46 protein-coding genes and 1 riboswitch (2 of these 47 cut by a window edge) are annotated in these 57671 nt (G+C 62.2%); of the genes, 27 read left to right on the forward strand and 19 right to left on the reverse strand.

Going from position 1 to position 57671, the window contains the following annotated elements:
* The 3 genes in view from ACFSDX_RS16725 to ACFSDX_RS16735 are tightly spaced (at most 7 nt apart) and all read left to right on the forward strand, a layout consistent with a single transcriptional unit that may run on beyond the window.
* A protein-coding gene (locus ACFSDX_RS16725; RefSeq protein WP_382315573.1) for a pectinesterase family protein crosses the window boundary here: on the forward strand, positions 1-150 show its end. It extends 840 nt beyond the left edge of the window; the window shows 150 of its 990 coding nt (coding positions 841-990); the start codon falls outside the window, past its left edge; the stop codon is at positions 148-150.
* Between the two features lie 7 nt (positions 151-157).
* On the forward strand, positions 158-286 hold the full coding sequence (locus ACFSDX_RS16730) for a hypothetical protein (RefSeq protein WP_382315575.1): 129 nt from the start codon (positions 158-160) through the stop codon (positions 284-286).
* Entirely contained in the window at positions 277-1182 is a 906-nt protein-coding gene (locus ACFSDX_RS16735; RefSeq protein WP_382315577.1) for a pectinesterase family protein, read from the forward strand. The genes ACFSDX_RS16730 and ACFSDX_RS16735 overlap by 10 nt, the downstream gene beginning before the upstream one ends.
* A gap of 81 nt (positions 1183-1263) precedes the next feature.
* Here the strand turns inward: ACFSDX_RS16735 and ACFSDX_RS16740 are convergent, their stop codons facing one another.
* Positions 1264-1752: a DUF6843 domain-containing protein gene (locus ACFSDX_RS16740; protein ID WP_382315578.1), complete on the reverse strand. Its 489-nt coding sequence runs from the start codon at positions 1750-1752 to the stop codon at positions 1264-1266.
* Between the two features lie 175 nt (positions 1753-1927).
* Here ACFSDX_RS16740 and ACFSDX_RS16745 point away from each other — a divergent pair, with 175 nt between their 5' ends.
* Positions 1928-2428 (forward strand): hypothetical protein, encoded by a 501-nt coding sequence (locus ACFSDX_RS16745; protein ID WP_382315580.1) that lies wholly within the window; start codon positions 1928-1930, stop codon positions 2426-2428.
* 105 nt (positions 2429-2533) lie between these two features.
* Here the strand turns inward: ACFSDX_RS16745 and ACFSDX_RS16750 are convergent, their stop codons facing one another.
* Complete coding sequence (locus ACFSDX_RS16750; protein ID WP_382315582.1) at positions 2534-3562, reverse strand: LacI family DNA-binding transcriptional regulator; 1029 nt, start codon at positions 3560-3562, stop codon at positions 2534-2536.
* A 394-nt stretch (positions 3563-3956) separates the two neighbouring features.
* On the opposite strand from ACFSDX_RS16750, the gene ACFSDX_RS16755 reads away from it, so the two are divergent.
* The 13 genes from ACFSDX_RS16755 (at position 3957) to ACFSDX_RS16815 (ending at position 24413) form a co-directional block, all read left to right on the forward strand.
* A complete protein-coding gene (locus tag ACFSDX_RS16755) occupies positions 3957-7265 on the forward strand; it encodes a SusC/RagA family TonB-linked outer membrane protein (protein WP_382315583.1) in 3309 nt (1102 codons plus the stop codon).
* Positions 7266-7302: 37 nt separating this feature from the next.
* Positions 7303-9192 carry a RagB/SusD family nutrient uptake outer membrane protein gene (locus ACFSDX_RS16760; RefSeq protein ID WP_382315585.1) on the forward strand — a complete coding sequence of 630 codons (1890 nt, stop codon included), beginning with the start codon at positions 7303-7305 and terminating at the stop codon, positions 9190-9192.
* Between the two features lie 69 nt (positions 9193-9261).
* Complete coding sequence (gene pelA, locus ACFSDX_RS16765) at positions 9262-10335, forward strand: pectate lyase (protein ID WP_382315587.1); 1074 nt, start codon at positions 9262-9264, stop codon at positions 10333-10335.
* Between the two features lie 133 nt (positions 10336-10468).
* Positions 10469-12004: a tagaturonate reductase gene (locus tag ACFSDX_RS16770; RefSeq protein WP_382315589.1), complete on the forward strand. Its 1536-nt coding sequence runs from the start codon at positions 10469-10471 to the stop codon at positions 12002-12004.
* Between the two features lie 114 nt (positions 12005-12118).
* Positions 12119-13768 carry a UxaA family hydrolase gene (locus tag ACFSDX_RS16775; protein ID WP_382315591.1) on the forward strand — a complete coding sequence of 550 codons (1650 nt, stop codon included), beginning with the start codon at positions 12119-12121 and terminating at the stop codon, positions 13766-13768.
* 157 nt (positions 13769-13925) lie between these two features.
* On the forward strand, positions 13926-15371 hold the full coding sequence (gene uxaC / locus ACFSDX_RS16780; protein WP_382315593.1) for a glucuronate isomerase: 1446 nt from the start codon (positions 13926-13928) through the stop codon (positions 15369-15371).
* 241 nt (positions 15372-15612) lie between these two features.
* A complete protein-coding gene (locus ACFSDX_RS16785) occupies positions 15613-16626 on the forward strand; it encodes a PfkB family carbohydrate kinase (protein WP_382315595.1) in 1014 nt (337 codons plus the stop codon).
* Between the two features lie 125 nt (positions 16627-16751).
* On the forward strand, positions 16752-17405 hold the full coding sequence (locus ACFSDX_RS16790) for a beta/alpha barrel domain-containing protein (protein ID WP_382315597.1): 654 nt from the start codon (positions 16752-16754) through the stop codon (positions 17403-17405).
* 147 nt (positions 17406-17552) lie between these two features.
* A complete protein-coding gene (locus ACFSDX_RS16795; protein ID WP_382315599.1) occupies positions 17553-18929 on the forward strand; it encodes an MFS transporter in 1377 nt (458 codons plus the stop codon).
* An 11-nt stretch (positions 18930-18940) separates the two neighbouring features.
* Complete coding sequence (locus tag ACFSDX_RS16800; protein WP_382315601.1) at positions 18941-19459, forward strand: nuclear transport factor 2 family protein; 519 nt, start codon at positions 18941-18943, stop codon at positions 19457-19459.
* Positions 19460-19570: 111 nt separating this feature from the next.
* Positions 19571-20569, forward strand: coding sequence for a class 1 fructose-bisphosphatase (fbp, locus tag ACFSDX_RS16805; RefSeq protein WP_382315603.1), 999 nt, complete (start codon positions 19571-19573; stop codon positions 20567-20569).
* A gap of 162 nt (positions 20570-20731) precedes the next feature.
* A complete protein-coding gene (locus tag ACFSDX_RS16810) occupies positions 20732-22276 on the forward strand; it encodes an aldehyde dehydrogenase family protein (RefSeq protein WP_382315605.1) in 1545 nt (514 codons plus the stop codon).
* Positions 22277-22352: 76 nt separating this feature from the next.
* Positions 22353-24413 (forward strand): alpha/beta hydrolase family protein, encoded by a 2061-nt coding sequence (locus tag ACFSDX_RS16815; RefSeq protein ID WP_382315607.1) that lies wholly within the window; start codon positions 22353-22355, stop codon positions 24411-24413.
* A gap of 70 nt (positions 24414-24483) precedes the next feature.
* Here the strand turns inward: ACFSDX_RS16815 and ACFSDX_RS16820 are convergent, their stop codons facing one another.
* The 4 genes from ACFSDX_RS16820 to ACFSDX_RS16835 all read right to left on the reverse strand — a co-directional run bounded on the left by ACFSDX_RS16820 (position 24484) and on the right by ACFSDX_RS16835 (position 30063).
* On the reverse strand, positions 24484-26223 hold the full coding sequence (locus ACFSDX_RS16820; RefSeq protein WP_382315609.1) for a Na+/H+ antiporter: 1740 nt from the start codon (positions 26221-26223) through the stop codon (positions 24484-24486).
* Positions 26224-26363: 140 nt separating this feature from the next.
* Positions 26364-27395 carry a Gfo/Idh/MocA family oxidoreductase gene (locus tag ACFSDX_RS16825; RefSeq protein WP_382315611.1) on the reverse strand — a complete coding sequence of 344 codons (1032 nt, stop codon included), beginning with the start codon at positions 27393-27395 and terminating at the stop codon, positions 26364-26366.
* 91 nt (positions 27396-27486) lie between these two features.
* Complete coding sequence (locus ACFSDX_RS16830) at positions 27487-28728, reverse strand: homoserine dehydrogenase (RefSeq protein WP_382315613.1); 1242 nt, start codon at positions 28726-28728, stop codon at positions 27487-27489.
* A 138-nt stretch (positions 28729-28866) separates the two neighbouring features.
* Positions 28867-30063 (reverse strand): trans-sulfuration enzyme family protein, encoded by a 1197-nt coding sequence (locus ACFSDX_RS16835; RefSeq protein WP_382315615.1) that lies wholly within the window; start codon positions 30061-30063, stop codon positions 28867-28869.
* A 146-nt stretch (positions 30064-30209) separates the two neighbouring features.
* Positions 30210-30331: riboswitch (SAM riboswitch) on the reverse strand.
* Positions 30332-30723: 392 nt separating this feature from the next.
* On the opposite strand from ACFSDX_RS16835, the gene ACFSDX_RS16840 reads away from it, so the two are divergent.
* The 3 genes from ACFSDX_RS16840 to ACFSDX_RS16850 are packed head-to-tail and all read left to right on the forward strand — an operon-like array spanning position 30724 to position 34635.
* Positions 30724-31311 carry a (2Fe-2S)-binding protein gene (locus ACFSDX_RS16840; protein ID WP_382315617.1) on the forward strand — a complete coding sequence of 196 codons (588 nt, stop codon included), beginning with the start codon at positions 30724-30726 and terminating at the stop codon, positions 31309-31311.
* A gap of 6 nt (positions 31312-31317) precedes the next feature.
* Positions 31318-32355 (forward strand): FAD binding domain-containing protein, encoded by a 1038-nt coding sequence (locus tag ACFSDX_RS16845; RefSeq protein ID WP_382315619.1) that lies wholly within the window; start codon positions 31318-31320, stop codon positions 32353-32355.
* Between the two features lie 6 nt (positions 32356-32361).
* Positions 32362-34635, forward strand: coding sequence for a xanthine dehydrogenase family protein molybdopterin-binding subunit (locus ACFSDX_RS16850; protein WP_382315621.1), 2274 nt, complete (start codon positions 32362-32364; stop codon positions 34633-34635).
* Between the two features lie 80 nt (positions 34636-34715).
* Here the strand turns inward: ACFSDX_RS16850 and ACFSDX_RS16855 are convergent, their stop codons facing one another.
* The 4 genes from ACFSDX_RS16855 to ACFSDX_RS16870 form a co-directional block, all read right to left on the reverse strand.
* On the reverse strand, positions 34716-35147 hold the full coding sequence (locus ACFSDX_RS16855) for a hypothetical protein (RefSeq protein ID WP_382315622.1): 432 nt from the start codon (positions 35145-35147) through the stop codon (positions 34716-34718).
* A 67-nt stretch (positions 35148-35214) separates the two neighbouring features.
* Positions 35215-35784 (reverse strand): hypothetical protein, encoded by a 570-nt coding sequence (locus tag ACFSDX_RS16860; protein WP_382315624.1) that lies wholly within the window; start codon positions 35782-35784, stop codon positions 35215-35217.
* Between the two features lie 254 nt (positions 35785-36038).
* Complete coding sequence (locus tag ACFSDX_RS16865; protein WP_382315626.1) at positions 36039-36920, reverse strand: NAD(P)H-binding protein; 882 nt, start codon at positions 36918-36920, stop codon at positions 36039-36041.
* Positions 36921-37144: 224 nt separating this feature from the next.
* Complete coding sequence (locus ACFSDX_RS16870; RefSeq protein WP_382315628.1) at positions 37145-38014, reverse strand: helix-turn-helix domain-containing protein; 870 nt, start codon at positions 38012-38014, stop codon at positions 37145-37147.
* A gap of 212 nt (positions 38015-38226) precedes the next feature.
* On the opposite strand from ACFSDX_RS16870, the gene ACFSDX_RS16875 reads away from it, so the two are divergent.
* The 4 genes from ACFSDX_RS16875 (at position 38227) to ACFSDX_RS16890 (ending at position 41883) form a co-directional block, all read left to right on the forward strand.
* Positions 38227-39111 (forward strand): helix-turn-helix transcriptional regulator, encoded by an 885-nt coding sequence (locus ACFSDX_RS16875; RefSeq protein WP_382315630.1) that lies wholly within the window; start codon positions 38227-38229, stop codon positions 39109-39111.
* A 60-nt stretch (positions 39112-39171) separates the two neighbouring features.
* Complete coding sequence (locus ACFSDX_RS16880; protein ID WP_382315632.1) at positions 39172-40212, forward strand: alpha/beta hydrolase; 1041 nt, start codon at positions 39172-39174, stop codon at positions 40210-40212.
* A gap of 196 nt (positions 40213-40408) precedes the next feature.
* A complete protein-coding gene (locus tag ACFSDX_RS16885; protein ID WP_382315634.1) occupies positions 40409-41533 on the forward strand; it encodes an XdhC family protein in 1125 nt (374 codons plus the stop codon).
* A complete protein-coding gene (locus tag ACFSDX_RS16890; protein WP_382315636.1) occupies positions 41530-41883 on the forward strand; it encodes an ASCH domain-containing protein in 354 nt (117 codons plus the stop codon). The genes ACFSDX_RS16885 and ACFSDX_RS16890 overlap by 4 nt, the downstream gene beginning before the upstream one ends.
* 140 nt (positions 41884-42023) lie before the next feature.
* On the opposite strand, the gene ACFSDX_RS16895 is transcribed toward ACFSDX_RS16890, so the two are convergent.
* Complete coding sequence (locus ACFSDX_RS16895) at positions 42024-42752, reverse strand: energy transducer TonB (RefSeq protein WP_382315638.1); 729 nt, start codon at positions 42750-42752, stop codon at positions 42024-42026.
* A gap of 83 nt (positions 42753-42835) precedes the next feature.
* A complete protein-coding gene (locus ACFSDX_RS16900; RefSeq protein ID WP_382315640.1) occupies positions 42836-45316 on the reverse strand; it encodes a TonB-dependent receptor in 2481 nt (826 codons plus the stop codon).
* A gap of 163 nt (positions 45317-45479) precedes the next feature.
* Between ACFSDX_RS16900 and ACFSDX_RS16905 the strand changes: the two genes are divergently transcribed.
* Together ACFSDX_RS16905 and ACFSDX_RS16910 are read left to right on the forward strand one after the other, a co-directional pair.
* Entirely contained in the window at positions 45480-47606 is a 2127-nt protein-coding gene (locus tag ACFSDX_RS16905; RefSeq protein WP_382315642.1) for a TonB-dependent receptor, read from the forward strand.
* A 113-nt stretch (positions 47607-47719) separates the two neighbouring features.
* Positions 47720-48097 carry a hypothetical protein gene (locus ACFSDX_RS16910; RefSeq protein ID WP_382315644.1) on the forward strand — a complete coding sequence of 126 codons (378 nt, stop codon included), beginning with the start codon at positions 47720-47722 and terminating at the stop codon, positions 48095-48097.
* Between the two features lie 130 nt (positions 48098-48227).
* Here ACFSDX_RS16910 and ACFSDX_RS16915 read toward each other — a convergent pair whose 3' ends face one another.
* The 7 genes from ACFSDX_RS16915 to ACFSDX_RS16945 form a co-directional block, all read right to left on the reverse strand.
* Entirely contained in the window at positions 48228-48947 is a 720-nt protein-coding gene (locus ACFSDX_RS16915; protein WP_382315646.1) for a hypothetical protein, read from the reverse strand.
* Positions 48948-49018: 71 nt separating this feature from the next.
* A complete protein-coding gene (locus tag ACFSDX_RS16920) occupies positions 49019-51175 on the reverse strand; it encodes a hypothetical protein (protein WP_382315648.1) in 2157 nt (718 codons plus the stop codon).
* Positions 51176-51256: 81 nt separating this feature from the next.
* Positions 51257-52021, reverse strand: a complete 765-nt coding sequence (locus tag ACFSDX_RS16925; protein WP_382315650.1) for a hypothetical protein — start codon at positions 52019-52021, stop codon at positions 51257-51259.
* A gap of 245 nt (positions 52022-52266) precedes the next feature.
* Positions 52267-52776, reverse strand: coding sequence for a gluconokinase (locus ACFSDX_RS16930; RefSeq protein ID WP_382315651.1), 510 nt, complete (start codon positions 52774-52776; stop codon positions 52267-52269).
* A 117-nt stretch (positions 52777-52893) separates the two neighbouring features.
* Entirely contained in the window at positions 52894-53520 is a 627-nt protein-coding gene (locus tag ACFSDX_RS16935; protein WP_382315653.1) for a cyclase family protein, read from the reverse strand.
* 96 nt (positions 53521-53616) lie between these two features.
* Positions 53617-56238, reverse strand: a complete 2622-nt coding sequence (locus tag ACFSDX_RS16940; RefSeq protein ID WP_382315655.1) for an MGH1-like glycoside hydrolase domain-containing protein — start codon at positions 56236-56238, stop codon at positions 53617-53619.
* A gap of 77 nt (positions 56239-56315) precedes the next feature.
* The gene (locus ACFSDX_RS16945; RefSeq protein WP_382315657.1) at positions 56316-57131 is read right to left on the reverse strand and encodes an SDR family oxidoreductase; all 816 of its coding nucleotides are present in this window, start codon (positions 57129-57131) and stop codon (positions 56316-56318) included.
* A gap of 265 nt (positions 57132-57396) precedes the next feature.
* On the opposite strand from ACFSDX_RS16945, the gene ACFSDX_RS16950 reads away from it, so the two are divergent.
* A protein-coding gene (locus ACFSDX_RS16950) for a Spy/CpxP family protein refolding chaperone (RefSeq protein WP_382315659.1) crosses the window boundary here: on the forward strand, positions 57397-57671 show its 5' portion. The gene runs 112 nt beyond the window's last position; only the first 275 of its 387 coding nucleotides appear in the window; the start codon lies at positions 57397-57399; its stop codon lies off the right edge, out of view.

The following is a 57671-nucleotide window of genomic DNA, read 5'->3' on the forward strand; positions in this document are numbered from 1 at the left end:
GCCTACTACGCCGAGTACCAGTCTACTGGCCCCGGCGCCGCGCCCAAGAGCCGGGTAGCGTGGTCGCACCAACTCACGGCCGCCGAGGCCGAGCACTACACCCGCGCCAAGGTGCTGCGCGACTGGAATCCTGACCAACCCCAACCCTAGGTCCCGCATGAACTACTTACTCGGGGCGGCTACTCTGCTGCTGCCTTTTGCCACCCTAGGCCAAGCTACCCCTACCCCACCCAAACCCGCCGATGGCATGCCGCCCGCCCGGCCCCGCCGCCCCAGGTGCGGCTGATACGCGTGGCGCCGGACGGCTCGGGCGACTACCGCACCATTCAGGAGGCGGTGAACGCCTCGCGTGACTTGTCGCAAGTCACGGTCACCATTCAGATTAAAAACGGCACCTACCGCGAGAAAATCGTGGTGCCGTCGCACAAAACCCACGTGCGGCTGGTGGGCGAGAGCGCGGCGGGCACCATTATTACGGGTGGCGACCACACCGGCGATGCGGCCGGGCACGTCACCTACACCTCGCACACGGTGCTGGTGCAGGCCAACGACTTCACGGCCGAGAACATCACCTTCGAAAACTCGGCCGGGCCGGTGGGCCAGGCCGTGGCGCTGCACGTGGAGGGCGACCGCGCCACCTTCCGCCACTGCCGCATGCTGGGCAACCAGGACACGCTGTATCCGGCCGTCGAAAACAGCCGGCAGTACTACCAGGACTGCTACATAGAGGGCACCACGGATTTCATTTTCGGTACCGCCACGGCCGTATTTGAGAATTGTGAAATCCGCAGCAAGCGCAATTCCTACATTGCGCTTGCTGCGGCCACCACCGAGCGGCAGGCCTACGGCTTCGTGTTTCTCAACTGCCGCCTCACCGCCGACTCGGCGGCGCACAAAGTGTACCTAGGGCGGCCCTGGCGCCCCCATTCCAAAACCGTATACCTGCACTGCGACCTAGGCTCGCACATTTTGCCCCTGGGCTGGGACAACTGGCGCGACGCGGCCAACGAAAAAACGACCTACTACGCCGAGTACCAGTCCACTGGCCCCGGCGCTAACCCAGCGGCCCGCGCCCGGTGGTCGCACCAGCTCACGGCCAAGGAGGCCAAGCGCTATACCCTAGGGCGCATATTCGGGGGCGCGGCTCCGTGGGTGCCGCGCCCCCTGCTATCAACAGACTGAACCGGCGGTCAGCAAAAAGCTAAACAGAATATTTTACGTGTTGTAAACGGTCGTTTCCAACATGTAAAAACCTTTTATGCTTCATTTCTTACCCTTTAGCTCATCAGATACTTTGGAAATAGCAGCAATCTGTAGTTCATAAATAGAATCTACTGTTCGCAGGGGGCTGACTACAAGCGTTAGGTAGTGCGTTCGAGGCGTATTGCTATCGGTGACAGGTGCTACGCCACAACAAATAGTGTCGCTTGACAGCTTATCAGCGTCTGAAATCCTGTCTATAAACCGTAGTGTTTTTAGCGGATTATGGTGGACATCGATGTACCAGTATTCATCCGGAACATGCAAGCCAGGGTTAGGTGTAAACTGTGATTTGAGAATACCATTTGGCGGAACGCGATAGACTCGCCTCCCTTCGCTGTATTCTATAGGTGTTCCATCTGGTTGATTGAAAACGACAATAGCGTTACCAGTGAAGTGATTAGGTAGATAATAGAGGGCCTGCTCACCAGAATGATGGCAGCTGGTAAGCACTACAACGGACAGTAAGAAGAGCCGCGTCGAACGATTCATAAGTAGGATGTAGAGAGTATGTAACTTGCTAAAATGCTACTGCCTTCATACTGGTTGAGTAAGCTAAAACCGCACTTATTCCAAGTCGTGTCTGGTAAGACTTGTTATGTTAAGTGGCTTTTCCTGGAAAATCATACATTCGCTCTGACACACTCAACTATGAAAAGTCTTATCAATGCGCGGTACCGCTTCCTCTATCCCTAAAATTGAGCTAGTAGCCACGTTTTTACTCGTGGTTTTAGCCGGTTGCCAACAACTGCTGACGCCGGCTGTTGCGAGGCGCCCCTTACCGTCTGCATTACCTTATCAGGGAATGAGCCCCGTTCCTTTTTGCCAACTCCTGGCCCTTCGGAACCAGTTGGTCTATGTTCGGGGTAGCTACAGCGGGTTGGATGAATACTGGTCTTTCAATGCCATGGGTAAGCACTGTGAGAACTTCTTGCCAGTGGAACTGACCCTGTCAGAACAGGTAATAGCGCCCTTTCAAGCCCAGTTTAATACGGTGCGTAACAATTACATGAATCAGTATTTAGTCGTGGATGCTATTGGTCGTTACGAGGACGAAAAAGTTACTGGCTACGGGCACTTGGGGCACAATAAAGGGCAGTTTGTGGTGCAGCAGCTCGTACAGGTGCAGGTAGTAGCCGCCAAGGGTGAAAGAAGAGGCGTCAAGTAGAGGGTAGGAGTAGCAAATTCTCATCGGTTATCTGCTAGTGTCACAGCTTGCCGCGCTTGTCACGTTTCTTGAACCAACGCTTAGAAAACGTTATAAACTCCCATCCTAGGCCACTACTGGCAGCTGCGTCGACTCGCGTAGCTGCATCGTAGTCGGGATGGTAGTCGTCGTGATGGGCAGCGCTGGGCGCTGCTTGCGCTCGATGAGGTCGAGCAAGCGCTCGGCGGCGGCCTGGCCGATTTCCAGGGCCGGCTGTACCACGGTGCTCATCGAAGGCGACAGCAAATCGGCCACGTTGAGGTTGGTGAAGCCGATGAGCGACACCTCGTCGGGGATGTGGATGCGGCGCTGGCGCAACGCGGCTAGGCACCCTAGGGCCAGCCGGTCGCTGGCCGTGAAGAAGGCATCGGGCCGGGGCTGCAGGGCCAGCAGCTCATCCACCAGCGGCCCTACCTCGTCGGGGCCGAAAGTGCCGAAGCGCACCAGGCTTTCGTCGTAGGGCAGGCCGTTTTGCTCTAGCGCGGCGCGGTAGCCGGCCAGGCGCTCCTGCGTGATGCTGAGCCAGGGCTGAATGGTGAGGTGCGCAATGCGCCGCCGCCCGGTTTTGATGAGGTGCTCGGTGGCGGCGAAGGCGCCCCCAAAATTGTCGGCCACCACGCGGGGCGTGTTTACTTCGGCCGACACCCGGTCGAACTGCACGATGGGCGTGCCCTGCTGCTGCAATTCCTGCAAGTGCGTCACGTCGGAGGTTTCGCTGCTGAGCGAGATGAGCACGCCATCGACGCGGCGGGCCAGGGCCTGGCGCAGGTTGGCGATTTCGCGGGCGTAGGTTTCGTGGGTTTGGAAGATGAGCACGTCGTAGCCCCGGCGCTGAGCCACGTCCTCAATGCCATTGATAGCCTGCGAAAAGTAATAATTGGCAATCTGGGGCACGATGACCGCGATGGCCTTGCTGCTGCTGCCCTTCAGGCTGAGCGCAATAGGGTTGGGGCGGTAGTGCAAGCGGGCAGCGCACTCCATCACCACCCGCTTGGTTTCGGCATTTATCTCATAGCTGTCGCGCAGGGCCCGCGACACGGTCGAGACCGAGATATTCAGTTCGCGGGCAATGTCTTTGAGAGTGGCGGCTTCCAAGCTAAAATATGATTAAAATACAACTTCTGAGTTAAAAACCCCGCCTAGGGCCAGCGACTAAAGGTATCACTTAAATCGATGGCGCTAGCCGTGCGGGCTTTGCCCGGCCCGTTCTGGGGGGTTTGGGAACGTTACCGACAACGTTTGCGCAAATAAAAACGGTCCGGGTCTTCATTGGGCGGCCATCATTCGCTAAACTTCGAGACTATACAGGGCTTTGCTTGGCTTATACCGGGCATTTTATCCTGCTAAAGTTTAAAAAATCCTTGCCTGACCGGCGGCTAGCAGCCCGCCCACCCCTGGCCCCTAGGCTTGCCGGCCGTTGCCGCCGGCTCGCAGCCCCTCGCGCGCTCCACTTAATTCAACTCCCACCCATTTTCCTTCTGCTGCTCTTATGAAAAGACATTTTCTACTGCTCTGGCTCGTGCTCTGCGCCAGCGTTGGCGCGGCCCTGGCCCAAACCCGCGCGGTGAGTGGCATCGTGAAAGGGTCGGATGGCGAGACGCTGCCGGGCGTGACGGTCTTGCTGAAAGGCACTACCAACGGCGCCTCCACCAGCGTAGACGGCGGCTACACCATCAATGTGCCGGCTGATAATAAAGCGGCCACGCTGCGCTTCAGCTTCGTGGGTTTTGTGAGCCAGGAGGTCGCCGTGGGCGACAAAACGGCCATCAACGTTACGCTGGTATCAGATGTGCAGTCGCTCGACGACGTAGTAGTTATTGGTTACCAAGAAGTTCGGCGCGGCGACGTGACCAGCGCCATCTCGTCAGTTAATGCCCAGCAGATTAAGGATATCCCCGTCAACTCGGCCGCTGAGGCCCTGACGGGCCGCCTGGCGGGCGTGCAACTGACCTCTTCGGAAGGCACGCCCGGCAACAATAACGTGCAAGTGAAAGTCCGCGGCGGCGGCTCGATTACCCAGGACAACTCGCCGCTCTACATCGTGGACGGCATTCAGATTGAGAACGCGCTGTCGGTTATCGCGCCGCAGGACATTGCTTCGGTCGACGTACTGAAGGACGCTTCCTCGACCGCCATCTACGGCGCGCGCGGCGCTAATGGCGTGGTTATCATCACCACTAAGGGCGGCCGTGAGGGCCGCACCTCGGTATCGTACAACGGCTTTGGCGGCTTCCGCAAGATTACCAAAAAGCTCGGCGTAATGGGCCCGGCCGACTACCTGAACTGGGAGTACGAGCGGGCGCAGCTCACGGGCACGGGCGCCGGCCTGTCGGGCGGCACCAGCACGTTTAAACAGGTGTTTGGCTCGCTCAACTTCAACGGCGATACCCTCAACAACCTGCGCAACCTACCCAACCAGGACTGGCAGGACCAGGTGTTTGGCCGCAGCGCGTTTCAGCAGACGCACAACGTATCAGTGAGCGGCGGCACCAAGGCCACGACCTTCAACCTGAGTTTGACCCGCAACAATGAGGACGGTATTCAGATAGGCTCGGGCTACGTGCGCAACCTGGTCAACTTCCGCATCGATACCAAGGCCAGCGACAAGTTTCGCCTGGGCTTCAATGCCCGTTTCAACGACCAGCAGAACCTCGGCGCCGGCACCGGCGCGGCCCTAGGTACCTCCAGCAACGGCCAGACGGTGAACACCGGCTCCAGTGTGACTTCGCGCCTGCGCAACACGGTGCAGTACATTCCTTTCAACCTGCCGACCGGCGCGGCGGGCGCCGACCCGACAGCCAACTTCGACCCCGATTTTTTCGCCAACTCCTCGCTGGTGAACCCGGTGCTGGCCATCAACAACGAGTACCGCTCGGACAAGCGCCGCACGTTTAACATGGGCGCCACGGCGTCGTTCAACATCCTGCCGTCGCTGGTTTTCCGCTCCACGGGCGGCTTCGACCTCACGTATTCTGACCTGAGCACCTTCAACGGACTGTACTCGCCGACCATTCGGCAGGCGGCGGGCGGCTACCAGAACCTGCCCTTCGTGACCCTCACCACCGGCACCACGACGACCCTCAACAACTCGAACGTGCTGGACTACTCGCTCAAGAAGGGCAAGCACTCCTTCACGGCTCTGCTGGGCGAGGAAACCTACCGCCAGCGCACTACCCAGACCTTCATCCAAACGAACTTCCTGCCGTCGGACATCACCGCCGAGCGCGCCCTGGCCAACATCAACCAGGCAGTGCTGCCGGTGGGCACGGTGGCCCAGCCAGTGCTGCCGAGCACCGGCATCCCGGTTGATTATGGCCTGGTTTCGGGCTTCACCCGCCTGAGCTACGACTACGATGGCAAGTACTTGCTGTCGGCCTCGGCCCGCCTCGACTACTCGTCGAAGTTTGAGCCCGGCGCTACCCGGCGCGGCGTATTCCCCGGCGTGTCGGCCGCGTGGCGCATCTCGCAGGAGGACTTCTTCAAGGAGTACCTCACCAAGGTATCGGACCTGAAACTGCGCCTGAGCTACGGCCAGGCCGGCAACAACCGCATCCCCGACTTCCTGACCAAGCAGCTCTACCAGGCCGGCAACGTCAACTACGCCCTCAACCACGTAACGACGCCCGCCACGGCCCTCACCACGCTGGCCAACCCCACCCTGAAGTGGGAAGTGACGACGACCCGCAACGTGGGCGTGGACATGGGCTTGTTCAACAACCGCGTGCAGTTCACGGCCGACGTGTACTACAACACCACCAACGACCTGCTGATTGCGCAGCCGCTGCCGGGCTTCTCGGGCTACACCTCGCAGTTCCGCAACATCGGCTCGACCTCGAACAAGGGCCTGGAGCTGCAACTGAGCGGCACGGTATTACAGACCGAAAACTTCACCTGGTCGGCCTCAGCCAACGCCTCGTTCAACCGCAACAAAATCACGGACCTAGGCGGGCTTTCGGAGATTCCGAGCATTCAGTCGGGCTGGGCGGGCACGGCGCTGTCGGGCCCCGACTACGTGGCCCGCGTGGGCCAGCCGGTGGGCATGATGTACGGCTACGTCACGGACGGCTTCTACACGACCAACGATTTCAAGTCGTATAACTACACCACCCGCACCGGCGTGCTCGCCGATGGTGTGGCCAGCAACGCCGCCGTTACGGGCACCGCCGTGGCCCTGGGCACCCTCAAGCTGCGCGACGTGAACGGCGACGGCCAGATTACGGAAGCCGACAAAACGGTCATCGGCAACTCGAACCCCAAAGTGGTGGGCGGCCTGAATCAGCAGTTTACTTACAAAGGCTTCGACGCCAGCGTATTCCTGAACTTCGTATTGGGCAACGACATCTACAACGCCAACAAGATTGAGTTTACGACCAGCACGGCCAACACCTCCTACGCCAACCTGCTGAGCGAGATGAACAACCGCGTGCGCTACACCGACAACAACGGCGTGCTCATCACCGATGCCAACACCTTCAACCAGGTAAACGCCAACGCTACCATCTGGAGCCCGGTGCGCGGCAACTACCTGCTGCACTCCTACGCCATCGAAGACGGCTCGTTCCTGCGCATCAACAACATCACGGTGGGCTACTCGCTGCCCAAGGGCCTGCTGAGCCGCGCCAAGGTGCAGACCCTGCGCTTCTACGTGACCCTCAACAACCTGTACACCTTCACCAAGTACTCGGGCTACGACCCGGAGGTGAATACCCGCCGCAGCACCCCGCTCACGCCGGGCGTCGACTACGCCGCCTACCCCCGCAGCAAGGCCTTCCTGTTTGGCATCAACCTAGGGCTGTAATCTCTTCCCACCCGCACTTTAGCTAGTTCCTAGCCTTATGAAAGTTTTTAATTTCACTTCGCGGAAGGCCACGGCGGCCGTGCTGCTGGCCGGGGCGGCCGGGCTGGCCACTTCCTGCAAAAGCTACCTCGACATCGAGCCCACGGCCCTGACCACGACCGAGGCCACCTTCAGCACGGTGAGCGGGGCCACCAGCGCGGTGCTGGGCGCCTACGACCCGCTGTCGGGCGACAACACCTACGGTACCCGCATCAGCATGTACTACCCCTACGATACCGATGAGCTCATCAGCTCGTCGGGCACCTTCGACACGGGGCGCCGGGGCATCTCGCGCTACAAGGCGTTTGCCAGCAACACCGAGATTATCAACCCCTGGAACAACCTCTACCAGGGTGTGGAGCGCGCCAACGTCTGCATCAAGTACATCCCACAGATGGCGCTCTACACCACCGGCGCCGACACCGCTGCCCTGCACCGTCTCTACGGCGAGGCCCTGACCCTGCGGGCCCAGTATTACTACGAGCTGATTCGCAACTGGGGCGACGTGCCCGCGCAGTTCGCCCCGTCGAGCTACGACCAGAACTTCAACCTGCCCAACAGCAACCGCAACCAGACGCTGACCACCCTCGTGGCCGACCTGGCCACGGCCGAGAAGCTGGTGCCCTACCGCACCGGCGCGGGCATTGCCAACGAGCGCATCACCAAGGGTGCCGTGAAGGCCCTGCGGGCGCGCATCGCGCTGCAGCGCGGCGGCTACTCGCTGCAAGGCAACGTGATGACGCGCGAAACCGACTACCTCGACTACTACCGCATTGCCCGCCAGGAGTGCCAGGAGCTGATGAACCAGCCCACCCAGCACGCGCTGAACCCGAGCTTTTCGGACCTCTGGCGCGGGGTGAACGAGCAGCGCCGCGATGCTGCTAACGAAATCATTTTTGAAGTGGGCATGGCCGGCTCCACGGCCACCGGCGACTCGAAGCTGGGCTACTACAACGGTCCGCGCCTGCAAACCTCGCCCATCTACGGCTCGACCCAGGGCGGCGTAACGGTGGTGCCGACCTACTTCTACGCCTTCGACTCGACCGACGTGCGCCGCGATATTACGGTGGCGCCCTACCAGTTTGCCACTAACAGCAACAACCAGTCGGGCGTGGCGCTGAGCACAATTTACGATGGTAAGTTTCGGCGCGACTGGCACAACCCGGCCCTGCCCGGCACCAACAACTACCTAGGCTACAACTGGCCGCTCATCCGCTTTGCCGACGTGCTGCTGATGTTTGCCGAAGCCGACAACGAGCTAAACGGCCCTACCACGGCCGCCCGCAACGCCCTGCTCCTAGTGCGCACCCGCGGCTACGGAGGCAACGCCACCCTTGCTGCTACCAACCTGAACACCAGCAGCAAAACCGACATGTTCGATGCCATCGTGAGAGAGCGCCTGCTGGAGTTTGGTTCGGAAGGCATCCGTAAGTACGACCTACTGCGCTGGAACCTGCTGGCCTCCAAGCTCAGCGAAACCAAGGCGAACCTGAATCTGCTGCGCCAGGGCCTCAGCCCGTACCAGAACGTGCCCCTCTACCAGTTCTACCGGGTAGTGAGCGGCCGGGTGCAGTGGACGCGCTCCTTCTACAAGCCCACGCCGACCTCGCTCCTGCCTACCACCCCCGCTACGCCATTACCGGCCGGCACCACCCGCGTCAACTGGCGCCAGTCCGTCGACGGTACCTACGTGGCTAACCTCCAGCCCAATGGCACGGTAGTGCCCATCAGCACGACCACGGGCACCACTACCACGACTACCAACGTCAACAGCACTGGTACGGGGCTGGCGGCCGAGTACCTAGCTGGCCTAGGTAAGGAATTACTGCCTATTCCGCAGACGACCCTCGACACCGACCCCGCCCTCAAGCAAAACTTCGGCTACTAACTACTACGTGCATGAGCGGCTCGCCCCAGGCAGCCGCTCACTTACCAACTGGCCCTTTTCCTTTTACCCATGAAGTATTCGTTGCTCGTCGCTGCTACGCTGGGCCTGGCTACCACCAGCCTAGGTGCTTGCCGTAGCTCCTCGCTAGCGCTGGCCCCTAGGCTGGCGGTAGCCGCGGCGCAGGACAGCACCGCCGAGAAGATGCTCGCCTTTCAGCGCAGCGTGGGCGGCTGGCCCAAGGCCGTGAACGAGGTAAAAGTGGACTACAAGCGCCCCATGAGCCCGGCCGACCTGCAAGCCGCCCGCCACGACGCCGGCCGCGCCGATGCCACCATCGACAACAACGCCACCACCCGCGAAATCACCTACCTGGTCGGTGCCTTCAAAACTACCCAGAACCCCGCCTACCGCCTAGGGGCCGAAAACGGCATCCGCTACCTGCTCAAGATGCAGCAGCCCAGCGGCGGCTTTCCGCAGTACTACCCCGCCGCCAACCTCTACCGCGCCCAGATTACCTACAACGACAACGCCATGGTGCACGCCTTGCAGGTGCTGAAGGCGGTGGCCGACAAGAAAGACGACTTCGCCTTGGTAGACCCCGCCCTGGTGGCGCCGGCCCAGCGCGCGGTGGCCCTAGGCGTGCAGTGCATCCTGAAAACGCAGTACGTGCAGCACGGCAAACCCACCGTATGGTGCGCCCAGCACGACCGCGTGACGCTACTGCCCTGCAATGCCCGCGCCTTCGAGCTGGCCTCGCTGAGCGGCGACGAGTCGGTGGGCATCACCGAGTTTTTGATGAGCCTCGACCAGCCCAGCCCCGAGGTGCGGCGCGCCATCGCGGCCGCCGTGGCCTGGTTTGAGGCTTCCAAAATCCCGAATATGGCCGTGGCCGACATCACCGACCCCAAGCAGCCCACCGGCCACGACCGGGTGCTGGTGGCCTCACCCGGCAGCACGCTCTGGGCTCGCTTCTACGACCTCGGTACCAATCAGCCCATCTACGTGGGCCGCGATGGCGTGAAGCACGCCCGCCTGGCCGACATCGAAAACGAGCGCCGCGTCGGCTACGTGTACGCCGCCACCTGGCCCGAAAAACTCCTGACCCGTGAGTACCCCAAGTGGCAGCAGAAGTGGAACCAGTAACGCAAGCAGGTGAGCCCATGACGGGCCCGAGGAGCTTATTCTATTCATTTGAGCGGAAGCTGACCTAGGCGCCGCGCCTGCGCGCAGGCCTCCACACGCTTTCCAGTAGTTGCTCTAAAATCTTTGCAAAAACATGCCTGTTCTTTCCCAACTCCTTACCCAGGCCGGCGTGGCCAAATCCACGGTGGCGCTGCCCACCCCGGCGCTGTTCGGCCTGCCCGAAAAAGTGTTGCAATTCGGCACGGGCGTGCTGCTGCGCGGCCTACCCGATTTTTTGATTGACCAGGCCAACCGCCAGGGCATTTTCAACGGCCGCGTGGTGGTGGTCAAGAGCACCGATGGCGGCGACGCCGCGGCCTTCGAGCGCCAGGACAACCTCTACACCGTGTGCGTGCGGGGCGTGGAAGACGGCCAAACCATCAGCGAGGACGTGGTGTGCGCCAGCATCAGCCGCGTGCTGTCGGCCAAGAGCCAGTGGGCTGAGGTGCTGCAAGTAGCCACTAGCCCAGACCTAGAGGTGGTGCTCTCGAACACCACCGAGGTCGGCATTGTGCTCGACGAAAACGAGGACCTAGGGGCCACCCCGCCGCGCTCGTTTCCGGGCAAGCTGCTGGCCGTGCTGCACACCCGCTACCAGGCCTTCGGCGGCGACGCCAGCAAGGGCCTCGTAATCGTACCCACCGAGCTGATACCCGACAACGGCACCAAGCTGCGCGGCATTCTGGAAACGCTGGCCGAGCGTGCCGCCTTAGGTCCCGAGTTTATGAGTTGGCTCGCCACGGCCAATACCATCTGCAACTCGCTGGTAGACCGCATTGTGCCGGGCAAGCCCGCGGCGGCAGCCTACGCTACCCTTACCCAGGAATTGGGCTACGAAGACGAGCTGCTCACCATGTCGGAGGTGTACCTACTGTGGGCCATTGAGGGCGACGAGCGGGTGCAGCACGTGCTGAGCTTTCAGCAGGTGCACCCCGGCGTAATTGTGCAACCCGACATCAACCTCTTCCGCGAGCTGAAGATGCGCCTGCTCAACGGCACGCACTCGCTGGCCTGCGGGCTGGCCGTGCTCGGCGGCGTGGCCACCGTGCGCGAGGGTATGGAAGACGACCACCTATCTACCTACGTCCGCCAGCTGATGCTGGCCGATTTGCTACCCGGCATCCCCTACCCCGTAGATGAAAAAGTGGGCCAGCGCTTCGGCATGCAGGTGCTCGACCGCTTCCGCAACCCCGCCGTGGAACACCGCTGGCTGGCCATCACCCTCAACTACTCGGCCAAGCTGCGCATGCGCGTGGTGCCCGATTTACTGCACTACTACGAGCGCTTCCAGGCCGTGCCGCAGTACGTGGCGCTGGGCTTCGCGGCCTATTTGCTCTTCGAGCGCAGCACCCGCACCGAGGGCGGCAAGTGGTACGGCGAGGCCCACGGTCAGGAGTATCTCATTCAGGATGAGCAAGCGGGCTACTTCGCCGACCTCTGGCAGCGGCCAGCCAGCGAGGTAGTGCAAGCCGCGCTGAGCAACCAAGCCCTCTGGGGCACCGACCTCACGGCGTTGCCTGGCTTTGCCGACAGCGTAGCGCGCTACGTGGCCCAGCTGCAGCAGGAAGGCGCCGATGCCACGCTGGCGGGGGTGCTTAACAAAAGCCCCAAGCCGGCCGTCGCTGGCTAGTGCCGCTGCCGGGCATCAAAGGCAAAAGGACCGAGCAATTGCCATCTTTTAGGCCGTTCAGTTGTTATTTTGCTGTGCAATTGCTCTTTGTTCATTGCTAATTATTAATTGTTTATGAAGCACCTGGTTGCTAAAATCCACCCCGCCGACAACGTTCTGGTCGCCCTCACCGACCTGCCCATCGGCACGCCCGTGACCTGGGACGGGGTGACCGTGACAACGACCGATAAAATTGCCGCCAAGCACAAGCTCACCCTGCAGGCCCTAGCCGTGGGCGATGAGGTGACCATGTACGGCGTGCTGGTGGGCCGCATGGCCTCCCCCGTGGCTCAAGGCGGCCTGCTCACCACGTCCAACCTCAAGCACGCCACTAACTCGTACCAGGAAGGCCAGCACCCGCAGGGCTGGGCCCAGCCCAACGTGAGCCAGTTCGCGGGCCGCACCTTCATGGGCTACCACCGCCCCGATGGGCGCGTGGGCACGGCCAACTACTGGCTGGTTATCCCGCTAGTTTTCTGCGAGAACCGCAACATTCAGGTGCTCGAAGAAGCCTTGGTGAACGACCTAGGCTACGCCCGCCGCAAGAGCTACCAGCCCCAGACCCAGGCCCTCATCGAGCTGATGCAGGCCGGCAAATCGGTAGAAGAAATCCTGGCTACCGACTTGCACTCGGCCGAAGTAGACTACCAGAAGCCCAAGCTGTTCCCGAACGTGGACGGCATCCGCTTCCTCAACCACGAGGGCGGCTGCGGCGGCACCCGCCAAGATGCCCAGGCGCTGTGCGGCCTGCTGGCCGGCTACATCACGCACCCCAACGTGGCCGGCGCCACCGTGCTCAGCCTGGGTTGCCAGAACGCGCAGTCCACCATGCTGCAAGACGAAATCAAGCTACGCGACCCCAACTTCAGCAAGCCGCTTTTCATCCTGGACCAGCAGACCATGGGCACCGAGGAAACCCTCGTGAGCACCGCCCTGCGCCAAACCTTCGCCGGCCTCATGCAGGCCAACCAGCAGCAGCGCCAGCCGGCGCCGCTCAGCAAGCTCTGCATCGGGCTGGAGTGCGGCGGCTCGGACGGCTTTTCGGGAATCTCGGCCAACCCCGCGGTGGGCCACACCTCCGATATTCTGGTGGCCCTAGGCGGCTCGGTCATCCTGGCCGAGTTTCCGGAGCTGTGCGGCGTGGAGCAGGAAATCGTGAACCGCTCGGTGGACCACGCCACGGCCCAGCGCTTCACCTCGCTCATGAAGTCATACGGCGACAGCGCCATTGCGGTAGGCTCGGGCTTCGACATGAACCCCTCGCCTGGCAACATCCGCGACGGCCTCATTACCGACGCCATAAAGTCGGCCGGCGCGGCCCGCAAGGGCGGCTCGTCGCCGGTGGTGGCTGTGCTCGACTACCCCGAGCTCGTGACTAAGCCCGGCCTGAACCTGCTCTGCACCCCCGGTAACGACGTGGAAAGCACGACCGCCGAAGTGGGCTCGGGTGCCAACGTGGTGCTCTTCACCACCGGCCTCGGCACGCCCACCGGCAACCCCATCGCGCCGGTCATCAAAATCAGCACGAACACCAAGCTGGCCCAGCGCATGCCCGACATCATCGACCTGAACACCGGCACCATCATCGACGGCGAAGAAACCATCGAGCAAGCCGGCGAGCGCATCCTAGACTACGTCATCCAAGTAGCCAGCGGCCTGGAAGTGAGCGCCGTGCGCCACGGCCAAACGGACTTTATTCCGTGGAAGCGCGGGGTGTCGTTGTAGGCACCTGTCGTTGCGAGCGCAGCGAAGCAATCTTTCCTTTACGCTTGCCAGGCGTTCGCTTACGCAAAAGGAAAGATTGCTTCGCTGCGCTCGCAATGACAAACGCTTAGCACGACAAGCAAACCTGATAATTGCTCATTGCTAACTGATAATTGAAATGACTCCTTTCCTCTCCGACGACTTCCTGCTGCAAACGCCCACCGCGCGCCACCTCTACCATGAGCACGCCGCGGGGCAGCCCATCATCGACTACCACTGCCACCTGCCGCCCGACCAGATTGCCCAGAACCGGCAGTTTGAGAACATCACCCAAATCTGGCTCTATGGCGACCATTACAAGTGGCGGGCTATGCGGGCCAACGGCGTGAATGAGCGGTTCATCACGGGCGACGCGTCGGACTGGGAGAAATTTGAGAAGTGGGCCGAAACGGTGCCCTACACCGTACGCAACCCCCTCTACCACTGGACGCACCTGGAGCTGCGCCGCTACTTCGGCGTCACGGAGTTGCTGAATAAGGAGAGCGCCCGCCGCATCTACGAGCAGTGCAACGCCCTGCTGCAAACGCCTGAATACGCAGTGCAAGGGCTGCTGGCCAAGATGAATGTGAAGGTGGTGTGCACCACCGACGACCCCGCCGACGCGCTGGAACATCACCAGGCCATTGCCGCGCAGGGCTTCGCCACGCGCATTCTACCCACCTTCCGCCCCGATAAGGCCATGACGCCCGAGGCGGCTGACTACCCGGCGTACTTACAGAAGCTGGGCGCGGCGGCCGGCGTGGAAATCCGCTCCTACGCCGACCTGCTGGCCGCCCTGCGCCAGCGCCACGACTTCTTCGCCTCCCTAGGTAGCCGGCTGTCCGACCACGGCCTAGAGCAGATTTACGCCGCTGACTATACTGAAGTAGAGGTGGCCGCCATTTTCGATAAGGCGCGGCTCGACCAGGAGCTGACTACGGCCGAAATCGAGCAGTTCAAATCGGCCATGTTAGTGGAGCTGGCCATTATGGACTGGGAGAAGGGCTGGACCCAGCAGTTTCACCTAGGGGCGCTGCGCAACAACAACGCCCGCGCCCTGCGCCAGCTCGGCCCCGACACGGGCTGGGATTCGATTGGCGATTTCTCGCAAGCGCAGGCGCTTTCGCGCTTCCTCGACCGGCTCGACAACCAGGACAAGCTGACCAAAACCATCCTCTACAACCTCAATCCGGCCGACAACGACGTTTTTGCCACCATGATTGGTGACTTCCAGGATGGCTCCATCGCCGGCAAGATGCAGTTTGGCTCGGGTTGGTGGTTCTTGGACCAGAAGGACGGCATGGAAAAGCAGCTCAACGCGCTTAGCAACATGGGCTTGCTGAGCCGCTTCGTGGGCATGCTCACCGACTCGCGCAGCTTCCTCTCGTTTCCGCGCCACGAGTACTTTCGCCGCATCCTGTGCAACCTGCTGGGCCGCGACGTGGAGAACGGCGAGCTACCCGCCGAGGAACTACCGTGGCTGGGCCAGCTGGTCGAAAACATCAGCTACGGTAATGCCAGCCAGTATTTTGGCTTCGAGGCGGCGCCCGCACCGGTGAGTTCAGGAGAGTTGGTGGCGAGCTAGCCGTTTGCTTTACTAGCGTGTACCGTGGACCCAGCAGGCCCGCGCGTGGATAGCCCACCTAAACAGCTACCCACGCGCAAACCCACCGGGTCCACGGCACACCAAAAGCCGTCTATCGATAACGTTTGCGTGAATAAAGGTGCGAAAAACTGGCCTAGGCACCCTGCCCGCGGCCTACCTTTCCCATCCCATTCCCCCTAGCCCGCCCGTTGGCCGAGCGCTAGTGCCAACCCATTCTCTAATGAAGCAAGTCGTAACCTTCGGCGAAGTGATGATGCGGCTCTCGCCGCCGCTGAACTACCGGCTCCCCCAAACCGCCACCCTCGAAGTCACCTACGGCGGTGGCGACGCCAACGTGGCCGCCGCGCTTGCCCAAATGGGCGTGCCCGCCGCCCACATCGGCGTGTTCCCGGCCAATGAGTTGGGCCACGCGGCCGCCAACCACCTGCGCCGCTACGGCGTGGACATGAGCCGCTGCCTCTTCACCGAAGGCCACCGCCTAGGGCTGTATTTTCTGGAAGTGGGCGCCTCGCTACGGCCCAGCCGCATCGTGTACGACCGTGCCGATTCAGCCTTCGCCCACCTCGACCCGGCCGCTTTCAACTGGGATGAGCTACTAAAAGATGCCGGCTGGCTGCACTGGACGGGCATCACGCCCGCCATTTCGGCCGCCGCCGCCCAGGCCACGGCCGATGCCATTGCCGCCGCGCGTCGCCTAGGCATCACCGTTTCGGCCGATGTGAACTACCGCCGTAACCTGTGGCAGTACGGCCAAAAAGCCCAGGACGTGATGCCCGACCTAGTAGCCGGCTGCGATATCGTAGTCTGCACTGAAGGCGACGCCGACGACCTGTTCGGCATCAAAGCCGCTGAGGGCACCGACAATGGCTTTATCTCGATGAGCCAGCAGCTCACCGAGCGTTTCCCCCAAATCAAGCGCGTAATCGCCACCCGCCGCCAGACCCAAAGCGCGTCACATGAGCGCATTTGCGGCCTGTTGTGGAACCAGGGCGAGTTTTTCGAGACGCCGTTCTACGACATCAGCCCCGTGGTAGACCGCATCGGCGGGGGCGATTCTTTCATCTCCGGCTTCATTTATGGGGATGCCCACTATGAGAGCCGCGAACAGGCGCTGTCCTTCGCCACCATAGCCTCGGCCCTCAAACACACCATTCACGGCGACATCAACCTGGTGACGCCCGCCGAAGTCGAGCACCTCATGCAGGGCAACCTGACGGGGCGATTATTACGGTAGCTTCTATACGTCCGTCATTGCGAGCACAGCGAAGCAATCTTTCCTTCACGCCTAGCTAGCGTCAGCGAACGATAAGGAAAGATTGCTTCGCTACGCTCGCAATGACAGACGAACAATATTAACTTATGATTTCTTCCAAAGAAGTTCTCGCCCAAGTACTCGCCGCGCCGCTGGTACCGGTTTTTTTCCACGCCGATGCAGCTTATGCGCAATCCATTGTGCGGGCCTGCTACGCGGGTGGCATTCGCGTGTTTGAGTTTACCAATCGCGGGGCCAATGCCTTTGAGGTGTTTCAGGAACTAGCCAAGCTAGTGAACGACGACTGCCCGGAGCTCGTGCTAGGTATCGGCACCATATACAATGCTGCCGACGCCGAGCGCTTCATCGCCGCCGGGGCCACCTTCGTGGTGCAGCCCGTGACCACGGCCGACGTGGCCGAAGCCTGCCAGCGCCACGATGTGGCCTGGGTACCCGGCGCCATGACCCTCAACGAGATATACGCGGCCACCCAGCTCGGCGCGCAGCTGGTGAAGGTGTTCCCCGGCAATGCCGTGGGCCCCGACTACATCAAATCCCTGCGCGGCCCCATGCCCAGCGTGAAGCTGATGGTAACCGGCGGTGTCGAAGCCACTGAAGCCAGCCTGGCCGAGTGGTTTGGGGCGGGCATCAACGCGGTGGGCATTGGCTCCCAGCTCTTTAAAGGTGCCAGCGACCCCGCTGCTATTACGGCCCGCGTGGTGCCGCTGATGCAGTTTATTAAGACATTGAATAGCAATTAAGAGCGTCTGTTACTGCGAGGAGGAATGATGAAGCAATCGCATTAAAACGAGCCGTTCAAGTTCTTCCTAGGTGCGATTGCTTCATCGTTCCTCCTCGCAAGGACAAACGTTTTTTACCCCGCTTTTCTACTATAGCTACCCTCTCCTATGAATCCCACCCTAAGCACTTCGCCGCCCGGCACCGACTCGTCGGTGATAGGCAAGTACCGCTGGACTATCTGTTCGCTGGTATTTTTTGCCACCACCATCAACTACCTCGACCGGGCCGTTATCTCGCTGCTGAAGCCGTATCTCGAAACGGAGTTTAAGTGGAACGCGGGCGACTACGCCAATATCGAGATAGCCTTCAAGCTGGCCTATGCGGTGGGCATGGTGGGCGTGGGGCGCATCATCGACAAGCTGGGCACCAAGTTTGGCTACGCCATTTCGACGGCTTTGTGGAGCCTGGCTGCGATGGGCCACGCCCTGGTAAGCAGCACGTTGGGCTTCGGCATTGCGCGCGGTTTCCTAGGTATCACGGAGGCCGGCAACTTCCCGGCGGCCATCAAGACCACGGCCGAGTGGTTTCCGCAGCGCGAGCGGGCGCTGGCCACGGGCATTTTCAACTCGGGCTCCAACGTGGGGGCCATTGTGGCACCGCTTACAGTGCCGCTCATTGCCGAAACCATTGGCTGGCAGTGGGCCTTCATCATCACGGGCGCGCTGGGTTTTGTGTGGCTGGTGCTGTGGTACACCATTTACGAAACGCCAGCCAACAGCAAGCGCCTCAGCAAGGCCGAGTTTGACTACATCAACGCCGATATTCCGGTGGGCCTGCCCGCTGAAAGCGTGGTAGTAGAGGAAAAACCCAAAACTTCGTGGGCTACGCTGCTGGGCTTCCGCCAAACCTGGGCGTTCGTGGCGGGCAAGTTCCTGACCGACCCTATCTGGTGGTTCTACCTGTTCTGGTTGCCCGATTTTCTGGGTAAGCAATACCACCTCACGGGCACGGCCATTGCGCTGCCGGTAGCAGGGGTTTACATCTTGTCGAGCATCGGCAGCGTGGGCGGCGGCTATCTGCCCATGGGCTTCATCAAGCGCGGCATGCCGGCTTTCCAGGCCCGCAAAACGTCCATGCTGCTCATCGCCTTCTGCGTGTTCCCGATTGTGTTTGCGCAGTACCTAGGTCAGCTCAACATGTGGCTGGCGGTGCTGGTTATCGGCATTGCGGCGGCGGCTCATCAGGCCTGGAGCGCCAATATTTTCACCACCGTGTCGGACATGTTTCCGAAGCGGGCGGTGGGCTCGGTCACGGGCATCGGCGGCTTTGCGGGCGGCATGGGCGGCATCGCGCTGTCGGCGCTGGTGCAAAAGCGCATGTTTGTGTACTACGAGTCTATCGGCCAGCTCGATAAGGCCTACTTCATCATGTTCTTGATTTGCGGCGGCATGTACCTGCTGGCCTGGGTTATCATGTTTACGCTAGTGCCGCGCATGGAGCCCATTAAGCTCGACGCCGACGATATTCTTCCCACCGCCTCCTAGGTTGCTTTTCTATGAAACGCTCGTTTATCGCCCTCGCCCTGCTGGCCCTGCCGCTGCTTTCGGTGGCCCAGGCCACGCCCAAGCGCGCTCCCTCAAAGCTGGCTTTCTCACCACCAGTAGCCAGCGTTGCCCAGCGCAACGCTGAGGCCGCCAAGGAAGTGGAAGCCCTGGAGCGCCAGCGCTTCGACGCTCAGGTAAAAAAGGACTACACTTTTCTGGAGAAAGCCTTCGCCGACGACCTCGTGTATACGCACTCGGGCGGCAAGCAAAACAACAAGGCCGAGTACATCGAGAGCATCCGCGACGGTCACAGCGTCTACGATAAGATTGACGTAGAGAACATTAACGTGCGGGCCTACAACGGCGGCACCACGGCCGTAGTGAACGGCCAAATCACGATTTACCAGCCCAACAAGCCCGACGGCACGCCTAACGTGGCCCACATCAAGTACGTGACCATGCAGATTAAAGACCCTAAGAAGGGCTGGCAAGTCGTGCTGTGGCAGTCGCAAAAGCAGCCGGAGAAATAGTCAGTTATCAGTCATCAATTACCAGTTATCACTCTTGTACTGCACCTAGTTAAGGAGTTAGCAACTGGCAATTGAGGAATGATAACTGTTCATTGATAACTGATAACCGAAATGTCTCACGACGAACTAGCTACCCCCGTTGGCACCACGCTCGAGCGCTACATCATGCGCAAGCAGGCCGAATTTCCCTTCGCCACCGGCGAGCTCTCGCAGTTGCTGCGCGATATTGCGCTGGCCAGCAAGATTATGGTGCGCGAAGTGAGCCGGGCGGGCCTCAGCCCCATTGCCGAGGCCGTGGGCCCCGAGGGTGAGCAAACCGCCCCGCGCCACCGCCTGGGTGAGGAAGCGCACATCCGCTTCGTGCGGGCCCTCACCAACGGCCGCGAGTGCTGCGCGGTGCTGAGTGAGGCCCGGCCCGACTTCATCGACACCGGCAACCACGACGGCAAGTACGTGGTAGCCCTTAACGCCCTCAACGGGTCGGTAAGCCTGGATTTTAATGTGAGCACGGGCACCATCTTCAGCATCTACCGGCGCGTGAGCCGCTACGGCGGGCCGGCGCGGGCCGAAGATTTTACGCAGGGCGGGCGGGCACAGGTGGCGGCCGGCTACATCCTCTACGGTTCCAGCGTGATGCTGGTGTACACCACCGGCCACGGCGTGGCGGGCTTCACCTACGAGCCCAGCCTGGGTGAATTCTTCCTTTCGCACCCCAAGCTAACGATTCCGGTTAGTGGTAAGGTATTCTCGTGCAACGAGGGCAACTGGTTTGACTTCCCGGAGTTTACCCGCACCTTTCTTACTACCTGCAAGGAGCGCCGCTACACGGCCCGCTACGTGGGCTCGTTGGCCGCCGACTACCACCGCAACCTTTTTACGGGCGGCATCTACCTCTACCCGCCCACTGGCGAGTGGCCCAGCGGCAAGCTGCGCCTGCTCTACGAGTGCTACCCCATCGCCTTCGTGACCGAGCAGGCCGGCGGCGTGGCCGTGACCGGCGCTGCCGACGTGCTCGACGTGCCGCCCACCCAGGACCTGCACCAGCGGATGCCGCTTTTCGTAGGGTCGGCCGAACTGGTGCGCGAGCTGCAAGCCGTGGCGGCCGAGTAGGGTGCGGGGCTTGCCCCTGCCCGGCGTTGTTAGGTTCGTTTGTGGCGGCAGAACAACGCCGAGCAGGGGCAAGCCCCGCACCCTACGAACTACCGGCGGTTTAATCCGTTTCACAGCTTGATTCTTTCACCGACTCGCCAAGCAGCGCTTGGTGCTACTTCCATGCCTAAAATCGTTTCGCCCGAAGTGGAGTTCAGCAAGCTGCTGAACGACGTGCAGCAGGCCACACCCGAAATATTTGCCCCCGGCGGCGGCTACTTCAACCTGCTGGAAGGCCGCTGGCAGGAAGCCGGCACGCCCCGCCCCTTCCACTCGCCTATCGACGGCTCGGAGATTGGCGCGCTGCCCATGCTCAAGCACGACGAGGCCCTGCGCGCCGTGCGCTTCGCCAAGGGTGAGTCGGCCGCCTGGGCGGCCACCGACCTCGACGAGCGCCGCGCCAAAGTGCAGGCCTGCCTCGACCAGTTACGCCCGCACATCGACCTGGTGAGCAAGCTGTTGATGTGGGAAATTGGCAAGACTTACAAGCTGGGCTTCAACGACATCGACCGCTGCATTGAGGGCGTTCAATGGTACGTAGACAATATCGAAAGCCTGATTGGCGACCGCCGGCCGCTGGGCTTGGTGAGCAACATTGCGAGCTGGAACTACCCCATGTCGGTGCTCATGCACGCGGTGCTGGTGCAGTTGCTGGCCGGCAACGCCGTGATTGCCAAGACGCCCACCGACGGCGGCTTCATCTCCCTGAGCCTCACCTTCGCCATTGCCCGCCGCTGCGGCCTGCCCGTGACGCTGGTGAGCGGCCCCGGCGGCGAGCTGAGCGACGTGCTAGTGAAGGACCCCGCCGTGGACTGCCTCTCCTTCGTGGGTGGGCGCTACAACGGCCGCAACATCGCCGACGCCCTCAGCCAGGAGCACAAGCGCTACATGCTGGAAATGGAAGGCGTGAACACCTACGGCATCTGGGATTACTCGCAGTGGGATTCGCTGGCCGACCAGCTGGTGAAGGGCTACGACTACGGCAAGCAGCGCTGCACGGCCTACGTGCGCTTCGTGGTGCAGCGCTCGCTGTTTCCCGAGTTTCTGGAAACCTACACCAAGGCCATCGGCAGCCTGAAAGTGGGCAACCCAACCCTGGTAGACAACCCCGGCGACAAGCTGCCCGACCTGGCGTTTGGCCCCGTCATCAACGCCACGCAGGCCCAGAGCCTCGATGAGCTGTTCAACAACGCCACCAAAACCGGCGCCATCCCCTTCTACCAGGGCAAGCTCGACGACTCGTTGTTTTTGCCCGGCCAAGACCGCTCGGCCTACCGCGCGCCGCGCGGCCTGGTGGGCCTGCCGCGCCAGGCTGAATTGTATTTCAAAGAGCCCTTCGGCCCCATCGACAGCATCGTGCTTGTAGACCGCGTAGAGGAATTGGTGGGCGAGATGAATATCTCGAACGGCGCTCTCGTCACGGCCCTAGGGTCGGATGATGAGAAGTGGGCCACCCGCACCTCCAAAGAGCTGCGCGCCTTTAAAGTTGGCATCAACAAGCTGCGCAGCCGCGGCGACCGCGAGGAAGTATTCGGCGGCCTGGGCGAGTCGTGGAAAGGGGCTTTCGTGGGCGGCAAGCTGCTGGTCGAAGCCGTGACGCAGGGCGCGCCCTCGCAGCCCGTGCTCGGCAACTACCCCGAAGCCACGCTGCTGCCGGAGAAGGCCTAGGGCTTTCTGAATCACCTAGTTCGGGGCCGTTTTCCAGCAGGAAAGCGGCCCCGACTTATTTCCTACCCGCCGCTTTATGTCCAAGCTTTTTGCCGCGCTGCTGGCGCTGCTCGCGTTGCGCGCTACCGCGCAAACCGGGCCCGGCAAGCTCCCCGGCCCCGTTATCGACTGGCGGGCGCCCACTACCCTATCCACCTACCTCTTACAGCAGGTGCACGCGCAGTACGAGCCGCGCCGCGCCGAGTTGGAGAAAGCCTTAGGGTCGGCGGGCACGCAAGCGTACCGCGACTCGGCGCGGGCGCGCTTTCGGCGGGTGCTCAGGCCGCTGCCGGCGCGCACGCCGCTGCGGGCGCGGGTGGCGGGCACGGTGCCGCAGGCGGGGTTTCGGATTGAAAAAATCATCTACGAAAGCACGCCGCACCACCACGTCACGGCCAATTTGTACGTGCCCGAAGGCGCGGGCAAGCGACCGGCGGTACTGCTTTTTTGTGGGCACGAAAATACTAGTAAGGCCACGCCCTCGTACCAGCAAACGGCTCGGCTATTCGCCCGCAACGGCTTCGTGGTATTCGTTATTGACCCGGTTTCGCAGGGCGAGCGCATGCAGCTGACCGACGCTAGTGGCAAGTCGCTCACCCGCGGCGGCACCACCGAGCACACGCTGCTCAATGCTCAGGCGGCGCTCCTAGGTCGCACGCTGCCCGCCGCCCAGCTCTGGGATAACGTGCGCGGCCTCGACTACCTGCTGACGCGGCCCGAGGTAGACGCGGCGCGCGTGGGCTGCCTCGGCAACTCGGGCGGCGCCACCCAAACAGCCTATTTTATGGGCTACGACGACCGCGTGCAGGTAGCCGCGCTGTGCAGCTACGTGGCCAGCGGCGAGCGCAACCTCACCGGTCCCGCCGATGGCTGCGTGCAGCTACCCGGCGCGGGCGCGGCCGGCCTCGACATCGCCGACTGGCCCCTGATGTTTGCGCCCAAGCCACTGCTCTGGCTCACTGGCCGCTACGACTTTGTAGACCAGACCGATATGGAGGCCGCCTACGCCGACACGCACCGGGCTTACGCGGCCCTAGGTCAGCCCGAGCGCACCACTATGTTCACTTATGATGACGGCCACGGCATTTCGGCGCCCAAGCGGGTGGCGGCCGTGGCGTGGTTTCGGCAGTGGCTGGGGGTGAGTGGCGCGCCGGTGCCCGAGGAATTGCCTTTGGTAGCTCTGCCCGAAGCCACGCTGCGCTGCACCGCCACCGGGCAGGTCAACACCAGTTTCAAAGAGGAGGAAACGTTATCGGCTACCCACTTGGTTGCGGCGCGAGCGCTCGCTAAGCGGCGCCCGGTTTACTCGCCCGAGGCGCTGGCGGTGGTGGTACGACGGCAGCTGAGTCAAGCCTTACCGGTGCCCACGGCGCCCGTTACCGAGGGCATTGACCTACGCGACACTTTGCGCCTGCCCAATGGCCAAGCTTGGCAAAACATGCTGTTGCGCAGCGCCGGCCAGCCGCCGCTGCCGGCCCGGCTGCTTTTGCCCACCGGCGCAGCGGCCCCCACTCGCCTGGTACTGTGGCTGCCCGACCAGGGCATGGCCACCGTGCTGTGCGACAGCGCCGCCCGCCTAGCTGCCTACCAGCGCCAGGGCACGGCCGTGCTGCTGGCCGACCTGCGCGGCCTCGGCGAAACCACTGACCCGGCCGCCTTCAATGACCCTAAGTATTACAACCAGGAGTTTCGCCCTACGCAGCTGGCCCTGCACCTAGGGCGCCCGCTGCTGGCTCAGCGCGTGGCCGATGTGCAAGCGCTGCTAGGCTTTCTGCGCAACGACAGCCGCTTGCAGCAGCTACCCATTCTGCTACGCGCTGATGGCCGGGCGGCGCTGGTGGCGCTGCACGCGGCGTTGCTTAATCCACTGGTAGGCAAGCATTCCGTAACAGATGCAACTGACCGGGCGGGCTCAACGCCCCGCACCTACGCTCCGCAAATCGAGCAGGTGCAGGTGAGCGGCGGGCCGCCCAGCTTTCTGTATTTTTTGGAAAACCCGGCGGCCAAGGACGCTTATTCTTCGGTGCTACCCGGCGTGCTGCAGTACTACGACGTGCCCGACCTACGGCGCGCCCTAGGTACCCGGCTGGTGCCTTAGATGCTATCTAGGACATTATATGTGGGGCGGGGCCCTGCGCCAGAGTGGCACACCAATTTAAGAACCCGCCTTAGCTGGGCTCATCCGCATTACTGGGCCGGCCTTTGGGGCCGGGAAACCGGCTGGCGGTCTGGTCGGGCTCCAGGGCGGCGGTAGTTTCCTCGGTCGCCTCGGCTTCTTCGGGCTGTTGCACGGTGGCCAGCTGCGTATCAAGCGCAATCTCGAAGCGGTCGAGCTCCAACTCAACCTGCCGGATGGCCTCCTCGCTGAACTTGTCTTCTTGGTGCAGCTTCACCAGCAGCTGGCGCTGGTGCTCGGTCATGGTGAGGCGGGCGCGCAATAGTTTTTCAAATTCTAGGGCGGCGGCCGACTCTTCTTCGCGCGGGGCGTCGAGGTCGGTGGCTTCGTTGGCGGCCAGCGCGCCGTGCAGGCGCCGGGCCTGGCGGCGCTGTATCTCGCGCAGCGTCAGTAGGCTAGGGTCTGGTTCAGCCGTAATAAGACCGTCGAGGTAGCCTAAGGAATCCTTGGTGAGCGTCAGGCGCAGTTCCTGCTCTTCGGCCGCGCGCTGGGCCGGCGACTCCTGCACGCCCAGCCGGCGCACCAGCCAGGGCAAACTCAGGCCCTGCACCACTAGCGTGACCAAAATGACCACGAACGTGATGAACAGCATGGTATTACGCTGCGGAAATGGCTGCCCGCCATTCACCACAAACGGCAGACCTAGGGCCGTGGCTAGTGATACCACGCCCCGCATCCCGGCCCACGACGTGATGAAGAGGTTGCGCCGGGGCGAGTGATGCTCCTCGCGGCCCAGCCAGCGCCCCAGCCACTCGCCCAAGTACGACACCGGGAACACCCAGCCCAGCCGAATGGCGATGGCGACCACGCTCACCAGCAGCCCGTAGCCCAGCACCGGCCAGAATGCGCCCGTTCCAAGCCCTTCCAGAATGGTGCGCAACTGCAAGCCTATCATAATAAAAACCAGCCCATTGAGCAGAAAGCCAAACACGTTCCAGAAGCTGTGCTTGAGCAGGCGGGTCTGGTTGTTGTAGATGTCGTGCGAGCGGCGGCTCATCATCAGGCCCATCGCCACCACGGCCAGCACCCCCGACACGCCTAGGTGCTCAGCCCCTAGGTACACCCCGAAAGGCAGCAGCAGGGTAAGGGCCGTAATTTGGGTGGCATCGGTGAGGATATTTTGCAGCCGTATCATGGCAAAGCCCACGGCTGCGCCCACCGCCACGCCCCCGCCGGCCACCAGCGCAAAGTGCCAGCTGGCATCCCAGAGCCCAAACGTGCCGCTCACCACCGCCGCCACGGCGTAGCGGTAGGCAATGAGCGCCGAGGCATCGTTTACCAAGCTCTCGCCCTCTAGCACGCTCGTGATGCGGCGCGGCAGCCCCAGCCCCTTCGTGACGCTGGTGGCGGCCACGGCATCGGGCGGGCTCACGATGGCTCCGAGCACGAAGCCCATGCCCCAGGTAAAACCCGGAATAAAAAAGTGCGCCAGCGCCGCAATTACGGTGGTGGTGAGCAGCACCAGCCCCACGGCGAGCAGCAAAATCGGCCGCCGGTTGGCCACAAACTCGTGCCACGAAGTGTTGTAGCTGGCCTCGTAGAGCAACGGCGGCAGAAAGATAAAGAACACTAAATCAGGCTCCAGCTTGAGGGGCGGCAAACCCGGAATAAGCGCCAGCAGCCCGCCCGCCAACACCAAGAGCACCGGGTAAGGCAGCTTGAGCTTGGGGGCTACGGCCGACAGCCCGACCAGCAGGGCCATAAGAAGAATAACGATAGAAAGATGCTCCATAAACCAGTATGCAAGTAGCCGCCAGCCCGTGCATCGGCCAGCCAGGAGGGCGCCCACCCGCGGCAAGCAAACTACTGCATACGGTGAACAGGACCCGGCCGCCCATTCTGGCGGCCGGACAACCGCTTCTACCGGGGCGGCTACTGCTCAATTATCCGCAGCTGCGTCTCTAGCTCAGCACTCGCAACCGGGTAGGGCTGGCCGCGCCGAATAGCCTGGTACACCGCCTCAAACAAGCCGGCGTAGCTACCCGGCTCGGCGGCCACGGGCGTGGTGACGAGCCCGCCAGCGGGCCCGGCCACCGTAAGACGGCCCTCCTGGCCGGGCTGCTCGCGGCCATAAGCGGGGTCGGTGGGGCGCAGGCCGGCCAGCAACTGGGCCTCCTGCGGGTCGGTGCGGCCCTTTTTGTAGCTGCCTAGGGTGCCGTGCAGCACAAAGGCCGGGCCGGGGTCGGCCACCAGCAGGCCCGAGGTCAGGTACACGTTCAGGCCGGCGGGGTAGTGCAGGTGCAGGCTGAAGTAATCATCCACCAGCGACTGCGGCCGGTAGGCGCCCTGGGTTTTCTCCACCCGCAGCGGCGCGCCAAACAGGCTGATGGCCTGGTCGAGCAAGTGTGGCCCTAGGTCGAAAAGCAGGCCCGAGCCCGGCACGCCCGCTTCCTCCTTGAATTTCTTGGGGTTGAGCGCCGACTTAAAGCGGTCGTAGCGAAAATGCACCTCGATGAGCTGGCCAAGCTGGCCGCTTTTTACCACGTCGCGCACGCTCGTAAAGTCGGTGTCCCAGCGGCGATTTTGGTAAGCCAGCAGTTGGCGGCCCTGCTGCTGGGCCAGCGCCAGCAGCTCGCGCAGGTCGGCCACGGTGGTGGCCACGGGCTTTTCGAGCAGCACATGCTTGCCCGCCAGCAGCGCTTGGCGCGCCAGGTCGGCGTGCGTGTAGCTGGGCGTGTTCACCACCACTAGCTCCAGGGCCGGGTCGGCGAGTAGCTCGGCCACGCTGCCGTAGCTCCGAATATGTGGGTAATCGGCCTGCATGCGCTGCTCGTGGCGCTGCACCACGGCTTGCAGCTCGAAGCCGGGGTGCTGGGTCAGAAACGGCGCGTGGAAGATTTTGCCCGACATACCGTAGGCCAGCAGGCCGGTTTTGATGGGCGAGGAATCGGCGGAAAGGGTCATAAGCGCAAGGTTACGCGAAGTAAAAAGAGGTTTCGCAAGGTAGACAACAGCCACCTGGCGAAACCTCTTTTTACCTCGCGTAACCTTGCGCTCAGACGGTCGCTTCGGCCAACGCCTCCACCGCTACGGCCGCCCGCAGCGGGCTAGCCAGCCGCACCACGCACACGCCCGGCTGACGCAGCCACGCCGCCCGCGCCAATTGCCCTAGCCCGATGGTGCCGGTAAAGTAATTGCCCCGCTGCGCCGAGCGAAACTGCTCGTGCACCACCGTAAAGTCTGCCTCGTCGGGCGCATTGGCATCACTAAACGTCACGAGCACATCGACTTCGGCCGCGTCGGGCGCTAGGCTCAGGTGGGCGTTCTGCTGAATTTTCTTGTATTCGTAGCGGTAGCCGTAGGTAAGGGCCGACAAGTCAGAGAGCACGGCCGAGGCCGTAGGAAACGCCCCCGCCCCGCGCCCCAGGAAAAACTGCCGGTCGGCAAAGCCGCTCTGCGTTACGAGGCCGTTGAACTCGTCGTGCACGTTGCTTAGCTCGTGACCAGGCGCCACCAGCGTGGGCAGCACCGCCGCCGCAATGCCGCCGTCGGGCAGCCGCCGCGCCTCCGCCACCAGCTTGATGGCCAGCCCTTGCTCGCGGGCATACGCCGCGGCCAAGGAGCTAATGCGGTCGATGCCCACGGCCAGCATTTCCTCGGGCCCGGCCACCAGCCCGAAAGCGTGGGCCAGCAGCAGCACCAGCTTATTGCGGGCGTCGAGGCCCTCCACGTCGAGCGCGGGGTTGCTTTCTGCGAAGCCCAGCTTCTGCGCCTTGGCCAAGGCCTCGGCGTAGGGCTGCCCGTCGCGGTTCATGGCCGTGAGAATGTAGTTGGTCGAGCCGTTAATAATACCCTCCACCGAGTCGAGCAAGTCGGTATCGTAGTACTCCTCTAGGTTGCGAATAACCGGCAAGCTGGCGCACGCGGCCGCTTCGTAGAGCAACGGCACGCCCGTGGTTTTTTGCAGCTCGATGAGTTCAGGCAGGTGCTCGGCCAGCATTTTCTTGTTGGCCGTCACTACGGCCTTGCCGTTCAGCAAAGCTTGCTTTACAATGACATACGCCTCATCGGCATTGTCAATCAGCTCCACGATTACGTCGAGGCTAGGGTCGTCGAGCAGGTCTTGCTTGTCGAAGGTGAACAGCTCGGCGGGCAGCGTGCGGGCTTTGTTGCGGTCCTTCACCGCGATGCGGCCGATGCGGGCGCGCAGGCCGGGCGTGCGCTCCAGCACCGCGTGCAGGCCCTGGCCCACCACCCCAAAGCCGAAGAGACCAATGGTAATATTCGTACGAGTCATGATTCTGTGCTATACAGCGTGGACTCTGCAAATCCGCAAGTGAGCGCAGCGAGCATTTGTGGGGCTAGGTAAACCCGCCCGCAAGCCATTCGCTGTGCTCACTCGCGGACTCACAGAGTCCACGCTACTTTTCGAAATTTAAGCTAATGCCATCTCTTCTTCCTTGGCTACCTGCACTGCCTTGGCGGCGGCTAGCTGGTCGAGCGCCTGGGCCAAGTCTGCAATCAGGTCTTCGGCATCTTCGAGGCCTACGCTCAAGCGCACTAGGCCGTCGCACACGCCGGCGGCGCGGCGCTGGTCCACGGGCGTCGATTTGTGGGTCATGGTGGCGGGGTGGCACAGCAGGCTCTTGGCACCGCCCAGGCTTTCGGCCAGCTTGAAGTACTTGGTCGAAGTCACCAGCTTAGTAGCCGCTTCGATAGTGTCTTCAGTAAGAGCCAGGGCGATGATGCCACCAGCGCCGTCGGGCTGCTGGCGCTGGGCCACGGCGTAGTTGGGGTGGCTTTCGAGGCCGGGGTAGTACACGCGGGCCACTTCAGGGCGCGTTTCCAGGAACTTAGCTACTTCGAGGGCCGACTTACTGGTGCGCTCGATGCGCAGCGGCAGCGTCTCGATACCGCGGATGGTCAGAAAGCAATCGAACGGCCCTAGGATGCCACCCGAAGCATTCTGAATGAATTTCAGCTCTTTCGCAATCTCGGGCGTCTTAGCCACCGCGATACCAGCGATGAGGTCCGAATGACCACCTAGGTACTTGGTACCGCTGTGCACCACGATGTCGGCCCCCAGCTCGAGGGGGCGCTGCAAAATGGGTGAAGCAAACGTGTTATCGACGCAGAGTAAACAGCCATTCGCTTTGGCAATCTGTGAGATGGCCGCGATATCCGACACCTTCAGCGTGGGGTTGGAAGGCGATTCCAGCCAGATGAGCTTAGTTTTATCGGTAATCGCTTTGGCGACGTTGTCGGCATTAGTAGTATCGCAGTACACGATGTCAATACCCAGGCGGCGGTACACGTGCTCAAACAAGCGGAAGGCACCACCGTAGATATCGTCGATGGCAACTATCTGGTCACCAGCCGACAGCAGCTTTACCACGGCATCAATGGCGGCCAGGCCGCTGGCGAAAGCGTAGCCCGAATGGCCGCCTTCGAGGGTGGCTACCAGGTTTTCCAGCGCGAGGCGGGTGGGGTTACCAGTGCGGGCGTAGTCGAAGCCTTTGTTGACCCCGGGCGCTTCCTGCACGTAGGTGGAAGTCTGGTAGATAGGCACGGCGATGGCGCCGGTTTGCTCGTCAACGGGAATGGAGTGGAGGAGGCGGGTTGCGATAGACATGGCAAGAGAAGTTTATTGTTTGATTGGAACAGTAAACCCCTATTTCCCAAGCACCTAGTCAAGAATCTCTTACCGGAAGGGCGTAAAAAAAGCCCCTCCGACAAGTCAGAAGAGCATACACCGTGGCCGCGGTAAGGCATCTCGTAGACTTATCTTCTCCTGAAACCGGGCCGAAGCCCCGCATCTCAGAACAGGAATTAGCACCTTCGCATTGCTGCTGGTTGCTAAGGCATCAAAGGGCCTGTCCCTCCGCCTTTCTTGATAAGTGCTCCGGTAAAGGAGCATGTTGCAAAGGTAGAGTTGGAAAATCCGGGAATGCAAGCGTTTGGAAGAAAATATTTTTGCTTGTCTTCGATTTACCTCTCCTCCTTCACTACACTTGGTACTGCGAAACCCATCGTTGTATTCATTAGCATACAACGCATTACTGTTGCTAACGTTTTTGGCTAGTTTATTATAAAATTCGGCCCTTTGCCCTAGTAGCAGCGTTACAAGACATGCACTAACCATCAAGCTTATATAAGCCGTGAGCGCTGGGTTAACTTCCTTATTTAGACGCAGTAAAAACATCAAAAGCTTAAGCTAAGCCGTATCCCGTAGCAATTGCACAGTTGGCTACCCTAGGGGGCAGCTACTCCTATTTCCTCGACCCCTCTACTTATGAGTCTCCACTTCATTCAAGAGCCTTTAGACAAAACGGCGCCGCACGTGGTGCCGGCCCAGGCCGTGACGCTCAACGTCAATGGCGAAGACCACACCATCCAGATTGCGCCCTGGACCAGCCTGCTTGACGCCCTGCGCGAGTACATGGACCTGACCGGCACCAAGAAAGGCTGCGACCACGGCCAGTGCGGTGCCTGCACCGTCCTCGTTGATGGCAAGCGTATTAACTCGTGCCTGGCGCTGGCTACGGTGTACCAGGGTAAGAAAATCCAGACCATTGAAGGCCTGGGTAGTGAGCAAAACCTCTCGCCGCTCCAGCAAGCGTTTGTGGACCACGACGCTTTCCAGTGCGGCTACTGCACGCCGGGCCAGATTTGCTCGGCGCAGGGCCTCATCAATGAGGGGCGCGCTAAGACGGAGGACGAGGTACGCGAGCACATGAGCGGCAACCTCTGCCGCTGCGGTGCTTACACCAACATTCTGTCGGCCGTAATGGAAGTGCTGCACGACGGCCAGGTAGTGGTTGATAACGGCACGCTAGTGACCATTCCGGCCCAGCCCACCACGTCTAGCTCCGTTAATTAATTCGCTATGAACAGTTTCACCCTCACGCAAGCGACGGCCGCCGACGAAGCCGTGCGCGACCTGACCAGCCACGACGGCGCTGCCTACCTAGGTGGCGGCACAAACCTCGTGGACTTGATGAAGTACAACCTCACGCGGCCGACCCACCTTACCAGCCTGGGTTTGCTGCCGCTGAATGACATCAGCAGCCTGCCCGATGGCGGCCTGCGCCTGGGCGCGCTGGCTACCAACGCCGACACGGCCTGGCACCCCGAGGTAGAGAAGCGCTACCCCCTGCTGAGCCAGACTATTTTGGCCGGGGCCACGCCGCAGCTGCGCAACGCGGCTACCAACGGCGGCAATCTCAACCAGCGCACGCGCTGCTACTATTTCTACGACCTCGCCGCGCCCTGCAACAAGCGTGAGCCCGGCACCGGCTGCTCGGCCCTCACCGGCCCCAACCGCGTGTGCGGCGTGCTGGGCACCAGCGAAAGCTGCATTGCCACCCAGCCTAGCGATATGTGCGTAGCCCTGGCCGCCCTCGAAGCCGTGGTGCGCGTGCAAGGCCCCGATGGCGAGCGCACCATCAAGTTTGACGACTACCACCGCCTACCCGGCGACCACCCCGAGAAGGACAACACGCTGAATCCAGGCGAGTTGGTCGTGTCCATCGACCTACCCGAGGAAGGCTACGCCGACCACTTTACCTACCTTAAGCTGCGCGACCGCAGCAGCTACGCCTTTGCACTGGTGAGCGTGGCAGTGGGCTTGAAGATGAACGGCAACGTCATCGAGAAGGCCCGTTTTGCTCTGGGCGGCGTGGCGCACAAGCCCTGGCGCGACCCGGCGGCCGAGCAGATGCTGGAAGGCCAAACGGCCTCGCCCGACTTGTTTCGGCAGGTGGCGGCCAAGGTGTTTGCCGAGGCCAAGGGCTACGGCGAAGGCTCGCTGCACAACTCGTTTAAGATTGAGCTAGGCAAGCGCGCCATCGTGCGGGCGCTCAAGCAGGCTACTGAGATGAGCCAGGTCGTCAATCCCAACGCATTCTTAAATTCTAATCCGTAAGCTAGTATGAGTCAGACTATTGCCACCCCGCCCACCGTCCGCCTCGACAGCGACGTGATTGGCAAACCCGTTAATCGCCCCGAAGGCCCGGCCAAAGTAAGCGGCGCGGCCAAGTACGCCGCCGAGTTTGGCGTAACCGGCTCGCTCTGGTACGGTTACGTCGTGAGCAGCCCGATTACGAAGGGCAAAATCACCAAAATTCACGCCGACGAGGTGCTAGCCATTCCCGGCGTACAGAAGATTTTTTCGCACGAAAACGTGCCTTCGCTGGCCTGGTTCGACCGCAGCTACAAGGACGAAGTGGCGCCCGGCGGCTCGCCGTTCCGCCCGCTGCACGAGCCCGAAATTATGTTCAGCCAGCAGCCGGTGGCGCTGGTGGTGGCCGACACGTTTGAGCTGGCCCGCTACGCCGCCTCGGTACTCCGCATCGAGTACGACGTGGAGGAGTTCAACACGGATATGGAGGCAGTTGGCGCTAAGTCGTTTGACGCGCCGAAGGGCAAAACCGGCTTCCTACCCCCGCCCAAGCCCAAGGGCGACATGGAGGCGGCCTACGCCGAGGCGCCGCATAAGGTGACGGGCAAGTACACGCACGAGGCCCAGCACCACAACCCGATGGAGATGTTCGGGACGACTATCGACTGGCTGGGCGACGGTAAGAAGATGAAAATCTACGACAAGACCCAGGGCTCGGGTAACGTGCAGCAGTACATCGCCAAGGTTTTTGGCCTGAGCACCAAGGAAGCGCGCGTTATCTCGAAGTTCACGGGCGGCGGCTTTGGCGCGGGCTTGCGGCCACAGTACCAGGTGTTTCTGGCGGTGCTGGCGGCGCTGGAGCTGGAGCATTCTATCCGGGTGGTGATGAACCGCTCGCAGATGTTCAGCATGGGCCACCGCGCCCATACGGTGCAGGATATTCGCCTAGCGGCCGACGACCAGGGCTACTTGCAGGCCATGGAGCACAAGGCGCTGGCCGAGACCTCGCAGTTTGAGGACGCCACCGAAACGGTGGTGAACTGGTCGGGCATCATGTACAACGTGCCCAACTCGCAGTTCGACTACCAACTGACCCGCATCGACGTGAACACGCCGGCCGACATGCGCGCCCCCGGCGCCGCTACCGGCAACTTTGCCATCGAGAGCGCCATCGACGAGCTTTCGTACAAGGCCGGCGTGGACCCCATGGATTTCCGCCTGCTCAACTACACCTACTCCGACCCCGTGGTCGATAAGCCCTTCAGCAGTAAGCGCCTCAACGATTGCTACCACGAAGGCGCCGCCCGCTTCGGCTGGGAGCAGCGCAACCCCGAGCCCCGCTCGATGCGCGACGAAAACGGCCTGCTCGTAGGCTGGGGCGTGGCCGCCGGCTGCTGGGATGCCTCCATGCAAAAGGCCGAGGCCAAAGCCAGCCTTGCCGCCGATGGTCGCCTCACCGTAACCAGCGCCACCAACGACCAAGGCGCTGGCACCTACGTCATTATGACCCAAATGGCCGCCCAGACCCTCGGGCTGCCGATGGCGCAGGTCACCTTCGAGCTCGGCGATACCGAGATGCCCGCCGCCCCCATCCAGGGCGGCTCCTGGACGGCCAACTCGGTGGGTGCCGCCGTGCAGAACGCCTGCCAGGAACTCGGCAAAAAGCTGCTCAAGCTGGCCCAGAAAATGGACGACTCGCCCCTCACCGGCGTAGACTTTGAGGACGCGCAGTTCGCGGACGGCCACATCCGCGCCAACGAGGACATCAGCCGCACGGTCGCCATCCGCGACATTTTGGCCGCCAGCGGCGAAGCCAAAATCGAAGCCGACGGCAAAGCCGGCCCGAACCCCATCAACATGCTCAAGTACTCGATGCACTCGCACAACGCGGCCTTCGTGGAAGTGAAAGTGGATGAGGACCTGGGTACCGTGCACGTCACGCGCGTGGTAAACGCCGTGGCCGCCGGCCGCATCATGAACCCCAAAACCGCCCGCAGCCAAATCCTGGGCGGCACGGTGTGGGGCATTAGCATGGCCCTGATGGAGGAAGCTTACCTCAACAACGACCTGGGCCGCTACGTCAACCACAACTACGCCGAGTACCACGTGCCGGTAAATGCGGACATCCACAAAATCGACGTGATTTTTGTGGAAGAGGAAGACGACATCGCCAGCCCCATCGGCGTCAAAGGCGTCGGCGAAATCGGGATGCTGGGCGTAGCCGCCGCCATCTGCAACGCCGTGTACCACGCCACCGGCAAGCGCATCCGCGAATTGCCGCTGACGATTGATAAGCTGCTGTAAGGTTTTAGTTTAGGTAGAATATAGAAGCGCCCCGTAGCCGATTGGCTGCAGGGCGCTTTTTGTTGCTAGTTAGTTTAATACTACTTTTCATTGACTTGGATTTTTCCTTCTGAAAAACAGGCCACCAGATAATTCTGATATGGGTCAACACCAGTTTCATTTAAGCACCATTGCCAATCAACAATGCCTACATTGGTTGGCAGGGTCAATTTAAAATTATTACCAAATTCGATTTTGAGATTGCCCAAGTTATCAAGCTCGACACTAATAATTTCTCTTCTCATAGCAGCTGCGACTATCGCACTTTTGCTAATGCATTCCTTATCAACCGTACTTTCGAAATAGATATAATTATCTTTAAATAGTGTATCAAGCACTTTTTCGTCTTCCGATATTATATCATGAGCAGTCAACCAATAGCCACCGATATATAAATCCCAAGTGTCACCCGTACTGAATCTTGATATGAAGGAGCCGATTAACTTACTTCTTAGCATCTCAAGTGCCTCCATCCGCAATAAATTGTATTACTCGAAATAATTTGCAACCTGATTCTGCAGAACTTTACAGCTGGACGATTTAATTTTCTTCATGACTATCTCGAAGACGCTGGATATCATCTATATCCTTTGGACGAGCCGTCGATTCCTTATCAGCTATCAAATCCTCAAAATTAATAAATGAAATATCAGCTCCGTTCACCTCAATAATCTCGCGTCTAGCAAAGGCAGGACCAAAGCTTATTGCGGATTTAATGGATGGCAGTAGGTCAAGAGTGAATAGGTCAAACTCATATCTGAAAAACGATTTTCTAGGATTAGGAGCTTGTTCGTTTTTAAATATTGCAACATCTTGCCCCAGGGTAACGAGCGCATCCAGAAGCTTGAAATAATTTGTGTAGGTAGGGCTGTACCAGATATCTATGTCCGGCCTATCAGCAGGTAAGCCGGCCATCGTAATAGAATGTCTGAAATAGCCGTAATAGGCAACTGCACTACCACCGACGATTAAATAATCAATATTATGATTATTTAACACTCTGCAAACTTTTACTATGCTTTCAAGCAGCTGATTATTTGCGAGCATTGCCATTCTGCCTTCTCGCCCGAAGCGTCTGAAATATTTCAGCCATTTGCTTTGTCTCTGCATCAAGCTTAGCTTTCTCCGCAGCGGATAAGGTAGCTAGCTGTATATCTCGCTTCATTTCCTCGAAGCTGCTGTATTTGGTGAGTCTACCGTTCATGGCGTGACGTGCTCTTTAAAAGGCAGCTATCGCGTGCCCCATTTTGCAGAAGCAAGGTACTGAGTGTTGACCACATAGGCCCATTTGCACCGATGCACAAAAATGCCTGGCACCTTACGGATGCCGGGCGTTTTAGCTTCTTAAATTATTATCTACCGCTTCAAAAAGCCGCCGCGAACTCCTGGGCAAACTCTTCCAGCTTCACCTTACCTAGGGCGGGCTTGTGCTGCACGTAGTCCTCGGCCAGGGCGCCGCTGCTCATGCTGGCGTAGATGTCCACGATGTCGGCGGCGGTGCTGGCGGGCAGGCCGTTTTGGAGGAGGTTGGCGCGCATCTGCTCGTCGGTGAAGGCTACCCAGCGCAGGTCGGGCTGGCCGATGGCGGCCCCTAGGGCCTGCGCTACTTCGTCTTGGGTGCGCTCGTCGCTGGCTACGTAGCGGATGGTGCGGCCGGCCGGGGCGGTGGGGTTGGTCAGCTCTTCGGCGGCGGCGGCGGCAATATCCCGCGGGTGCACCAGCGCCACCCGGTAGCTGCCGGCGCAGTTGGCCCCCAGGAAGCCGGCGCCTTTTATCATGCCCACGAAGCTGTAGTAGTTGGTGTAGAAGGAGGTAGGGCGCAGGTGCGTGAGCGCCAGGCCCGGCAGCGCCGCCAGGATTTCCTCCACATCGTGCGAGCCCAGGATGCCGCCGGTGCCGTGGTCGCGGTGTGCGCCCCAGCTGCTGAGCTGCACCACCCGCCGCACGCCCGCCTGCCCGATGGCCTGCGCATAGTGACGGCCAATACGTTGGGAATACGCCCGCGAATCGGGCTCTCGGTAGCCGCCCGCCACCATCGCGTACACGGCATCGGCCCCGGCGAAGGTGGCGGCCAGGAAGTCCGCATCTTCGAAGGTGCCAATGGCGGCGGTGGCCCCTAGGGCTTCGATGGCGACCCGGCGCTCGGGCTGGCTGCTGATAACGGTGACGGCGTGGCCTTGCTGTACAAGCTCGGTAGCGAGCGGCTTGCTGATGTTCCCGAGGGAACCGGTGACGATGATTTTCATGGGGCAAAGCTCCGGCGGGCCGGGGCGTGAGGGAAGGGCGAAAGGGCGGGAAGATTGGGCCAAAGGGCGGCGAGCAACCGTATTACCTCACCCCCCGGCCCCCTCTCCTTGGGGAGAGGGGGAGCCGACCGCGAGCAAATGCAAGCTTACGTCAGAAGTCGTCAGGCTCCCCCTCTCCCCAAGGAGAGGGGGCCGGGGGGTGAGGTTACGCGCCTGACGAGTTCTTACAACCGCTGCCGGTAGCTGGCAGGCGACACGCCCATATTATTCCGAAAAAACCGGCCGAAGGTGGACTGGTCGGCGAAGTGCAGCGTGTCCGCAATCTGGTTGATGGTGAGGGCGGGGTTTTGGAGCAGCACGCAGGCTTCGAGCAGCACGGCTTCGGCCAGCCACTCGGCGGCGCGCTTACCGGTGGCTTCGCGCACGGTTTCGGCGAGGTGCTTGGGGGTGATGCACAGCTTATCGGCGTAGAAAGCCAGGCTGCGCTCGGTAGCGTAGTGGGTGTTGACCAGCTTTTTGAAATCGGCGGCAATGAGCTGGCTGCGCGTCTGGATGGTGTTCGGCGAGGTGTGCTGCGCGCTGTAGATGGGCGCCGTTTCGTGCAGTAGAATGTGGATGAGGCTGCGCAAAATCTCCTCGCGGTAGGCGTGCGGCGCGTCGTATTTCTGCCCGATGGTTTGCAGCAGGGCCGTGATACTCGCCGCCTCGGCGGGCGGCAGGGTGAGCACGTGGCGGGCGTCGCGCTCAAAGAACGCGAACGCATCCAGGTTCGGGCCGCCGCCCGCCGCAATGAATTCCTTGGTAAAGAAGATGCTGAGGGCCTCGCAGTCTTCTGACATAAAAGCCCACTGCTTGATGACGTAGGGCGAGAGCACCATCAGCGAATTTGGCCCTAGGTCATACGTTTCGAGGTTGACTTGCAGGCGGGCGCTGCCGCGCAGCACAATGCCGATTTTATAATAATCGCTGCGATACGGCTGGTCGATAGGCAGGTGCGGCGCCGTGGAATTGGGACCTAGGAAGAACACGGCGGCCGGCCCTGCCTTGGTTTCGGCGAGGGCATCTAGCTGATAGACGGGGATGGTGGCGTTCATAATATGGACGGAATCAGCGAAAACTGGCGGCTCTTGAAAAGGTAACGCGCGGGCCGGCCAAGCAACGCGCAGACGCGCAGCGTCCACGGTACCGCCGAAACCCCGCTGCGTAGTGGGTGGTTTACCTGCTTCCGGCGCTACGAAGGGCACTTTCGCAACATGATGGGCGCGGCGGGCCTACCCTACTTCCTAAAACAGCTTCCCCCACCACCGTGCTCTTTCAGCAATTTTCTTTTAAATCGTTTGGCTACTTGAATTTTAGCGCGGGACAAGCGGAGCTACTGCGCCGGCCCGAAACCGCTGGCTTCATCAAGATTTTGCTGGTCGAAGCCGGGGGTAAAGTAGTGGTCGATTTTCAGGAATACCAACCGGAGCAGGCGGCGCTGTTTTTTATCAATGGCGGGCAATACTACGCGCTGGACGAGGCCTGCGCGGGCACCGCGCTGTGCTACAACCGGGACTTTTACTGCGTCGAGATTCACGATAAGGAGGTGGCCTGCGACGGCATTCTCTTTCACAATGCCTACGAGCTGCCCGTGGTGCGGGTGCCGGCCGACGCCCGCCCAGCCCTAAACCGGCTGCTGCACGGCATCGAGCAGGAGCTGGCGCGGCCCGATGCCCACCAGGAAGAAATGATACGGCTGCTACTCAAGCAACTCATTATCACGGCCACACGCCTCTGGAAGCAGCAGCACGGCGTGGCCAGCGAGCAGGCCCGGCAGGAGGTCGAGTTTGCCCGCACCTTCAGCCAGCTGGTGGAGTGGCACTACCGCCGCTACCACGCGGTGGCCGACTACGCCGCCCTGCTGCACCTCACGCCCAAGGCGCTGCACAAGCGCCTGGCGCGCACCGGCCACCTAGGCCCCAATGATGTCATCAAGAACCGCATTATCTTGGAAGCCAAGCGCTTGCTAGCGCATACCCAGCTCCTAGTGAAAGAAATAGGCTACAAGCTGGGCTACGACGACACGTCGTATTTCAGCCGGCTTTTTACGCAGCAAACCGGTACCACGCCCCACCTCTTTCGGCAGCACTACCAGCAGGAGGCCGTGCCCGAGGGGGAAAATGTGCTAGCAATGTCGCCAATCGTGCCTTGAGCGGCCGGGGGGGCCGCTGGACCTTTGTGGTAGTACTTGACCATTCTGTTTCGCTTCCCCATGAAATCCTTGTCTTTGTGGCAGGGCGCGGCCGCCACAGCCGCCCTCCTGTTCTCGCTCACCGCCTCGGCCCAGGCCGTAGACCCCGCCCAGGACCCGCGCATCTCGCCGCCGGTTCGCACCTTCCTCAAAGGCCTGAACGCCAGCGGTGGCAAGCCCATGGAACAGCTCGCCCCCAAGGATGCGCGGGCGGTGCTGACCGGGGCGCAGGCCTCGGTAAAAGTGGATATGTCGGGCGTGAAGGTGAGTGAAAAAACCATCACCCAGGACGGCCAGACGGTGAAAATCACCATCGTGAAGCCGACCGCCGCCACCGGCGCGCTACCCGTGTTTATGTTCTTCCACGGCGGCGGCTGGGTGCTGGGCGACTACCCCACCCACCAGCGCATGGTGCGCGACCTGGTGGTAGAGTCGGGCGCGGCGGCCGTGTTCGTCAACTACACGCCCTCACCGGAGGCCCACTACCCGGTGGCCATTAACCAGGCCTACGCCGCTACCAAATGGGTGGCTGAGCACGGCACCGAAATCGGCGTCGATGGCCAGCGCCTGGCCGTGGCCGGCAACAGCGTGGGCGGCAACATGGCCACCGTAGTAGCCCTGATGGCCAAGGAAAAGCAAGGCCCCAAGCTGCGCCTGCAAGTGCTGTTTTGGCCCGTTACGGACGCCACGTTCGAGACGCCTTCCTACAACGAGTTTGCCACCGGCCGCTTCCTCACCAAGAACATGATGAAGTGGTTTTGGGACAACTACACCACCAATCCCCAGGAGCGCAAGGACATTCACGCCTCGCCCCTGCAAGCCACGAGCCAGCAGCTGGCCGGCCTGCCCGCCGCCTTTGTGCAAACCGCTGAAAACGACGTGCTGCGCGACGAAGGCGAAGCCTACGCCCGCAAGCTCGAAGAAGCCGGCGTACGCGTAACCTCGGTGCGCTACAACGGCATGATTCACGACTGGGGCCTGCTCAACGCCATCAGCGAGGTGAGCGGCACCCGCTCGGCCCTGCTCCAGGCGGCGGCTGAGTTGAAGAAGGCGCTGAAGTAATTCGCTGCTAAAATTGTGTTCGGGAAGGCCCGCAGCGTTGCTGCGGGCCTTTTTGTTGCGCGGACTTTATAGTCTGCGTTTCCGCCTGCCCAAACGCGGACTACAAAGTTCGCGCAACACCGGCCCGTAGCTGGTGGTTACTTAACAACCGCCCTGCGCCCCTGAGCGTATTAGGTAGGCTACGCTTTTCCATCTAATGACTGAACTCCAACGCCTGTTTCTCGCCTACGACCAGCGCCGCGCCGCGAGCCGCCCCTGCGCCCTGGCCACCGTAGTCGAGGTGCTAGGCTCGGCCTACCGCCGCCCCGGCGCCCGCATGCTCGTCACTGAGGACGGCGAGTTGACCGGCGCCATCAGCGGCGGCTGCCTCGAAGGCGATGCCCGACAACGGGCGCGGCGCGCCATCTTCCAGGGCGAGCCGGCCCTTGTGACTTATGACACCCGCGACGAAGACGACCCGCGCCACGGCCTCGGCCCCGGCTGTCAGGGCGTAGTCCGCATTTTGCTAGAGCCGCTCGATTTTCAGAACCCCGACAACCCGCTGGAAATTCTGCGCGGCTTTGCGCAGCACCCCACGCCGGCCGTGCTGGCCACCGTTTTTGAAACCGATGCCAGCGGCCTGAAAGCCGCCGTGGGCCAGCGCGTGCTGCTCTCCGAAGCCGGGGTGGTGCGCGGTACGCCGCTGCTGGCCGCCCCGCTGGCCGAGGCCGCCCGCGCCACCCTAGCGCAGCGGAAACCGCAGATTCTTACCATCGAAACCGATGCTGGCCCGGTGCGCGCCTCGCTCGAAGTGCTGCTGCCGCCGCTGCGCCTGGTGGTATACGGCGCCGGCAACGACGCTCAGCCACTGGTGCACCTCGCCGGCTCGCTGGGTTGGCACATCACGGTGGTCGATGGCCGGCCCAACCTGGCTACCGCCGCCCGCTTTCCCGAAGCGGCCGAGGTCCGCATCGTGCCGGTGCGCGAGTTGGAAACCGCCACGCCCGACCCGCTGGCCTACCACGTGCTGCTCAGCCACAACTACGCCTACGACCTAGCCGCGCTGCAAACGCTGCTAGATTCGCCCGCGCCCTACATCGGCCTGCTTGGCCCGCGCCTTAAGGCGCAACGCCTGCTCGATGAGCTTGACACCGCGCCGGCGGAATTGGTGGAGCAGCTGCGCGCACGCCTGCACAGCCCCATCGGTCTCGACCTAGGCAGCGAAACGCCGGAGGAAATCGCCCTCGCCATCGTGGCCGAGATTCAGGCGCAGCACAGCGGGCGGCAGGGGCGGCCGCTGCGCGAGCGGGCGGGGACGGTGCACATTCCGGCCGAAGCGTGATTTTAGGATTCGATGAGGCGTTTGCGCCGGCCATCGTCGCGGGCACCAAAATCCACACCATTCGGGTGGGCCAGCGCTGGCAAGCGGGTGAGGTAGCGCACTTCTGCGTGCATGCCGGGCAGCCCAACCAGCGCGAGTTTTGGGAGCCTCAGCCGGTGCAGTTGGTGCAGGACGTTGAGCTAACCGCCACCGAATTACGCGTAGATGACCGCCTGCTTCCAGCGGCTGAGTTGCTGACGCTAGCCCAAGCCGACGGCTTCCCGACAACTGAGGCGCTGCTTGCTTATTTTGCTGATAAGCTTCTCCCCTTCCGGGGCCAACTCGTGCACTGGACCACCCGCCGGTATTAATAGCGACGATTTTAGCTTTCTTAAGTAAGCTTCCCGGCTTCTTACTAGCGCCCACGTCTCCCATTCTATCAATGCTTAGCTGGCCTTGCCGGGCGCTGGGCAGCAGCCCTAGGTCCTACCCCAGCCTGCCCCGCAGCTGACTAACGAAACACTACCGGCACGATAAACCGCACCGCGGTGGGCTCGCCATTGAGCAAGCCGGGCTGCCAGCGGGGTAGCGCCGCTACAGCGCGCAGTACTTCGGCATCATAGGTCGGGTCAATGCCCTTGATAATGCTGGTACTCGTGATATTGCCCTGCGGGCCCACTATAAATTGTACCAGCACCTTGCCGTCGCCCTGAATGGGTGGCGCGCCCGCGGGGCGGCGAATGGTGCTGGCTAGGTACTGCACCACTCCCTTCTTATCCGGAAATTTGGGCATTTGCTCCACAATCTGCGGCACGTGGCTGTCGGCATCTGCCTCCTTTGTGAAGACGACTACGGTGTGGCCGGCGTGCCACATCACCTTTTGGCGCAGGGTGCCGTCCTCGTTCCAATACTGCCACACACCCTCGCGCTTGCCGTTGGCAAACCGCCCCGTGGTGCGCTGGGCGCTCGAGCGGAAGTAGTACGTCGCGGGCCCATCCTTCACCACGGGTGGGCCGGGCCACCCTAGGGCTTCCAGCTGCCGCTCGCCGGTGATGTAGTAATCCTGAATGCGGCAGCGGCCCGAGTCGAGCGGGGTTACCAAGCCGTAGTACACAGCGTTGAGGCGCGCTACGTGCCGCCAGCTGCCGTCGTAGAAAGTAGTGTCGCGGGCTGGCTGGGGTAGCACCATCGCCGCTGGTCCCGAAGCACTCAGCAAGGGCAGTAAGACAAGTACATTCATCAGGGACAAGGCATTAAGCACCTAGGAGCCCTAAAGGAAAGCTTGCCCGACTGTAGCTTGCATGAACCGCCGAGCTAAAGCTATTATTGCTCAAACCCGCCGCCACCGTCCTCTTTCTCCTCTTTGCGGCGGAGTTTGGCAGCCTCGCCATCGCGGCCGAAGCGGTAGCTGAAGCTGAGAAAGCCTATCCGCGACTCGCGCTTGTTGTAGCTCACCGATTCGAGGCCATTGCCGTAAGCGTTGAAGTTGAAGCGCAGCGTGTTGAACACGTCCGACACGCGTAGCGTGATGCTGCCCCGGTCCTGGGGTAGGCAAGTGTACTTGGCAGCGGCATCGACGTTGAACGACGTTTGGCGGCGGCCCTGGGCCGTTACGATGGGCGAGCGGTAGTTGAGCGACACCTGCAAATCGAGCTTCTTGACGGGCGTAATGGTCGTGTTGAGGCGGCTGGTGTACGCGAAGTTGCTGTTCGTGATATCGCTACTAGCCACAGTGCCCTGGATGACGCGCCGAAAGGCCGAAGCCGTCCCATTGACCTTCCAAAACGAAGCCAGCGGAAAAGAGCCCACCAGTTCCAGGCCGTAGTTTATTTCATCGCCTAGGTTGATGCGGGTAGTGCTCGTGACCTGGGTGCCCGTGAGCGGGTCGGTCACAATCTGGCGGAATGGCTTGATAGTCTGGCTCTCGACGCTGTAGAAACCGGTGGCGCTTACCGAAGCCTTGTTCTCAAACGATTTTTGATAGCCCAGCTCTTCCAGGTCGATATACTCGGGCAGCAGTTGCGGATTGCCAGTGTTGAAATTGAGCGGGTCGGAGCGGTCGGTGAACGGGTTGAGCTCGCCTTGGTCGGGGCGCTGCACCCGGCGCGAGTAGCTGAGCTGCACGCGCTGGTCGTGGGGCAGCTCGTAGGCCAAGGTAGCGCTCGGAAATAAATTGAGGTAGCTGCGGCTAAAATCGTCGCTGGTAGTAACTTGCTGGCCGTGGGTGTTGGTCTGCTCGGCGCGCAGGCCGCCTTGGTAGTGCAGCTTGCCGCGCTCGCCGCCAAAGCTGGCATAGACTGCCTGGATATACTGTTGGTATAAAAATATAGACTGTTGGTACAAGACCGGCCGAGTACTAGCAAAGTCGTAGCTGCTATTGGTGCGCCCCCAAGTGCTTTTGGCGCCAGCTTCTAAGCGCCCTTTCTCACCGACTGGCTCTGTAAAATCGACTTGCGCCGCGCCTTGGTCGAGGCGAGTGCTGAAGTTTTGCTGCTGCGTAGCCAGCGCCCCATCGCCCAAATAGTACAGATTGGTAGCAATGGCGCTCGCGCTGCGTAGCGGCGTGTATACGGCGCCCGCCGTCAGCTCGCGGCCGGGCCGGGCCGCCCAAATGCGGCGGTAGTCGAGCGTGATATCGGCCGAGTTGTTGTGGCCCGTGGTGGCGTTTTGGCGGTTGCTGGTGCCCACGTACACCGGCTGATTGAGCGTCAGGTCGTTCTGGCGCGAGAGCAGCTCATCGGCCGCCGAGCTCTGGTTGAAGCGCGGCTGCACGGCCAGCGTAATGGTTTGGTCGGCGGGCAAGCTGTATTCGAGACCTAGGCGCACGGCGTGCGACGTGTTGTACGTCATGCCGTTGCGGTCTTGGTGCAGGAAAAGTGTGTGCGGCGTGGTGGTAAGCTGGCCGGTGCTGGGGTCGAGCACCGGGGCCACGGTCGTTTGGTCGAGGCTGCCCCTGGTGTAGCGCTGGTCGCGCCGAAAGTCGTACGAGCCAAACGCGTTCAGCTTGCCCTTACGGTAGTTGAGCGTGAGCGAGGTATTGTATTTGTTGCGCGTACCTAGGCCGGCGGCGGCCACGCCATTGAGGCCGTCGCGCTGGTTTTTCTTCAGAATAATGTTGATGATGCCGCCCGCACCGGCTGCATCGTAGCGGGCCGAGGGGTTGGTAATTACCTCGATGCGGTCGATGCTACTGGCCGGAATCTGGTCGAGCGACGTGCCGTTGCCGCCACCCGCCGCGCCGCTGGGCTTGCCATCAATGAAGATGGTGACGCCGCTGGCCCCACGCAGCGTCACGGCGCCGTTTTGGTCTACGGCCACGGAGGGCACGTTTTGGAGCACGTCGGTGGCCGTGCCGCCCACGGCGGTAAGGTCCTTCGAGACGTTCACCACGCGCTTGTCGAGGTCGGCGGCCACGGTGGGGCGCTCGCCTTGCACCACGACATCGGCGAGCTGGGTGGCCGCAGCCCGCAGGCGCAGCGTGCCGAGCTGCGCTACTGGCGCCGCCCCGCTAAGCGTAAGCACCCGGCGCCCAACGCGGTAGCCCAGCACATTGGCGTGCAGCACATAGGTACCCAGTTTCAGGTTTTCGAGGGCAAAAGCGCCGGCTTCGGTGGTTTGGGCGTCGGCCACGGCGGTAGAATCGGGCAGGCGCAGCAGCAGCACCGAGGCAAAGGGCACCGGCTGGCTGGTGGCCGCATCCAGCAGCGTGCCGCGCACGGCGCCGGTTTGCGCCTGGGCCACTACCGGCCCCGCCGCCAGCACGGTAACAAGTAGTAAACCAGTTATTTTCTCAACAAAACGCATAGCAACAACAAAACAGCTGAGCAAAACTATCAGCTGTTTCTGTGGCAATTCTGAAAAGACTTTTCGCCCTGGCCAGCGGCGCCACCCTACCCCCCAGTAATAAGCTGCACCCAAACCTCTACCCGGTCCTAGCCGTTTGGGCAGCAACTTCATTTTCGCTTTTATGCTGCATCGCTACCTGTTGGCGGCCCTCCTGAGCTTGCCAAGTCTGCGACTGGCAGCCCAGGCGCCGGGCGCCTCGCCCATTTCTTCTGACACTACTAATGCCCAAGCCTTGCCCTCGGCCACAGTAGTGGGCTACGGGCAGCGGCTGCCGCTGCGGCGCACGGCGGCCGGCGTGGGCGTCATTGACCAGACTATTATTCAGCGGTTTAACGAAACCTCGCTGGCCTCGGCCGTGAACACGCTGCCCGGCGTGCGGCTCGAGGAGCGGGCCACAGCCAGCTACCGCATCAGCGTGCGGGGCAGCACGCTGCGCTCGCCCTTCGGGGTGCGCAATGTGAAGCTCTACTACTTCGATATTCCCTTCACGGAGGCCAATGGCACCACGCCGCTCAACATCCTGGACCCCGCCCAGCTCGGGCGCATTGAGGTGCTGAAGGGGCCGGCGGGCAGCGTGTACGGCGCGGGCACGGGCGGCGTGGTGCGCCTCGAGAACCGCCGCCCCGCGGCTGGCCAGAGCCGGGCCCAGGTAGGCTACTCGGTAGGCTCGTTCGGCCTGCGCCGCTTCACGGCCACGGCCGAAGCCGGTGGCCAGGGCACCGACTACTGGCGGGCGCAGTACGCGCACCAGCAGCTGGGCGGCTACCGCCAGCAGAGCGCCATGCGCCGCGACGTATTCGCGGTAGATGGGCAACTGAGCGCCTCCGACAAGCAGACGTTTTCGGTGCACGCGCTCTACACCGACCTCTACTACCAGCTGCCGGGCGGCCTCACGCGGGCCCAGTTCGAGGCCAACCCGCGCCAGGCGCGGCCAGGCACGGCCACCGCGCCCGGCACCGTGGCCCAGCAGGGCAGCTACACCTCGCAAACCGGCCTCCTAGGTCTCACGCACGAGTACCGCTTTTCGGAGCGGTGGCGCACCACAGCTACCGTGTACGGCCGCACCAGCCGGGTGGCTACGCCTTACCTCGTTGACTGGCAGCGCGATGCGGCCCTGGGCGGCGGTGGCCGCGCTACCCTCAACTACCGGGGCACCCTAGGGGGCCGGGTGCTGCGCGTGCAGGGCGGCGGCGAGTTTCAGGCTTCGTTCACCGACTCGCGCAGCTACCTCAACGTGGGCGGCAACCCTACCACGCTGCGCTACGACGACGAGATTACGACCCGCACGGGCTTCGTGTTTGCCCAGGCCGACTACGAGCTGCCGGCGGGCTTTTTGCTGACGGCGGGCGCCAGTTACAACCGCCTGCGCTACCAGCTGGCCCGCGTGAGCAGCGCCGCCACCAACCCCACGGGCTACGTGGTGGAGCAGACTTTCCGGCCCGAAGTATCGCCGCGCCTAGCACTCTTGAAGGAGCTGACGCCCAACATCTCGGCCTACGCCAGCGTGAGCACCGGCTACTCGCCGCCCAGCGAGGCCGAGTTTCGGCCCTCCGATGGCAGCATCAACCGCGACCTGCAAGCCGAGCGCGGCACCAGCTACGAACTGGGCAGCCGCGGCACGCTGCTGGGCGGCCGCCTGATTTTCGACGTGGCGCTCTTCGATTTGGAGCTGCGCAACACCATCGTGTCGCGCACCGATGCGCAGGGCTTCCAGCTCTACGCCAACTCGGGCGATACCCGCCAGCGCGGCGCCGAGGTGGCCGCCAGCGGCTGGCTGTGGCGGCCCGCCGCCCCGGCCGACGCCCTGAGCCCGGCGGCCGGCCTGCGCCTGTGGGGCAGCTACGCCTACAATCGCTTCCGCTTCGGCACCTACGAATCGGCCACCGGCCAGAGCTTTAGCGGCAACCGCCTCACGGGCACCGCGCCGCACACGCTGAGCGCAGGCCTCGACTTCAGCCAGGACCTAGGGTTTTATGCCAGCCCCACGCTCAGCCACCAAGCCATGATTCCGCTCAACGATGCCAACACCGACTACGCGGCGAGCTACTGGATTTTGGGGGCGCGGGCCGGGTGGCGGCGCACTATTTTCAGCCAGCTGGAGCTCGACCTGTACGCGGGCGTCGACAATGCCACCGACCGCCGCTATAGCCTGGGCAACGACCTGAATGCCTTTGGCGGGCGCTACTTTCAGCCCGCGGCGGCCCGCAACTATTACGGGGGCGCCCTGATGGGCTGGCGGCTGCGCTAAATGCCGGGCCCACTATATAGGGTCGAACGCAGCTTAGTGGTTCGCCGTAAAGCTATTACTCGCCGGCCGTGCTGGCTAGCCCCCTTCCTTTTCCCTGTTTCTCTCTCCTAGCTATGAATAAGGCTCTCACCCTCGTAGTCGCCCTGGCGGCTACCATTGGCACCGCCGCGGCCCAGGGCGGCCGCACGGCCGGCGCCCACACTGGCGGCACCAGTTCCAGCGCCAACGGCAACAACAACGTCAGCAGCGGTAATAGCGTGAACACCAGCAGCAGCGCCACCAATAGCAACCCCGTTACGGCGGCGCCCAACTACAAGCCTGCGCCCGGTACCAGCGGCACGCGCTCGGGCAGCAACAGCAAAGGCCCGAAGAAAGCCGCTCCCAACCAAGTGGTTGCCTCAGGCGGCCAGGGCCACAACACCACGCCCGAGCCCAAGGGCAAGGTGCAGGTGGCCCCGTCGGTAACGACGGGCAAGGGCCCTAAGAAGTAATCGGCTAAGCAGCACCGCTCGGGGCTTTTTTGTAGGGGGAAAGGGCTCGCGCTGGTGGGCTCTTTCCCCCTACTCGCTTATATGGCGCAGCTAGCGGTGGTTTCGGGAATGACGATGAGGTAATCGTATCCTAGGAGGCTACGCTGTAAAAATTGGTTGGCCAGCAGCAGCTTGCCGTGGTAATGGCTCGGCGGGCGGGTCGCAGGTCGATAACCACCCACTCGGGGCCAGTGGCTTGGTCCACGAAGGCCCGCAGGCCCGCATTTTCGACAGCATACGTGCCGACGCGCCGGGCTGGAAAGTTGGGGTTATCGGACTCAGCCTGTTGGCCCTGCTTACCGATGATGTAGAGGTGCAGCGAACGTTGCCCGGCGGCATCGGCCAGGTTTTGCACCAAGTTGCCCACGTTATAGAACTCACCTTTTACGCTCTGGCTCAGGCCCCGTGCCAGGTGGTTAGAACCGAACTTAAACAGCATTTTGGGGGCCGCCAGGCCAGTGGGCGTCTGGTAGGCCTGCAACGCTGCTAGCAGGTTTTGCTTCATCAGGTTCACGCGGGTTTGGTGCGCCTGGGTTTTGTAGCTGGCGTAGCTAGCGGCGTAGTCGAGCGCCATCTGCTGAGCCGCGGGGCTTTCTGGTTTAGTGAGAAGCAGCAGGCTATCCACGGCGCTTTGGGGCTGGGTAGTCATCACGTAATCGTCTTGCCCCAGCTTTTCATAGCGCTGGTTTTGGGCCTCATACACCCCGGCCTGGCGCTGCAAATAAGCTTTCGTTTCTTTATTTTTCATCAGCTCCGCCAGCCGGGCATAAAACGGGGCCGAGGTGGTGCAGAATACCTGGTCGAGGCCCACCAGCAGGACAAAGATGTCCCGCTTACCTCCTTTTTTCGCGCTGGCTTTCGCGTGTGCTTCGCTTCTCCCTCTTACAGCGTGACCCCAATCCCCGGCCCAAACAGCAAGAACGGCTGGCCCTTGGTGAGCAGGTAGCCGCCCCCTATGTAGAGCGGAAATGTGAGCCGCGCCCCGGTGCGCACCGGCACTACCGAGCCCAGAATCACGATGCCTAGGTCACGCTGCACGTCGCTATTGTTAGTGAGGTTGAAGGCGTTGAGGGCCACGAAACCGGCGCCGATGCGGTAGGGCCGCAGCCGGTTGATGCGGTCGGGAGCGTAGAAACTGAGCTGCGCCAGCGTGGCCAGGCTGATGCCGCCGAAGCTGTTGTATGTCGATTCGCCGGCGTATTTGGTGAGCAGGCCGGCCGGAAAGCTCACGCTGATATCGAAGTTGACGTGGCGGCGCAGCACCAGCTCTACCTGCTGCGAGTAGCCCTTGGTGCTGTACTGGCGGGCATCGTTGCGCACGGTGATAATGATGCGGTACCAGGCGTCGAGGTCGTAGGTTTTGCGCCCTAGGATGCTGTTGAGGCTAAAATTACCGACCTGGCAATCGCTGCCCTGGTAGTAGGCGTAGCGGGGCGACGACTCGCCGGGGCAGACCACGAGCTGGTCCACGGTGCGCTGGTCGATGAGGTTGCCCTTGTCGTCCACCGTCCTAATGTCCAGCGTGAGGTACTGGCGGCCGTAGAGGTTACCCGCTTCGTCGATGGCGTTGGCGTTGAAACTGAAAACCAAGTCCGGGATAGTTTTGTCGTAGAGCACCGGCCCATTAAGCTGAGTCACGGGGTGCGGCCCGTCGCCGTAGTTCACCTGCACGAAGTTGAGCGGGTGGGGTCGCTGGGCCTCCTTCACACTCAGCCCGAAGCTGGTGGCGGTGCTGCCATCAAACACCGTGATGCGGCGGCGCACGCTGCTCAGGGGCACCTGCACGCGGTAAATGAGCGCTTTTTCGGAGCGCGTGGAGGAGTCAGACGGGATGATGGTGCCGCCGTCGAAGTGGTAACGGCCCTTCAGCAGCGACTCGCCCTCGAGGCGCACGTCCACGGTTTCGCCGGGGTTAATGGTGGTGTTCGGGCTCCAGTCGCCGCCCCGGTGCAGCACGCTCACGGCCGCAATGCGCGGCCTAGGCGTGATGTCGAAGTTGGTAATGAACTTGGCCAGGTCGCCGTCCTTGATGTAGAGGTAGCCGTCGGCTTGGCGGTGGGTGTTGTACACGCGCAGCTGGCACAGCACCCGGTCGTTGGAAAGGTAGCTGCGGGTATAAAGCTCGGCCACGAGCGCGCCGCCGGCCTCCTGCTGCGCCTCGAGGCGGTAGGTGCGGCGCAGCTCGAAGGAGTGCCCATCGTCGAGCACAAACTCGATACCGCGGGTGCGGCCCTCCTCGTCGTAGTTCACGTCTTTGCGCTCGGCGGTGAGGAAGCGCAGGCGGCTGGCCTTCACCGCAAAGTCGAGGCGCAGGGGCGGCAGCTGGTAGCTGAGGTGGCCGGCAGCATCGAGGTAGGGCCGCTCGGCCAAAGTCTTGAGCGTCAGCGTGTGCACCCCTAGGGCATTGGGCACCACGTGCAGGCGCAGGCCGCCCTGCTCGCGGGCCAGGCGGTAGTCGATGTCCTGGCCCTTGGTCCACTCGTTGCTGACCCGCACGTTGGCGATGTTGTTGGTATTGACTTCAATAACCCGCTCCTCGCCGATAAACAGCTCATTGTCCAGCACCCGCGCGTCGAGCGTGGTGCGCGTGAGGGGCAGCAGGCTCACCACCTGCTGGCGCATGGTAGCGCGCAGATTGGGCCGGCCCGCCGAATCGGCCGCCGCCCGCAGCGACGCCCCGGCCTGCACAAACGTGAGCCGCACGAAGGGCGCGCCCGTGAGGTTGCGGAAGCGCAGCGTGCCGCGGTATTCCCCCTTACCATCGGCCACTAAGGTGTCTTGCAATACGTAATCGGCCGAGGGCAGCAGGCGCGGCGGGCGGCCGGGCTGGGTGGGGGTCAGGCGCAGCTCGGCGGCCTGGTCGTCCTGGTGGTAGTAGAAGTAGAGCCGCTCTTCGCCGGCCACCGGTATCATCTGCTCGCCCAGCCGGTACTGGGTGGTGTCGAGGGTGAGCGAGAGACTGCGCAGCAGCGGGGCTTGCGCGTGGGCCACCCCACTCAGCAACAGAAACAACGCCAGTAACCAACCATTCTTTTGCATACACAGAGCCTAGGTGACGGGCGCAAAGGTCAATCCAAAAACCGGTCCTGGCCAATACGGTGCCGCTTTTTAGCCTAAGCTCTACGGATTTTCTGCTTTGCCAGGCGCGGCCACCGGGGCGGCGCCGGCCGCGCGCCGGGCCCGCACCCGCTGCCGATGGGCTCGCCAATCGTGCCAGATGGCGCCCACAAACAGGTTGAGGCGGTAGCTGTAGTACCAGCCGTTGAAGTCCTCCTGGTAATCAATCTCCTTGAGCGACAGCCGGTAGCCGGCCGCCCCGCTGATGCCCACCCACCGCGTGGGTTTGAGCAGCACCCCTACCCCCACCTCGGCCGGAATAAACAGCCCGCGGCTGTCGGTGGTCACCTTGCCCTTCTCGTCGGTGACGGTGTAGTGGCTGCGGCCCAGGCCAATATCCACGGGCACGCTCAGCTCGATAAACCGGCGGTTGAGGAAGGTGTAGGCAAAATTGGGCGTGAAGTACGTCAGGCTCAGGGCCGGCGTGAGGGTGTCCTTGAGCTTGCGGTTTTTGCCCCGGCCCGCGTAGGTGTACAGGTCGGCGTAGCTGCGGCGCAGCGTGTAGGCGCCCAAACCCAGGCGGTAGGGCTTGCCGCGCGGCATCACCCCCACGTTGACCCCGATAATGCGCACCGCCGACGCCTGCACAAACGAGTTGCGGTTGTCGATGCTCACGCTGGGGCTGAAGCGCGGCGGCCGGCGGCCACCACTAGCCAGCTGGCCGCCCAGACCCTGCCCCCGGCAGGTGGCCGCGCTCAAATAGCCCGCCAGCAGCGCCGGCCCGCCCACCCGTTTTATCTGGGCCTTTAGACGTATAAATACCTTCATACATTCCTCATTAACAGCACAAACTGCTAGTTGAGGCCCAAGGTACGCGAGGCGTAGGCACTGGCCCCAGGCAAGCGGGCGGCAGGGCGCTGGCTAGCTGCTCGCGGCGCCCTGGGGCAGTTTCAGGAACGATATGCAGGTGGGTGTAGAGACGCATCCCTGCGTCTCGTCATTGCTGGGCTCGCCTGACGTGAGACGCAGAGACGCGCCTCTACACCCACCCGTGCACTGACTATGAAACCGCCCTAGGTGGCGCTAACTGATAATTCTGCCACTACGCGGGCCACCACCTGGGCGGGCGTCTCGCTGTTAGTCAGCTCGATGCGGATGCCATAGGTCGGTTTTTCGAGCGTCGTCAGCTGCGAGTCGAGCATCGAGGCTTTCATATAGTGGTCGTGGCGCCCTTCCAGGCGCGCTTCCAGCAGCTCACGGCTGCCATCCAAGAACACCCAGGTCAGGGGTAATTGCTCGCCGGCTTGCAGGGTTTGGCGGTAGACTTCTTTCAGGGCCGAGCACGCCAACACGGCGCCACCCGCAGCTTCCCACTCACCTAGGTGGGTGGCGAGGGTGGCCAGCCAGCCAGCGCGGTCCTCGTCGGTGAGGGGGTGGCCGGCGGCCATCTTGGCCACGTTGGCGGCCGGGTGAAAGTCGTCGCCGTCGTAAAAAGGCCGGCCCAGCTCCTGGGCCAGCAGCTCGCCAATGGTGGTCTTGCCGCTGCCCGACACGCCCATGACGATGATGTTTGCTTGCTTCATGTAAACAGAACAAGGCCCTAGCCGCCAGTTTGTTCAGGCCGCGGGGCTTTTAGCTCCTTACGGCAGGGCTTAGAAAAGGGCTACCCCGCCGCAAGGAGTATTCAGCTGGCCAGCTACTTACAGCGGGCGCAGCAGCACGCGGGCGGGCGCCCCATCGGCCCCTACAATCAGCAGTGGCAGGCACAGCATGTCGTACTCGCCGGGCGCAATGTGCTGCAAGGCCAAGCCTTCAATCACGCAGATGCCCGCATCGAGCAGCGCGTGGTGGGCGTCGGCCTTGCCCACCGACAGGTAATCGACGCCCACGCACACCACACCCGCATCGCGCAGGTAGGCGGCGGCGTCGCCATCAAGGGCCACGAAGTCGGGCTGGAAGGGCGCGGTGCTCCACTCGTCGTCCGAGATGCGGGTTTTGAAGAGCAGCCGCGCGCCGGGCTTGATAGCGAGCTGCTGCACTTCGGCCAGGCTGATGCTTTTGGGGTCGTGGATGGCAACCACCGTAGCCGGGCCCATGAGGCGCTCCAGGTCAAGGGTTGTGATGTCGCCGCCATCGCTGCTGAAGTGCAACGGCGCATCGACGTGGGTGCCGGTGTGGCCGCTTAGGTGCAGCTCGGTCACGTTGGCCGCGTCGCCCCGGTCCTGGCTGAGGGTGCGGCGCACGGTCACGCCCAGGTTGTCGGGCCAGTGCACCATGTTGTCGCGGATGGGGGTGGTGGCATCGAGCCAAGGAGCAGGAACGGGCATGAGTATGATGGGTAATTGGAGTGATAGGTAATTGGAGTAATAAGTGTAGTGGGCGATAGAATTACTCCAATTACCCATTACGCTCATTACCCATAATCACCGGTGGCCCCTAGGTTGCAGGAGCTTGGCAATGAGGCCGGTCCAGCCGGTTTGGTGGCTGGCGCCGAGGCCGTGGCCGTTGTCGCCGTTAAAATACTCGTGGAAGAAGAGGTTATCCTTGAAATTAGGGTCGTGCTGCAACACCTCATTATCGCCGAAGCAGGCGCGGCGGCCGGTGTTGGGGTCGCGCAAGAACAGCTTGGTGAGGCGGTCAGTGAGGGCATCGGCCACCTCTAGCAATGTCACGAGCTGGCCCGAGTGGGTCGGGTATTCTACCTTAAAGTCGTCGCCGTAGTAGTGGTGAAAGCGTTGCAGCGACTCGATTATCAGGAAGTTGATGGGCAGCCAGATGGGGCCGCGCCAGTTGCTGTTGCCCCCAAACAGGTCGGTGCTCGACTCAGCCGGCTGGTAGCCCACCGTGATGTCGGTATCGCGGAACACGTAGGGCTTATCCAGGTACACCCGCGAGAGGCTGCGCACGCCGTAGTCCGACAAGAACTCGGCCGTGTCTAACATTCGGTAAAGCAGGCGCTTGAGGCGGTGGCCGCGGAGCAGGCTCAGCAGCCGGGTGGCGGCTTGGCCGGGCTCTTGCCAGTGCGAGACCAACTCGGCCAACCTAGGGCGGTTGGCGAGCAGCCAGGTCATGCGGGCCACGAATTCGGGCGCGGCTTTCAGCAAGTCCTCGTCGAGCACCTCCACCGCGAACATCGGAATCAGGCCCACTATCGTGCGTACTTTCAGCAACTCGTGGCCGCCCTCGGGCGTGTTGAGGGCGTCGTAGTAAAACTCGTCGGCGTTGTCCCAGAGGTCGAGGTTGGTCTCGCCCACGTTGGTCATGGCCTCTGCGATGTACAGAAAATGCTCGAAGAACTTGCTCGCCATGTCCTGGTACACGGGGTTGGACTTGCTCAGCTCCAGCGCGATGCGCATCATGTTCAGGGCAAACATGGCCACCCAGGCCGTACCATCGGCCTGCTCGAGGTAGCCGCCCACCGGCAGCGGCGCCGAGCGGTCGAAGACCCCGATGTTATCGAGGCCCAGAAACCCACCCTCAAAAATATTGCGCCCATCGCGGTCCTTGCGGTTCACCCACCACGTAAAATTCAGCAGCAGGCGGTGAAACATGATTTGCAAAAACGCCGCATCGCCGCCATCGGCGCGGTGCTTTTGCTCCATCTTGTACACCCGAAATGCAGCCCAAGCGTGCACCGGCGGGTTCACGTCGTCGAAGCGCCACTCGTAGGCGGGCAGCTGGCCGTTGGGGTGCATGTACCAGTCGCGGGTGAGCAGCCGCAGCTGGTTTTTGGCAAACTCGGGGTCAACCTGCGCCAGCGGAATGGCGTGAAATGCCAAGTCCCAGGCCGCGAACCAGGGGTACTCCCAGGTGTCGGGCATCGAGATAATGTCGTTGGCGTCGAAGCTTTTCCAGTCGGCGTTGCGGCCCTCCAGGCGCTCGGGCGGTGGGGCGGGCTGGTCGGGGTCGCCCACCAGCCAGCGCGGCACGTTGTAGTTGTAGAACTGCTTGCTCCACAGCATGCCAGCTAGCGCCTGGCGCTGCACGTTGCGGGCGTCCTCATCGGCAATGTTGTGCTGAATCTCGGCGTAGAACTCGTCAGCCTCCTGCTGGCGCTGCGCTAGCACGGCGTCAAACTCCGCGAAGGGCTCGGCCTGGCCGGGCGGCCCCAGGCGCAGGCGCACCCGCCGCGTGGCGCCGGCCGCCAGCACCAGCGGATAGTGCGCGGCCGCTTTGGTGCCGGTGCGCGCCGGGTTCACAGCGTCGTGCTGCTTATTAACTACGTAGTTATGAATGCCATCCTTGAAAAACTCGCCCGGCGACGAGCGGCCGTACAGCCGCTCGTCGTTGCTCTCGTTGTCGCAGAACAGTAGCTCGGGCTGCTCGTCGGCGTACCAGGCCAGCTCGCCAAGGTCAGGGTGCGCCACCCGCACGGGGCCTTCGGGCGGGGCGCCTAGGGTCGGCTTTTCGCCTTCGTAGCCCCAAGCCCAGGTGTTGCGAAACCACAGCTGCGGCAGCAGGTGCAGGGTCGCCTCATCGGGCCCGTGGTTCACCACGGTCAGTTGAATCAGCACGTCCTCCGCGTCGGCCTTGGCGTATTCGATGAACACGTCGAAGTACCGGTTATCGGCAAAAATACCGGTGTCGAGCAGCTCAAACTCGGGGTCTTTGCGCGTGCGGCGGGCGTTTTCCTGCACCAGCTGCTCGTACGGAAAAGCGCCCTGCGGGTACTTGTAGAGCATTTTCTGGTAGGAGTGCGTGGGCGTGGCATCCAGAAAATAGTACACTTCCTTCACGTCCTCGCCGTGGTTGCCCTGCGCGCCGCTCAGCCCGAACAGCTGCTCTTTGAGAATCGCATCCTGGCCGTTCCACAAGGCCACGCCCAGGCACAGCAACTGGCGGTCGTCGCAAAAGCCCCCTAGGCCCTCCTCGCCCCAGCGGTAGGCGCGGCTGCGGGCCTGGTCGAAGGTGGAGTAGTTCCAGGCATCGCCGCCAGCCGAGTAGTCTTCGCGCACGGTGCCCCACTGCCGCTCGGAGAGGTAGGGGCCAAAGCGGTACCACGACTTTTGGTCGGCATCAGCTAGGCGTTGGTGTTCAGGGTTCAAGGTCGGAGAGAATTAAGATATATAAGTCATGCAGAGCGCAGCAAAGCATGACGAACGATAAAATACCAGCTCCTCTCCTAACCCCCAGCCTCAAAGCCGGGGTACAGCGTCATGCCGCCGTCCATGAAGATGGTTTGGCCAGTGATGTAGTCGGCTTCGTCCGACACGAGCCATGCGGCGAGGTTGCCGATGTCTTCGGGCACGCCCACGCGCTTGTACGGGATGAGCTCGAGCAGCTTGGCTTCGGCTTCGGGCGTGCTCCAGGCGTCGTGGTTGATGGGCGTTTTGATGGCGCCCGGCCCGATGCTATTGATGCGGATTTTGTGCGGCGCCAGCTCCTGGGCGGTGCTTTTCATGAGCTGCAGGATGCCGCCCTTGGTGGCCGCGTAGTTGACATGGCCGGCCCACGGAATGACTTCGTGCACGCTGCTCATGCAAATGATTTTCCCAGTGGCCTTGCTCACCTCGGGCTGCGGGCCGCGGCGCACAAACTCGCGGGCGGCCTCGCGCAGGGTTAGGAACTGGCCGGTCAGGTTCACGTTAATCACCTTCTGCCACTGCTCTAGGGTCATTTCGAGGAAGGGCGCATCGACCTGAATACCCGAGTTGGCCACCACGATGTGCAGCGTGCCAAAGCGCTCGATGGCCTGCCGGAACATGTCCTGCAAATCGGCCTCGTCGCTGACATCGGCCTGAATGGCGAAGGCCGTGCCGCCGGCATCGGTTATCTCCTTGACCACGGCGTTGGCGCCGTCTTCGTCGTGGATGTAGTTGACCACCACGGCGGCACCGTGGGCACCCAGGGCCACGGCCACGGCCGCCCCAATACCAGAGCTAGAGCCCGTGACCAGGGCAAACTGCCCCGCCAAGCGGGACGATGAGGAAGTAGGCATAAGAAAATCGGGAGAAAAACGCGCACCCACCACGAGCCCGCGCTTGCCTAAAGACGGGCTACGGTGGGCTGGGGTTTTGGCACCGCGCCTGGCGCGCAGCTATTCGCCGCCCGCCGGGCCGATGAAAGCGCGGGGTTGGTCGGCACAGTTGGCGGGGCGGCCGAGTCTGCCGCCTGCCGCCTAGCCGGGGCCAATAGCTTTGGTTTGTTGCCGTGCCACCCGCCCGGTGGGCGGCGCGGCAGTCACCTCATTTCTTTTCCCCACAATGCGTATTTCCTCCCTGCGACTGGCCCTAGGGGCCGTGCTTCTCGCTACTGCTAGCCTGGCGGCACACGCCACGCCCGCGCCCACCCAGGATGCCCCCGCCCAAGGCCGCCAAGGCCGCGGCGGCGATATGTTCAAAGACCTCAACCTCACGGCCGACCAAAAAACCAAAGTCGAAACCCTCATGAAGGAGCAGCGCGGCCAGGGCGGCATGCGCGGCGGCCAGTCGGGCCCGCCCTCCGAGGCCGACCGCCAGGCCATGCAAACCCGCCGCGC

Source organism: Hymenobacter bucti (genome assembly GCF_042681145.1).
Taxonomy (GTDB): Bacteria; Bacteroidota; Bacteroidia; order Cytophagales; family Hymenobacteraceae; genus Hymenobacter; species Hymenobacter bucti.

Excerpts from the sequence above, each read along its gene's own strand:
- ACFSDX_RS16860 (WP_382315624.1), bottom strand. The coding sequence starts at position 35,784 with ATGCAGAGACAAAGCAAATGGCTGAAATATTTCAGACGCTTCGGGCGA.
- ACFSDX_RS16830 (WP_382315613.1), bottom strand. The coding sequence starts at position 28,728 with ATGACTCGTACGAATATTACCATTGGTCTCTTCGGCTTTGGGGTGGTG.
- ACFSDX_RS16910 (WP_382315644.1), top strand. The coding sequence starts at position 47,720 with ATGAATAAGGCTCTCACCCTCGTAGTCGCCCTGGCGGCTACCATTGGC.
- ACFSDX_RS16740 (WP_382315578.1), bottom strand. The coding sequence starts at position 1,752 with ATGAATCGTTCGACGCGGCTCTTCTTACTGTCCGTTGTAGTGCTTACC.
- ACFSDX_RS16825 (WP_382315611.1), bottom strand. The coding sequence starts at position 27,395 with ATGACCCTTTCCGCCGATTCCTCGCCCATCAAAACCGGCCTGCTGGCC.
- ACFSDX_RS16820 (WP_382315609.1), bottom strand. The coding sequence starts at position 26,223 with ATGGAGCATCTTTCTATCGTTATTCTTCTTATGGCCCTGCTGGTCGGG.
- ACFSDX_RS16755 (WP_382315583.1), top strand. The coding sequence starts at position 3,957 with ATGAAAAGACATTTTCTACTGCTCTGGCTCGTGCTCTGCGCCAGCGTT.
- ACFSDX_RS16810 (WP_382315605.1), top strand. The coding sequence starts at position 20,732 with ATGCCTAAAATCGTTTCGCCCGAAGTGGAGTTCAGCAAGCTGCTGAAC.
- ACFSDX_RS16800 (WP_382315601.1), top strand. The coding sequence starts at position 18,941 with ATGAAACGCTCGTTTATCGCCCTCGCCCTGCTGGCCCTGCCGCTGCTT.
- ACFSDX_RS16880 (WP_382315632.1), top strand. The coding sequence starts at position 39,172 with ATGAAATCCTTGTCTTTGTGGCAGGGCGCGGCCGCCACAGCCGCCCTC.
- ACFSDX_RS16885 (WP_382315634.1), top strand. The coding sequence starts at position 40,409 with ATGACTGAACTCCAACGCCTGTTTCTCGCCTACGACCAGCGCCGCGCC.
- ACFSDX_RS16945 (WP_382315657.1), bottom strand. The coding sequence starts at position 57,131 with ATGCCTACTTCCTCATCGTCCCGCTTGGCGGGGCAGTTTGCCCTGGTC.
- ACFSDX_RS16760 (WP_382315585.1), top strand. The coding sequence starts at position 7,303 with ATGAAAGTTTTTAATTTCACTTCGCGGAAGGCCACGGCGGCCGTGCTG.
- ACFSDX_RS16895 (WP_382315638.1), bottom strand. The coding sequence starts at position 42,752 with ATGAATGTACTTGTCTTACTGCCCTTGCTGAGTGCTTCGGGACCAGCG.
- ACFSDX_RS16920 (WP_382315648.1), bottom strand. The coding sequence starts at position 51,175 with ATGCAAAAGAATGGTTGGTTACTGGCGTTGTTTCTGTTGCTGAGTGGG.
- ACFSDX_RS16795 (WP_382315599.1), top strand. The coding sequence starts at position 17,553 with ATGAATCCCACCCTAAGCACTTCGCCGCCCGGCACCGACTCGTCGGTG.
- ACFSDX_RS16855 (WP_382315622.1), bottom strand. The coding sequence starts at position 35,147 with ATGGAGGCACTTGAGATGCTAAGAAGTAAGTTAATCGGCTCCTTCATA.
- ACFSDX_RS16790 (WP_382315597.1), top strand. The coding sequence starts at position 16,752 with ATGATTTCTTCCAAAGAAGTTCTCGCCCAAGTACTCGCCGCGCCGCTG.
- ACFSDX_RS16835 (WP_382315615.1), bottom strand. The coding sequence starts at position 30,063 with ATGTCTATCGCAACCCGCCTCCTCCACTCCATTCCCGTTGACGAGCAA.
- ACFSDX_RS16845 (WP_382315619.1), top strand. The coding sequence starts at position 31,318 with ATGAACAGTTTCACCCTCACGCAAGCGACGGCCGCCGACGAAGCCGTG.
- uxaC (WP_382315593.1), top strand. The coding sequence starts at position 13,926 with ATGACTCCTTTCCTCTCCGACGACTTCCTGCTGCAAACGCCCACCGCG.
- ACFSDX_RS16775 (WP_382315591.1), top strand. The coding sequence starts at position 12,119 with ATGAAGCACCTGGTTGCTAAAATCCACCCCGCCGACAACGTTCTGGTC.
- fbp (WP_382315603.1), top strand. The coding sequence starts at position 19,571 with ATGTCTCACGACGAACTAGCTACCCCCGTTGGCACCACGCTCGAGCGC.
- ACFSDX_RS16865 (WP_382315626.1), bottom strand. The coding sequence starts at position 36,920 with ATGAAAATCATCGTCACCGGTTCCCTCGGGAACATCAGCAAGCCGCTC.
- ACFSDX_RS16870 (WP_382315628.1), bottom strand. The coding sequence starts at position 38,014 with ATGAACGCCACCATCCCCGTCTATCAGCTAGATGCCCTCGCCGAAACC.
- ACFSDX_RS16850 (WP_382315621.1), top strand. The coding sequence starts at position 32,362 with ATGAGTCAGACTATTGCCACCCCGCCCACCGTCCGCCTCGACAGCGAC.
- pelA (WP_382315587.1), top strand. The coding sequence starts at position 9,262 with ATGAAGTATTCGTTGCTCGTCGCTGCTACGCTGGGCCTGGCTACCACC.
- ACFSDX_RS16935 (WP_382315653.1), bottom strand. The coding sequence starts at position 53,520 with ATGCCCGTTCCTGCTCCTTGGCTCGATGCCACCACCCCCATCCGCGAC.
- ACFSDX_RS16900 (WP_382315640.1), bottom strand. The coding sequence starts at position 45,316 with ATGCGTTTTGTTGAGAAAATAACTGGTTTACTACTTGTTACCGTGCTG.
- ACFSDX_RS16745 (WP_382315580.1), top strand. The coding sequence starts at position 1,928 with ATGCGCGGTACCGCTTCCTCTATCCCTAAAATTGAGCTAGTAGCCACG.
- ACFSDX_RS16925 (WP_382315650.1), bottom strand. The coding sequence starts at position 52,021 with ATGAAGGTATTTATACGTCTAAAGGCCCAGATAAAACGGGTGGGCGGG.
- ACFSDX_RS16905 (WP_382315642.1), top strand. The coding sequence starts at position 45,480 with ATGCTGCATCGCTACCTGTTGGCGGCCCTCCTGAGCTTGCCAAGTCTG.
- ACFSDX_RS16840 (WP_382315617.1), top strand. The coding sequence starts at position 30,724 with ATGAGTCTCCACTTCATTCAAGAGCCTTTAGACAAAACGGCGCCGCAC.
- ACFSDX_RS16930 (WP_382315651.1), bottom strand. The coding sequence starts at position 52,776 with ATGAAGCAAGCAAACATCATCGTCATGGGCGTGTCGGGCAGCGGCAAG.
- ACFSDX_RS16770 (WP_382315589.1), top strand. The coding sequence starts at position 10,469 with ATGCCTGTTCTTTCCCAACTCCTTACCCAGGCCGGCGTGGCCAAATCC.
- ACFSDX_RS16815 (WP_382315607.1), top strand. The coding sequence starts at position 22,353 with ATGTCCAAGCTTTTTGCCGCGCTGCTGGCGCTGCTCGCGTTGCGCGCT.
- ACFSDX_RS16785 (WP_382315595.1), top strand. The coding sequence starts at position 15,613 with ATGAAGCAAGTCGTAACCTTCGGCGAAGTGATGATGCGGCTCTCGCCG.
- ACFSDX_RS16730 (WP_382315575.1), top strand. The coding sequence starts at position 158 with ATGAACTACTTACTCGGGGCGGCTACTCTGCTGCTGCCTTTTGCCACC.